The organism is Stackebrandtia albiflava, assembly GCF_007994225.1.
Lineage (GTDB): Bacteria > Actinomycetota > Actinomycetes > Mycobacteriales > Micromonosporaceae > Stackebrandtia > Stackebrandtia albiflava.
On sequence record NZ_VLLL01000011.1, the window covers coordinates 55851 to 112044 of the forward strand.

Consider the following 56194-nt stretch of genomic DNA (forward strand, 5'->3'; position numbering starts at 1 on the left):
TCATCGAGCGGTACATCCTGCGCGGCAACATCATCGCCTCGCACGCCGCCGACGAGAGCGGCAAGACCTACGGCGACTTCGCCGAAGAGGCCGCCGCGCTGTTCGCCGACGGCAAGGACATGGACTCCGACGAGGGCAAGGCACTGGGCACCTCGCTGCAGGAGTTCCGGCCGGTGGACCTGATCGTGTCCGGCCCGTTCACGATCGACCCCGACATGATCACCGACACCGAGATGACCCTGGTCCGCAACGACAAGGGCTACGGTGCCGACGCGATCAAGTTCGACAAGATCGTCGTCTACAACGGTGAGACGCCCGCCGTCGACCCGCTGGTGCAGGACGGTTCCATCGACTACGCCACGCACGGCTTCTCGCCGAGCCAGGAACGGGCCTACCAGGACATGGGCCTGAAGATCCTGCGCCCGCCGAACTACTCCGGTCCCGGCCTGTTCATCAACTTCAAGGCACTGCCGGAGATGAAGGACGTGCGGGTCCGCCGCGCGATCGCCCACGCGATCAACCGGGACGACAACGGCACCGTCGCGTTGGCCGACTCGGGTGTCGCCGTGCAGTACATGGTGGGCTTCTCCGACATCCAGGTTCCCGACTGGCTGTCCCAGGAGGACATCGGCAAGCTCAACAAGTACGAGTACGACCAGGACAAGGCCGCCGAACTGCTGGAGGAGGCCGGCTGGACGAAGGAGGGCGACCAGTGGTTGAAGCCCGACGGAGAGCCCGCCGAGTACTCCATCAAGTACCCCGGTGACTACGCCGACTGGGCGGCCTCCGGCGACAACGCCGCGGAGCAGTTGTCGGCGTTCGGGATCAAGCTGACCCCCAACCCGATGGACTTCGAGCAGTACATCCAGGAGGTGGACCTGGGCGAGTTCGAGATCGCCATCCAGGTCTGGGGTTCCTCGCAGCACCCGCACCCGCACTTCGCGTTCGTGGCGGACCTGTTCACCCACAACACCCCGATCGCCCAGAACATCGGCGGCGACGGCATCGCGTTCGACCTCAACGTCGAGACCGAGGCGTTCGGCAAGCTCGACCTGCAGGAGGTCGTCAACGCCGCCGGTTCCGGACTGGACGAGGCGGAGCAGAAGGCCAACGTGACCAAGGCCGCGGTGGCGTTCAACGAGCTGCTGCCGATCATCCCGATGTTCGAGCGGTACGGCAACAACCCGTGCAAGGAGGGCGGCCGGGTGAAGGCGTTCCCGGCCGAGGACGACCCGATCCTGGAGAACTCCGCATACGCCGACAACCCGATCATCCTGTTGATGATCACCGGAAAGCTGGAACCGGGCGCCTGATCCGGATCCGTCGATGCCCGGTGAGACGCGCCGCCGTCTCACCGGGCCCATTCGTTCCCGGGGGTCTCGCCGCCTTCCCCGCCGCCGGGCTCACCGCCAGACGGTGCCGCGCCGGTCGTACTCCATGAACTGTTCGACCCGTGCGGCGGTCCTGGACAGGCCGAGCTCACGTTCCAGCAGGTAGAGCGGCAGGTCGAAGCCGGACAACGGGCCGCCGCCGGCGGTGATCACGTCCCCGGCGTCGACGATGCGGGCGTCGACGACCTCGGCGTAGGCGGCCAGATCGGGGAAGGCGGGGTGGTGGGTGGTGGCGGGCCGGCCCTCCAGCAGCCCGGCCGCGCCGAGGAGCACGGCCCCGGCGCACACGCCGGTCAGGATCGGCCGGGGTGCGGCGGGGTCACGGAACCGGGCGAGCCGCTCGATCAGTTCGCCGTCGGCGATGACCTCGTGGATCCAGCCACCGCTGACCAGCAGTACGTCGGCCTCGTCGGGAGACCACTCGGCCAGGCCGGTGACGCGGGTGTGGTCGGCACCGGTCACCTCGGTGGCGCCGTCGGCGGTCACCAGCCGGGCCGTGACCGGAGCGTCCAGCCGCGCGGCCACCTGGAACACGTGCAGGGCCATGATCGCATCCACTTCGGACACGCCGTCGTACATAAGGATCTCGACACGCATCGGTGCACTCCTCCATCCTCGGGTGCTCCAGCGTCCCCCGGAACGGGGCCTCGCACGAGAGGGCTTCTCGACCGATTCCGTAAGATTCCCGCCATGCACGAGGTCGCGGTTCTCGCTCTGGACGGTGTGGTGGCACTGGAGGTGGCCATGCCCGGCCAGATCCTGGGATCCGCGCAGTCGGCCGACGGCGCGCCGCTGTACCGGGTCCGGGTGTGCGGTCCCGGCGAGGGCGTGACGGCCTCCGCCGCGGGCAGTGGGCAGTTCCAGCTGCGGCCGCCACACCCCGTGACGGAACTGCTGACCGCGGACACGGTCGTCGTACCGGCGCACGAGACGGACGACCGGGTGCCCGAGACGGTCCTCGACCTGCTCCGGCGGGCGCACGCGTCCGGAGTCCGGCTGGCGTCGATCTGCACCGGCGCGGCGATCCTGGCGCAGACGGGACTGCTGGACGGCCGCCGCGCCACCACGCACTGGCGCCACGCCGACGCCCTCGCCCGTCGGTACCCGGCGGTGCGGTTCGACCCGGCGGCGATCTTCATCGACGACGGCGACATCCTCACCGGCGCGGGAACCACCGCCGGAGTGGACCTGTGCCTGCACATGGTGCGGCGGGACTTCGGCGCCGCCGTCGCCGCCCAGACCGGGCGCAGGGTGGTCGCCGCCCCGTGGCGTGACGGCGGTCAGGCGCAGTTCGTCGCGCGCCAGGAGATCGGCGACGAGATCGGAGAGCTGTCGGGGACCATGCACTGGCTGCTGGAACGGTTGGCGGAGCCGGTCACCCTGGACCGGATCGCCGCGCGGGCACGAGTGAGCACCCGCACCCTGAGCCGGCGGTTCCTGGCCCACACCGGGGTCACGCCCGTCCAATGGCTCATCGAGCAGCGCGTGTTCGCGGCAAGGGACATGTTGGAGTCCGGGGGGTCGGGCGTCGAGGAGATCGCGAGGGCCTGCGGCTTCGGAAGCGCCACCGCCCTGCGGCAACACTTCCGGCGGCGGCTCGGCACCACTCCGACGGCCTACCGGGCGCGGTTCCGCGCCGGCTGAGCCGGCGCCTCCGGGCGTGACGCGGGGTCAGTCGGGTTCGACCGGTTCGGGTTGCCGGACGGTGGCCAGCCGTTCCCGGGCACCGTCCAGCTTCGCCTGGCACAGGTCCGCGAGCCGTTCGCCCCGCTCCCACAGCGCCAGCGACTCCTCCAGGCTCGCGCCGCCCACCTCCAGCTTCTCCACGACCGCGACCAGCTCGGCGCGGGCCTGCTCGTAATCCAGCATCTCGTCCGACATGCTCACTCCTTCACCGTTACCGTCAGTTCGCCTTCCGCGACGCGCAGCCGCAGGGCCTCGCCCGCCTCGACGTCATCCGCCGCGCGGACCACCGTCCCGTCGCCGCGCTGCGCGATGGCGTAACCGCGGTCGAGGGTCGCCTGCGGCGACAGGGCGCGCAGTTGGGAACGCAGGTGGCCGTTGTCGCGGTGCGCGGCCTCCAACCGGACCTCCAGTGACCGCCGGATACGGTCCCGCAGCGCCGCGATCTCGGCCCGCCGGTCGTCGATCATCCGGGACGGCTGCGCCAGGCACGGCCGCGACCGGATCGCCGCCAGGCCCTGGTACTCGCGTTCCAGCTTGCCGTGCAACGCCGTCCGCAGCCGGTGCCGGGCCTGGGCGAGCCCCCGCTGTTCCTCGGTGAAGTCGGGGACGACGCGTTTGCCCGCGTCGGTGGGGGTGGAGCACCGCACGTCCGCCACGTAGTCCAACAACGGGGTGTCCGGTTCGTGGCCGATGGCGGAGACCACGGGCGTCCGGCACGCGAACACCGCGCGGCACAGCGTCTCGTCGGAGAACGGCAACAGGTCCTCGACGCTCCCGCCGCCGCGGGCCACGATGATGACGTCCACCGACTCGTCGGCGTCCAGTTCGGACAGGGCCTCCATCACGCGGGTCACGGCGGTGGCGCCCTGCACGGGCACCTCTCGGACCTCGAACCGTGCGGAGGGCAGCCGGGCGCGGGCGTTCTCCAGGACGTCGCGCATGGCGGCGGAGTTGCGGCCGGTGATGAGACCGATCCGGTGGGGTAGGAACGGGAGCCTGCGTTTGCGTTCCCGCGCGAACAGCCCCTCACCGGCGAGTTGACGTTTCAACTGTTCGATCCTGGCGAGGAGTTCACCCAGGCCGACCTGCCGGATCTGTGACGCCCGCAGCGAGAGGGTGCCGCGCCCGGCGTACCAGTCGGGTTTGGCCTGCACCACGACGCGAGCGCCCTCGCGCAGCGGCGGGTCGCACGCCTCCACCACGGCCCGGCCCGTGACCACCGAGACGCTGATCTCGGCGGCGGTGTCGCGCAGGGTCAGGAAGACCGTCGGCGCGCCCGGGCGGCGGCTGATCTGGGTGATCTGGCCTTCGGTCCACACCACGCCCAGCCGCGCGATCCAGTCGCCTATCTTCTGGCTGACCACCCGCACCGGCCACGGTTCGTCCGGGGTGCTTCGACCGGCGGGGGCCTCTCCGGCCGGGGCTTCTGGCTGGCTCACCCGGCAAGCCTACGCAAGCCCGCCGGTGAGGGGCGTCACGGGCGCGTCGCCGTGCCCGGTGACGTCCGTACCATGGAGCACATGTCGAAGCCCGCGAAGCGAGTCCTGTTGGCCAAACCCCGCGGTTACTGCGCCGGGGTGGACCGGGCGGTGGTCACGGTGGAGAAGGCACTGGAGCTGTACGGTCCGCCGGTCTACGTCCGCAAGCAGATCGTGCACAACAAGCACGTGGTCAGCACCCTGGAGAGCAAGGGGGCCGTCTTCGTCGAGGAGAACGAGGAGGTGCCGCCGGGCTCGATCGTGGTGTTCTCCGCGCACGGTGTCGCCCCCGTGGTGCACGAGGAGGCGAGGGAGCGTGGCCTGAAGGCGATCGACGCGACCTGCCCGCTGGTGACGAAGGTGCACGCCGAGGCGCGCCGGTTCGCCGCCGCCGACTACGACATCCTGTTGATCGGGCACGACGGCCACGAGGAGGTCATCGGTACCACCGGTGAGGCCCCCGACCACATCAAGCTCGTCGACGGTGTCGCCGACGTCGACTCCGTGGAGGTCCGCGACCCGGAGAAGGTGGTGTGGCTGTCCCAGACGACGTTGTCGGTGGACGAGACCATGGACACCGTCTCGGCGCTCAAGCGGCGTTTCCCGCTGCTCCAGGCGCCCCCCAGCGACGACATCTGCTACGCGACGCAGAACCGCCAGCAGGTGGTCAAGCAGATCGCCGAGGAGTGCGACCTGGTGCTGGTGGTCGGGTCCACCAACTCGTCGAACTCGGTGCGGTTGGTCGAGGTCGCGTTGCAGGCGGGTGCCGCCGCGAGCCACCTGGTCGACTACGCCAGCGAGATAGAGGACGCCTGGTTGGACGCGGCGACCACGGTCGGAGTCACCTCGGGCGCCTCGGTGCCGGACGACCTGGTGCAGGGTGTGCTGGACAGGTTGGCCGAGCACGGTTTCACCGACGTCACCGAGATCGAGTCGGTCAAGGAGAAGCTGACCTTCTCGCTGCCGCGTGAACTGGTCAAGGACATGAAGGCCGCCGCCGCCTCGTGACCCGGCGGGTCGGCATGATGTGTGAAACGCATACACGACCGACATCTGGGGGCGTCATGTCGGAGACACGGATCGATCTCGACGACGAATCCCCGGCCGAGGCGGCTCGCCCCGGGTATCACGACTGAGAAGGACACGGTGAACTCCGCGCTGCCGGAGGTGATGCTCCGAGTGAAACGGTTGGAGGCGTTGGAGAAGCTCGGAAGGCGAGCAGAGCGTGGTGAGTTCGACGCGGCGATCGCGGCGCGCGATGCCGAGCGTCAGGCTCGACGCCGATCCGGGTCATGATCGAGTATCCGATCGACACCTCGGCGTTGTGGCGTCTGCTCCGGGACGGCGGGCTTCGTGACGAATGGAGCGGACCGATCGGAGCGGGTGCGCTCCATGTCTGTGAAGCCACCGAGATCGAGTTCCTTCACTCCGCGATGAATGCCGTTCACCGAGATGAACTGCGCGCTGAGCTGCGAATGCTCTGTGCGTACGCCCCGGTTCCCGAGCGGGCGTGGCAGTGGGTCGAGGGTGCACAGTATCGCCTTACGCAGTCCGCGCAGCACCGGTCCGCCGGCCCGATCGATCTGCTGTCGCGTGCCACCGCAGTGCATCACGGCCTCACCGTGTTGCATGTCGACCACGACTTCGCGGCGGTGGCGCGGGTGGTATCCGAGGTCGACGAACGGGACTTCCGCGCGGGCACGTCTCCAGCGGAATGACTGTCCGTCAGGGAGTATCTGACGATTCCGGTCTGATCAGCGAGATTCGGCTGGGCTGGCAATCAGGAGGTGCGCCGATCGGCTGGGGGACAGGGCAGTGGCTACGAACGGCGCGCCAATAGATGGACGTCGAGGAAGCCCCGATCAGAGGCTGGATCGTGGAGCAGGCGGGCGAAGGGATCGAGCCCAGCATCGCCCAGCAGTTCGGCGAGGCGATCCACCGGCCAGCTGTAGGCGGGCGCCACCTTGTGGTCGAACCGGACCGGTTCTTGTCCGTCGGTCCCGAAGAAGGAGACCAGGAGCAGACCGTCCGGTGCCAGGACGCGTACCTGTTCGGCGAGCAGCTCCGGTAGTTCCCCCGGAGGGGTGTGAATCATCGAGTAGTGGGCCAGTATGCCGCCGAGCGCGGCGTCCTCGATCGGCAGGGATTCCATCCGCGCCTCTTGGAAGCGCAGCGCCGGATGGGCCTGCCGGGCGTGGTCGACCATGCCGGGGGCAAGGTCTAGTCCGAAGGCGTCCAGGCCGAGTTCGTGCAGCATGGCTGTCAGATGTCCGGGCCCGCACCCGACGTCCGCTGTCCGCAGGTTGCCCGTCGCGCGCACCAGTTCGGCGAAGGTGCCGATCATGGCCCGGGAGAAAGGCTGTGTTTCCAGCCGGTTTGCGAACAGCGATGCGTACAGCTCGACGACACCGTCGTAGGCCGTCCTGGTCTCGTCCTGATGATTCTCCACGGGCGGGACTCTATAGCCGGTCTGACAATTGATCGAGTGGCAGGTCGAGGTTGACGGATGCGGCATGGAGGCGGATAGAGCCCCTTTCGCCTCAGGTGGACGGACGGGGCCGTCCGTGGCGTGAACACCGGCAGGTGGTCAACGGGGTGCTGTGGAGGCTGCGGACCGGGGCTCCGTTGCGGGATCCTCCCGACCGGTTCGGGCCGTGGCAGACCGTCTACGAGCGGTTCGCCCGCTGGGAGGCGGACGGCACGGGCACGGTTGCTGGAGCACGTTCAGGTCCGCGATGACGCGGTGGGCCGGGTGGAATGGACCGTCTCCGTCGACTCCACCACCAACCGAGCCCACCAGCACGCAGTCGGCGCCCGCAAGAAGGGGATGTGAACGGGGACGAACTGGAGGATCCGGGCCGCTCGCAGGCGCGCCAGGCCCTCGGCCGCTCCCGAGGCGGACTGACCACCGAAGTCCATCTCGCCGTCGATGGCCGGGGCCTGCCCCTGTCGATTGTGCTCACGCCCGGCAACGTCAACGACGCGACGGCGTTCGGCCAGGTCCTCGACGGCATCCGCACCCGCGCCTCGGCACCGGCCGCCCGCGCACGACGCCGGACCGTGTGCCGGGTGACAAGGCGTATTCCAGCAGGGCCATCCGCCATCTGCCGAGGCGCCGAGGCATCGCTGCCACGATCCCCGAGCGCCGCGACCAGGCGGCGAACCGCCACCGACGCGGAGCCCTCGGCGGCCGGCCGCCGGCCTTCGACGAGGTCACCTACCGCGACCGCAACGTCGTCGAACGATGCTTCGCCCGCCTCAAGCAGTTCCGCGCGATCGCGACCCGGTTCGACAAGCTGGGCGACCGCTACCGTGCCGGAGTTGTCCTGGCTTCCTTGATCCTCTGGCTCCGCGAGTCCACGGGGTAATCATTTGTCAGACAGGCCCTGATCCGGTCCAGCGGTCGATGTACTCGTGGCCGGGGTCGAACCGTTCGGTCTGTCTTCGCATGCCGAGTTTGCGGTTGGGGCGGCTGTCGTTGCCGGTTCCCGCCATCCACTGCCAGTTGCCGTAGTTGTTGGCGACGTCGGCGTCGATCAGCCAGCGGTCGAACCAGTGAGCGCCCTCGCGCCAGTCGATCCGCAGGTCCTTGGTGAGGTAGGACGCGGTGATCATGCGCGCCCGATTGTGCATCCAGCCCTCGGCGAGGAGTTGCCGCATCCCGGCGTCCACGATGGGCACGCCGGTCTCGCCGTGCCGCCAGGCGTCCAACTCGTCGGGGTCGTCGTTCCAGTCGCCGGGCCGGGGCCGGTAGTCGTCCCGGTTGAGGCGGGGGAACGCCGCCAGGACCTGTTGGAAGAAGTCCCGCCAGCACAACTGCCGTACCAGCGCCTCGGGCGACCGGTCGTCTCCGGCCAGCATCCGGGCCGAGACGCACCCGAAGTGCAGGTACGCGCTCATCCGGCTGGTCCGGTCGCCGGCGAGGTCGTCGTGCCGGTCGGCGTAGTCGGCGGAGCCGGGAACCCAGTCGTCCCACCGGCGCAGCGCCTCCGTCTCGCCGCCGGTGCGTTGCCGGGGCGACTCCGGAGAGGTGTGTCCGAGGACCGCCACCGGGTCGTCACCGGCGAAACCGTCCGGGAGCCGGACCCGATCCGGTTCGGCCGCCACGTCACGCCAGGTCACGGAGGACCAGGCCCGCCAGTACGGCGTGAACACGCGGTAGTGGTCGCCACCCCCGGTGGGGCGGACGTCGCCGGGCGGCACGACCGTCGCCCCGGGGAAGGCGCGCAACGGGATCCGGGCGGATTCGCACGCGGCGGCCAGCCGTTCGTGCCGCCGCCGGGCGTATCCACTGTGGTCATCCGTCATCGCCACCCCCGTCGCCTCGTGTCGGCGGCACATCCGCATCGTCTCCTCCACCGGGTCGCCGACCCGCACCGCGAGGTCACCGCCCAGAGCGCGCAACCTGTCCCGCAGGTCGGCCAACGATTCGGTGAGGAAGCGGCGGCGGTTGGCGGGAACGTCGAGCGCCGGGTCCGCCACGAACAGCGGCACCACCCGGTCCGAGTGCCGGCAGGCCGCCTCCAGCGCCGGATTGTCGGTGGTGCGCAGGTCACGGGTGAACAGCACGACGACGGTGCGCATCTCGAATCCCCTCAGTGGACGGACGTTTCAGCCCGAGCGGCCCGATCGGCGCTGCTCCAGCGATATGAGCGAGTCGTCCGCCGCCGCGCGCAGCGCCTCGTGCTGCAGCTGCCTCGCGGTCGTCTCGACCTGTTCCGGTTCGGGGAGTCCGGCGTCGGACACGCCGAGTTCGGCGAACTTGCGGGCGGTCACCATCACCCGCGACTCCAGGGAACCGATCGTGGAGTTGTAGGCGGTCACCGCCCCCGACAGCGAGGTGCCGAGCTTGGCCAGGTGACCCCCCATCGTGGCCAGTCGCCCGTACATCTCCCGGCCGAGCGCGTGGATCTCGGTGGCGTTCTGCGCCAGGGCGTCCTGCCGCCACACGTAGGCGATCGTCCGCAGCATCGCGATCAGGGTCGCGGGAGTCGCCACCACGATGTCGCGGGAGAACGCGTACTCCAGCAGTCCGGTGTCGCGTTGCAGGGCGGAGTCGAGGAACGCGTCGGCCGGCACGAACAGCACCACGAACTCCGGTGTGACGTCGAACGCCCGCCAGTACTCCTTCTTGGACAGTTGGTCCACGTGGGCGCGCAGGTGACGGGAGTGCTGGTCCAGGTGCGACTCCCGAGCCGCCTCGTCCTGCGACTCCATGGCGTCCAGGTAGGCGTTGAACGGTGCCTTCGCGTCCACGACGACGTTCTTGCCGCCGGCGAGCCGCACCACCAGGTCGGGACGCAGCCGCCCGCCGTCACCGGTCACCGACACCTGCTCGGTGAAGTCACAGTGTTCGAGCATCCCGGCGGCCTCCACGATCCTGCGCAACTGGTGCTCGCCCCACCGGCCGCGCACCTGCGGTGCCCGCAACGCCGACACCAGTCGGCCGGTCTGGTCGCGCAGCGCCTCACCGGTGCGGGTGGCCTCGGCCACCTGCGTCCGAAGTTCCGAGTACGCCGACAACCGGGCGCGCTCGATCTCCCCGACGTGCCGTTCGTACCGGTGGAGGGATTCCCGCAGTGGCGTCAGCATCTCGCCCAGTGCCGTCTTCGACGCCGCGGCGGCGTCGGCGTTCAACGCGCGAAGCGACTGTTCCAGCCGTGCCTCGTTCTCGCGGGACGCCTCCCATCGGGCCGTCATGGTGGCGGTCTCGGCGGCGAGCCGGGCACGGGCCGCGTACCAGCCGGCCACCGCCCCGGCGGCCAGGCACAGCAGGGCGATCAGGACGTACGACATGGTGTTCAGGCTACGGGTGTGAACGGCGTGCGTGGAGTGATCGAAGACATGTGTCCCGGCGTGGCCGCTCACAGGCGGATCTCAGCCACCGTCGGTAACGTTGACACATGGAGACCCTGATCGTCCTGGTCATCGCGGTGGCGCTGGTGGGTTGGCTCGCCTGGTACGGGAGGCGGAACGCCCGGCGGCGGCTCGACGACGCGCGTGAGGAGGCGCAACGCTGGTACGAGAGACTGGGCGGCCAGACGATGAACCTGATGGCCGACCCGGACGACGTCGCCGCCCGCCAGGCGTTGGTGGACGCGGGGGAGAGGTATACGGCCGCCGGCGCGCAGTTGGACCGCGCCACCACGACCCGGCAGTACGCGCTCGCCGGTGAGACGGCCGTGGAGGGCCTGCACTACGTACGTGCCGCCCGTGAGGCCATGGGCCTGCAACCCGGGCCGGACGTCCCCGCCCTGTCCGGCCAGTCCCGCGCCGGGGCGGTCCGGGAACGGCTCGACGTGGACGTGGAGGGGAAGCACTACACGGCCAGTCCGACGCCCGGTCCCGGGACGTCGCACTACTACCCGGGTGGCATGGTGGCGGGCCGCCCCGTCCCAGGCGGCTGGTATTCGGAGCCGTGGTGGCGTACCGCGTTGGTGGCGGGCGCCTGGGGATTCGGAAGCATGATGATCTTCAACGCGCTGATCATGCCGGGCATCACGGCGGGCGCGATCGAGGGCGCATACGCCGACGGTTACGCCGACGGATCGGGTAACGGCGGTGCCGGTGACGGCGGCGGTGAGGCCGGCGACGGCGGCGACATGGGCGGCGATTTCGGGGGCGACTTCGGGGACATGGGCGGATTCTGACCGGCCGCGTCCGTGGTGACCTCGCACACGAAGCCGCCGTAGGCGATGACGACCTCCTAGACTGCCCCGATGAACACGGCCGTGCCGGTGATCGCCGGAATCCTCGTTCTGATGGCGGCTTGGGTCTTCCTGGTGAGCCGTCGCGAGTCGTGGCGCAACCGCGGCGGAGGTGACGGGGGCGCTTCGACGGGCTCGGCCGGGGACGGTGACCGGCCGGGACACGAGGTCGCCGCCGACGGGTCGTCGGGAGACGGCGGTGGGGGCGGCGGCGAGTAGCGGGAGTCTCGGGCAGATCGTCCACTGGGTAGCCCCGGGTTCGGATCCGGTTGGCGAGGTGGGGTTACCGTGTCGTCATGTCGACGATTCTGGGTCCCGTGACCATACTCGCCTGCCTGTTGGTCGTCGGTGTCGTGATCTCGGTGGTGGCGTTGATCGTGGTCTCCGCCAACAAGAAGAACCGCGCTGGTGGAAGCCGCCCCGGTGGTCACGGCGGAGGCGGTTACGTGGTGCCGTACTACTCCGATCCCGGTACCGCGCAGTCGGACCACCACGGCCAGTCGTTCGGCGGTGATTCCGGCGGGTCCGGCTGGAGCGGCAATGATTCCGGCGGCTGGGGCGGTGGCGGCGACTCCGGTGGTGGCGGTGGCGGCGACTCCGGTGGTGGCGGCACCTGAGCCCCGGCCGGTGCGGTGATCGTCACAATGTGGTCACCGATGGCTTAAATCCTTATCACTCAATGGACTCGTCCGGTTACGCTTGATCCATGAACCTCGATGTGCTGATCGCGTTGTCCGCGGTCGGCGTCATGGTCGGCGGTTTGACGGCGATCGTGATCGGCGACCGGAAGTGGATTGCCCACCGCCGCCGCCGGCTGAAATCGGGGCCGGGGGCGGTGGAGTCGAGTCTTCCGTCGACGCTGTTGGATCCCCGGCCCGCAGAACGTCAGTCGGCGCGGCGGATGGACGTGTCGCAGGGCTGAAACGGTCCTTCGTGTGGACCGGGAGGCGTGTCGTGGCCCGGGGAAGGTCACGACACGCCGTCGCGAGGCTGCTTCGATCCTGCTGTCCTACGTGGAGCGGGATGTTCAGCGTCCGTGCCGGGCGGGCGAACGGTCGAGCCACAGTTGCGCGGCGATGAGCGCGACGGTCCAACTGGTCCAGCCGACGATCCCGGAGATCGCCATCATGAACATGGCGTCGCTGCCCTCGAAGGTGGTGTCCGCCTGCGGTAGGAGCCAGAGGATCGCCGGCACCATCAGCACGCGGTTGAGGACGATGGACATGGTCAGTGCGAAACTGCGGACCATCCAGCGGCGGTGCTCCCGGAACCGCCGCCGCCGCGCGGCGCGGAAACCGGCCGCGGTGGTGCCCAGCCACAGGAGCGCCAGCATGATGTTGCTGACCTGGATCACCGGCCCGAAGGGGGCGATGGCGCCGATGACCAGGCCCATGACGCCGCTCGGCAGTACACCGGCGATGACGTAGACGCGGCCGGAGACGCGGTGCACCTTGGGGTGGTGTTGCCGCAGCCAGGGCCAGACCTGGAGGCAGCAGGTGATCATCGCGATCGAACCGAAGATCACGTGCCCGACGACGAACGGGTAGTGGATCGCCGGGCTCCCCTCCACCGGCACCATCGACAGTGCCGGGTCGAAGGTGAGGTAGCGGGGGAGCGAGAACCCGATGAAGATCACCGCGACCAGGCCGAGCGGCACGATCCAGGGGCGTCGCCACAACGGGACTCGTGCCGGTGGTGGTGCGGTGGGTTGGGCGGGTGTGGGCGGGGGCGCGACGACGGTCACGTGGACTCCTAGGGATGGCGTTGTCGCCGGAGTGACTTCGCGGGGCCTTCGGTCGCCGTGAGAGCTGTGCGACCGGGCCCGGTTCGCCGGGCGACGGAACTCTGTATGTCTTACAGTAATAACTGTAGCTCATACAGAGTTTCATCGCACGGTCCGGCCGGGTCGATGCGTAAGCTCGTCTGGTCCACGTCGACCCGACCCGATGGGAGCCGAGATGTCCGACGCCGAAGACCCGGCGGCGCAGAGTCTGCGGTTGCTGTGGGGAGACGTCGGTCCCGGTCGTCGTGGGCCGAAACCCAGGCTGAGCGTCGCCGAGATCGTCGCGGCCGGCGTCGCCGTCGCCGACGGCGAGGGACTGGAGGCCGTGTCGATGCAACGGGTGGCCGCCGAGGTCGGTTACACGACGATGTCGATGTACACCTACGTCCCCGGCAAGGAGCTCCTGCTGGAGCTGATGCTGGACGCCGCGGTGGGGGAGCCGCCGACGCTGTCGGCGGAAGGATGGCGCGAGCGCGTCGAGGAGTGGACCGCGCAGGTCCAGGAGTTGTTCCACCGGCGGCCGTGGATGCTGCGGATCGCCATGCGCAACCCGCCGATGGGTCCCGGTCAGCTCGCGTGGTTCGACCGGCTGCTGTCGGCCGTGCTCGACTCCGGTCTGAACGGTCCCGAGGCGATGTCGTTGAGCATGTACCTGCTGTCCGCCACCAGGGAACTCGCCCGCATCCACACCGACGGCGCCGCGAGTCCCGGAATCGACGAGTACATCTCGAACCTGTCCACGGTGGTCACCCCTGTGCGGTTCCCGGCGCTGTACCGGGCGATGTCGTCCGACGGGTTCACCGACGACGTGGACGAGGAGAGCCTGTCCCGCTTCGGTCTACGGCGGCTGCTCGACGGCGTCGACGCCCACGTGGCGGACGGGTCCGGCGGATGAGCGCGTCCGGGGCACGCCCGACGCGCCCCGGACATCGGTCCAGGCCGTCCTGCCGCTGTTCGCGCGGCCTGGCGCACCGGCCGCCTCCACCGGATCGACGTCTCTGGCGGACCACGTCGGCGGTTGGTCACTCACCGAGGCGTTCGGAGACCGGGCGTACGGTGCGGGACGCAGGTCTGAGGCCCCCGGCAAAGCCGAGGTCTTCCGGCTTCGAGGCCGCCGCACCCGAGATCGTGACGGTGGTGTCCGCACGCCCTGAACGCCCGACGGCCCTCGACGACGAGGGCCGTCGGACACGGTGGGTCCGGGTCTCGGCTACGGGACGTAGGCCAGGACTTCGAGTTCTCCGAACCCGGTGGGTAGCTCCGTGCTGGCGACGACGGTTCCGTCGGGTCCGGTAAGCCACAGTGTCCGGTCGCCGGCCGTACCGGTGAGCAACAGCCGGTCGTCGTCGGAGGTGAACGAGACCAGGGTCGCAGGCCGCCCCTCGACCTCGAAGGTGACCGTTTCACCGGTGGAGGTGTCGACGGCGAGGTCACAGCCGTCACCGCCGAAGTAGTCACCCGCCTGTTCGACCGACTCCACACAGACCACCGACCCGCCGGACGACGCCTTCGTCACATGAGTCGCGTCGCCGGCCGCCTCGCCGAGTTCCAAGGTCTGCACCGGGGAACCGCTGCGGTCCATAAGGGAGACCCGGACGCCGGAGGGGCCTTCGGTCAGGTGTGCCAGGAATTTGCCGTCGGCCGTCCAACGGACGTTGCACCCCGGTGAGGGGACGCGCGCGACGGTGTCGCCGGTGCCGAGGTCGAGTATCACCAACTCCAGGGCGGTGGCGTCCCCTGATTCGGGGACGACCGAATACGCGATCTCGTCACGGGTGGGAGACCACTCGGGCCGACAGTACAGTCGGGCGGCGTCGCCCGGGAGCTGGACCGGTTCCCCGGTCAGCCGGTCGATGATGCGGTATTCGCCGTCGGCGACCTGCCCGTACCTGCTGCCGTCGAAGGAGACGTCGACGGCGACCGCCCCGTCGCCGCCGGTGGTGTAGCGCCCGTTCGCCTGTTCCAGCACCGAGAAGGGGCCGGGGTTCTCCTCGTCGGCGGATCCGGGGATGTAGTAGACGGCGCCGGGGAACGGGGGTGCGTCGTCGGGCCGATCGGTCTGCTGGTCGGGCGGCGGGTCGGCGTCGCGCTCGTCCGACTGCCGTTCGGCCGGAGGGCCGGCCTCATCGTGACCGGGCAGTACCGCGAACGTGGTTCCGGCCAACGCGATCACGGTCGCGACGGCGGCGCCGACACCGATGAGGGTGCGGCGCACGCCCAAGCGCTTCGACTCGGCCAGTGCCCGCTGGTGCATGTCCACCACCGGCATCTCGTCGGCGATGTCGTTGAGGTGGTCGTGAATGTCGTTGCTCATCGCGCAGTCCTCTCATCGATTCCGGCGATCTCGGCGAGTTCCGGCGCGAGCAGTCGGAGCCTGGCCAGCGCCTTGGCCGTCTGGCTCTTGACGGTGCCGACCGAACAACCCAGGATCCGGGCACTGTCCTCCACGGAACGGTCCTCGAAGAACCGCAGCACCAGGACGGCTCGTTGCCTGGCCCCCAGACGCAGCATCGCCTGCTTCACACTGAGTCGCAGAGTCAGCGCCTCGGTACCGTCGTCGCCCCCGGGTTCGGGCATCGTCTCGGGATCGGCCTCGGCCATCCGCCGCTTGCGCCCCCAACTGACCTGCAGGTGATACATGACCTTGCGGGCATAGGCCTCGGCGTTACCCGACTCGTGCAACCGCTGCCACGCGCGGTGCGTCCGTGCCAACGTCGACTGCACCAGGTCCTCCGCCAACTGCCGGTCACCGGTGAGCAGATAGCCGGTACGCAGCAGGGCGTGCCCACGCGCGCGCACGAAAGACTCGAACTCCTCATCCCGCCCCCGGGCCGGCGACTTCGAGTGCGGTGGTCCTCCTCTCGCCGCCTCCCCGTCTCCGGTGATGATCACGGGTTCTGTCATCGCGAATCCCCTCGTGGCTCCGATGCGTGGAACATGAAGACCAAGACGCCAGGGCAACCCGGTGGGGTTGCCCTGGCGTCGAAGGTGTTTCCCGTGGCGCCGCCCGGTTCTCAGACCAGACTGTCCTGCCACTGCTCGTGCAACCTGGCGTATCGGCCGCTTCCGCTGATCAACACCTCGGGCGGGCCGTCCTCCACGACGGTCCCGGCCTCCAGCACCAGGACCCGGTCGGCGATCTCCACGGTGGACAAGCGGTGCGCGATGATGATCGCCGTACGGTCGGCGAGGATGGTCCGCAGCGCCCGCTGCACCAGCCGCTCACTCGGGATGTCCAGAGAGGACGTCGCCTCGTCGAGGATGAGGACACGCGGGTCGGCCAGGAACGCCCGCGCGAACGCGACCAACTGACGCTGACCCGCCGAGAGCCGGCCGCCGCGCTTGCGCACGTCGGTGTCGTAGCCCTCCGGCAGCGCCGAGATGAACTCGTGGGCGCCGATCGCCCGCGCCGCCGCCTCGATCTCGTCCCGGCCCGCCGACGGCCTGCCGAACGCGATGTTGTCGCCGACCGTGCCGTCGAAGAGGTAGTTCTCCTGCGTCACCATCGCCACCGCCCGGCGCAGATCCGGCTCCGCGAGGTCACGCAGATCGATGCCGTCCAGCGACACCACGCCGTCCACCGGGTCGTAGAACCGGGACACCAGCTTGGCGATGGTCGTCTTCCCGGCCCCGGTCGCACCGACGACGGCGACGGTCTGCCCGGCCGGGATCGTCAGGTTCAGGTCCGGCAGCACCACCTTGTCGTCGCGGTAGGAGAACCGCACGGCGTCGAACACCACGGTGCCCTCGGCGCGGGGGAGGGCACGCGGATCCGCGGGGGCCGCGACCTCCGGCTTCTCGTCGAGGACCCCGGAGAGCTTCTCCAGCGCCGCGGTCGCCGACTGCAGGGTGTTGTAGAACATCGTCAACTCCTGCATCGGCTCGTAGAACCTCCGCAGGTACAGCAGGAACGCGGCGAGCACACCGATCTCGGTGTCGCCCTGCATGACCAGGTACCCGCCGTACATCAGCACGATCGCCACCGAGACGTTCCCGATGCCCTTGGTGCTGGCGGCGAAGGTCGCGGCGGCGCGGTGACCGGCGATGTTCTGCTCGCGGTTGTCGTCGTTGAGCCGGTCGAAGATCGCCTGGTTGCGGGATTCGCGCCGGTACGACTGCACCGCACGGACACCGCTCATCGACTCCACGAAGTAGACGATGACCAACGCGATGGTCTCACGGGTGCGCCGGTAGACCACTGTGGAGTACTTGCGGAACCAGTTGCCCAGCACGCCCATCACCGGAAAGGTGATCAGAGCGACCAGGGCCAGCTCCACGTCCATGACGAGCATGATCCCGGCGATGGACACCACCGACAGGGCGGCGAGCACCAGGTCGTGTACGCCGTTGTCGGACAGCTCCCGGATGGCGTCCATGTCGGACGTCATCCGGGCGACCACCCGTCCCGAGGTGAACCGTTCGTGGAAGCTCACCGACAGCCGGTTGAAGTGCCGGAACACCCTGCGGCGCAGGTCGAACAGCAACTCCTGGCTCACCTTGCCCGACAACGAGATCTCGTTGCGGGTCGCGAGGTACTCGCCGAGCGTCACGACGACGAAACCGACACCCACCCACAGCAGGACCGTGTAGTCGCCCCGCTCCGTCAGCGGCGGAATGCCCTCGTCGATGCCGAGCATCACCAGGTACGGTCCGGCGAGGTTGGCGGCGTTCATGATCAGCAGCAGGACGACGATCCACACGATGCGTCGCCTGTGCGGCCGCAACAGGTCGCGCAACAGGGCCTGGCTGCGGCCGCGCAGGCGTTCGATCGACTGGGCGTCGTCGGCCTCGGCGCTGGTGCGGTCGGCGTCGTCGGCCTCGGCGCGGCCGCGCCAGGACCTCGCGTCGTCGGTCTGGACCGCGGTCACGCGTTCACCTCCTCGGACTCGGCGGACAACACCGCGGCGTAGGCCGGAGTGGACTCCAGCAGTTCGGAATGGGTGCCGATCGCGGCGATCCCGCCGTCGGCCAGCAGCGCCACCCGGTCGGCGAGCGCCACGGTGGACGGCCGGTGCACCACCAGCAGGGCCGTGGTCCCGGTCAGCACGCTCGCGAGCGCGCGCTCCACCAACTCCTCGGTGTGGACGTCGAGTGCCGACAGTGGATCGTCCAGGACCAGTACCGCCGGGCGCACCAGTACGGCACGGGCGAGGGCGAGACGCTGCCGCTGACCGCCAGACAGGGACAGGCCCTGTTCCCCGACCCGGGTGTCCAGGCCGAAGGGCAGCTCGTGCACGAAGTCGGCCTGCGCGACCGACAACGCCTCCTCGATGTCGGCGTCGGTCGCGTCCGACCGTCCGAGGGTCAGGTTCTCCCGCACGCTCATCGAGAACAACGTCGGATCCTCGAAGGCGGTGCTCACCACCGTGCGCAGGCTCGCGAGCGTGATGTCGCGGATGTCCACGCCGTCGATGGTGATGCGGCCCGAGGAGACGTCGTACAACCGTGGGATGAGCGACACCAGGGTCGTCTTGCCGCTTCCGGTGGCCCCGGCGATGGCCAGGGTCTCGCCCGGACGGACCTCCAGGTCCACGTCCTTGAGGACGGGGGTGCCGGTCTCCTCATAGGTGAAGGTGACCTTCTCGAATCGGACCAGGCCCTTGGACTTCGCGCGGTCGACGGGGACCGCCGAGGGCCGGTCGGTGATGGCCGGTTCGGTGTCGAAGACGTCCTTGACGCGGTCTGCGGCGGTCATCGCCTCGTTCCCGTTGGCGATGATCCAGCCCAGCGCCTCGATCGGCCAGATGAGCATGAGTTGCAGTGTCACGAACGCGACCAGGGCGCCCAGCGTCAGCGTCTCCGACGCCACCGCCGCCGCCCCACCGACCAGCACGACGGCGAGCGTCGCGTTGGGGATGACGGTGAACAGCGACCACGACCGTGCCGAGATGTTGAGTTTGCCGATCGACAGGTCCCGCAGCGTGCCGGCCTCGGCGTCGAACTTGGCCTGCATGTGGGGCGACCGGCCGAACGCCTTGATGACCCGGATGCCCTGGGCGGCCTGTTCGGCGATGGCCGCGACCTCTCCCTGTTGGTCCTGGACGTTGCGGGACGCCTTTATGAAGTTGCGGGCGAAGTTGCGGGCGACTATGAACAGTGGAACGGCCGAGGCGGCGACGACCAGGCCCAGCCACAGGTGCATGAAGAGCAGCTGTACGACCACCGCGACGTAGGTCACGATGCTCATGAGACCGAAGATGAGGCCCCATGCGAGGAAGCGTCGCATGGAGCCCAGGTCCGAGGTCGCCCGTGCCAGCAGTTGCCCGGTCTGCCAGCGGTCGTGGAAACCGGCGTGCAGCCGTTGCATGTGGGCGTAGAGGTCGGTGCGCATGTCGGCTTCCAGGCTGAGCGCCACGCGGGCCTGGATGTAGCGGCGCAGCCAGATGGTGACGCCCTCGGCGATGCCTAGGACACCGACGGCGAGGCCGAACAGCCACAGGCCGGTCAGGTCGCCGCCGGCGATCGGCCCGTCGATGACCGACTGGATCATCCGTGGTACCAGGAGGGAGGCGGCGGTCGACGCGCCCGCCAGCAGGAGCATGGCGAGCATCCGGTACCGGTACGGCCGCAGATAGCTCCGTAGTCGCCAAAGACTTGACAGGGCGTGCCGCCGCGCAGGCGGCTCGGGTTTGTCGGTGGAGTCTGGGATCACATTCTCACGGTAACCGGTGAAACGGGTTTGACGCCTGTCATTATCGGCCGTTTGACAGACGGTTGTCAGGCTCTTGTCAAGCGCTTTCGGCGGCGGCCAACCGTTTCGGCCGCGCCGGCTCGAGGACGGCCGCGATCGAGATCACACCGGGCGTTCCGCTTCCCGGGACGGGCGCGCCGCCGTGCCGGTCGTCGCCGACGCTCGCGGTCCGTGCCAGGCACCGTGACACCGCGCCGGTCGCCATGTCGTGTTCGTGACGCCCGTAATCGGTGGCGCATATAAGCCAGGCGTAAATATGTCACATAGAAATACTTGACTCGCTTCACCGGGTGGGGAAGGCTCACGAACTGAGACGCCCGAGACCGGCACCGACGGCCTCTCTATTGCCCACATCATGACGACCCATCATGCCCGTCACTGTACAAGGTGGTGGTACGTGCTGGGCTCGTCAACCTAGAGAGGAGTTGTCGTGACAGGATCACGACGACGCAGAACGATGGCGAGTGCGGCGATAGCCGCAGGCGTCGCCGTTCCGCTCATTCTCGGGGCGCAGCCGGCATATGCCGACCCCGGCCTCGAGAACATGACCCCCGATCAAGCGATCGACGCCAAAGTGGACCCAGACGTGGTGTCCACTCTGGCAGAACAGGGCGAGACCAGCTTCTGGGTGAAGCTGGACTCCCGTGCCGACCTGTCCGCCGCGAAGCTCCTGACGGACAAGGACGCCAAGACCACCGCGGTGTACGAGGCACTGACCTCACATGCCCGGGAGACGCAGGCCGACCTGATCGACCTGCTGAAGGACCGCGGTGCGGAGTACAAGTCCCACTGGATCGCCAACACCATCAAGGTGACCGGCGACGTCGACCTGCTCGGCGAACTCGCCATGCAGGTCGAGGTGGCGACGGTCGAGTCCGACGCCGAATTGCAGGCCGTGCAGCCGTTGGACGTGAAGCCCACGGACGTACAGCCCAACGGCGTCGAGTGGGGCCTGGACAACATCAAGGCCCCGCAGACGTGGGCCGAGTTCGGCGCCCTCGGTGACGACATCGTCGTCGCCAACATCGACTCCGGTGCCCAGTTCGACCACCCGGCTCTGGTGGACAACTACCGGGGTAACAACGGCGACGGCACCTTCACCCACGACTACAACTACGCCGACCCGGGTGGCTACTGCGGTGCCGACCCGGTCTGCACCACCGGTGACCACGGTAGCCACACCATGGGCACCATGATGGGTGACGACGGTCAGGGCAACCAGATCGGCGTAGCGCCCAACGCCAAGTGGATCGCCACCGTCGGTTGCGGCGTGCGCACCTGCTCGCTCGACGCCCTGATGGGCAGCGGCGAGTGGATCGTCGCCCCGACCAAGCTGGACGGTTCCGACCCGGACCCGACCATGGCGCCCGACATCGTCAACAACTCCTGGGGTGGATCGGGCGACGACCCGTTCTACGAGGAGATCGTCGACGCCTGGGCCGCCGCCGGCATCTTCGGTGCCTGGTCGGCCGGCAACGACGGCGAGTTCGGCTGTGAGACGAACGGTGCTCCCGGCCTCTACCCGCAGAGCTTCGCCTCCGGCGCCTACGACGTCAACAACGAGATCGCCTACTTCTCGTCGCGCGGCCCCGGCCGTGACGGCCAGATCAAGCCCGATCTCGCCGCCCCCGGTGTGGCCGTGCGTTCGGCTTACTCCAACGGCGGATACGGCCTGATGTCGGGTACCTCCATGGCCTCCCCCCACACCGCCGGTGTGGTGGCCCTGATGTGGTCCGTGGCGCCCGCGCTGCGCGGCGACATCGACGCCACGTGGGAGATCCTGGAGACCACCGCCCGTGACACCGAGAACCTGGAGTGCGGTGGCACCGCCGCCGACAACAACGTCTTCGGTGAAGGCCGGCTCGACGCCTACGCCGCGGTGGCCTCCTCGCCCCGCGACGGTGTCGGCTCGCTGACCGGTGCCGTGACCTCCGAGGGCACCGCCCTGGCGGGCGCCTCGGTCACCGCCGACGGCGAGAGCATGGACCGCACCACCGTCAGCAACGCCGACGGTCAGTACCTGTTCGGTGCCCTGAGCCCCGGCGAGTACGCGGTCACCGTGTCCAAGTTCGGTTACATCACCGAGGTCGCCTCCGTGACCATCGGTGAGGACGAGGACGTCGTCGCCGACTTCGACCTCGACGCGGCACCCTCGGGCGCCGTCAGCGGTGTCGTCACCGACGGCAGCGGCCAGGGATGGCCGATGTACGCCAAGGTGACCGCCGTCGACACCGGCGTGTCCACGTACACGGACCCGGAGACGGGCGAGTACGCGCTGGACCTGCCCGCGGGCGACTACGCGCTGACGGTGGAGCCGGTCTACCCGGGCTACACCACCGCCAACGTGGACGTCACCACCGGCCAGTCCGCCGACGTGGCGCTGACCGTCGACGTCGCCTGCACCGCACCCGGTTACGAACTCGACTACAGCAACCTGCCGGCCGTGGAGGGCTTCGACGCCACCACCACGCCGGAGGGCTGGACCGTGGTCGACCGCGGCAACGTCGCGATGCCCTGGCGCTTCGACAACCCCGACGGCCGGGACAACCTGACCGGTGGCGAGGGCAACTTCGCGATCGCCGACAGTGACGCGGCCGGTAGCGGCGAGACCTTCGTCGACACCGACCTGATCTCCCCCGCCTACGACCTCACCCAGCTGAGCACCGCCGGCCTGTCGTTCAAGAGCGACTTCCGGGACCTCGGCACCAGTGAGGGCTCGGTCTCCATCTCCGTCGACGGCGGAGAGACCTGGACCGAGCTGTGGGCGACCGAGACCAGCCGGCGCGGCCCGACGACCGAAGAGATCGACCTGTCCGCCTACGCCGACCAGACCGCGGCCCAGTTCAAGTTCTGGTACACCGACGGCACCTCGTACGCGTGGTGGTGGCAGATCGACGACTTCCAGCTCGGCCTGCCCGACTGTGTCGCCACCGGCGGCGGCCTGGTGGTCGGTCACGTGATCGACAACAACACCGGCTCCACCCTGGACGGCGCGACCGTCACCGACACCGTCACCGGTGCCAGTGGCACGAGCGCCGCGACCCCCGACGACGCCAACCTGGCCGACGGGTTCTACTGGCTGTACACCTCCGAGACCGGTGCGCACGACTTCACCGCGTCGAGGACCGGCTGGACCGACACCACCGCCTCGGTGGACGTCGTCGACTCCGGTGTCGTGGGCGCGGACTTCGTGCTCGGCGCCGGACGCCTGGAGGTCTCCACCACCAGCGTCGACACCAACGTCACCATGGGCGGCTCGTGGACCGAGGAGGTCGAGCTCACCAACACCGGCACCGCGCCGGTGACGGTCGAGGTCGGCGAGGGCAACGGCGGATTCACGCCGCAGTCCGGTTACGAGGCGACCAACGTCCCGCTCGACGCCCCGGCCGACAAGGCCTCGGCCGCCGAGAGCAAGGACGTCGCCGGTGCGCCGGCGGCCACCTCCACCCCCGACGCCGAGGGTGAGTGGTCCCCGATCGCCAACTACCCGGCGGCGGTCTACGACGCGGCCTCCGCGACGCACGACGGCACCACCTACGTGGTGGCGGGTGTGCACGGATCCTCGCTGAGTAACAAGGTCTACGCGTACAACGCGATCGACGACACCTGGGAGGCCAAGGCGAACCTGCCCAAGGCCCTCGAGCTGCCGACCGCGACGTTCATCGACGGCCTGCTCTACGTCTACGGCGGTACCACCGGTACCACGCAGTCGACGCTGTACATCTACGACCCGGCGACCGACGCCTGGACCGAGGGTGCCTCCGGCCCCGAGGCCCGGTGGGCCGCGGGTGCGGCGACCGTCGGCGGACAGCTGTACATCATCGGTGGTTGTGTGGACGGCAACTGCGCCTCCTCCACCGACGTGCAGCGGTACGACCCCGCCTCCGACACGTGGGAGACGCTGAGCGCGTACCCCGAGTCGACCGCCTACATCGCCTGCGGTGGTGTCGGTGACGCGATCGTGTGCGCCGGTGGTTACGGTGACGCGACCAGCGACTCCACGTACGTGTACAACGCGAACGCGGACGAGTGGACCGAGGCGGCGACCATGCCGACCGACGTCTGGGGTGCGGCCTCGGCCGTCGCCAACGGCCAGCTCATCGTCACCAACGGTGCGGCCGAGTCCAGCATGGTGCTGACCAACGCCACCTACGCGTACGACCTCGCGTCGGACACGTGGACGGAGTTGGCGCCGTCCGGTCAGGCCCGCTACCGCACCACCGGTGCCTGCGGGTTCGTCAAGGTCGGTGGCCGCATGCAGGGCAACGCCCCGACGGTCGACTCCGAGATGCTCGAAGGTTACGGCGACTGCGCGGCCGGTGCCGCCGACCTGCCGTGGCTGTCGACCGACTCGCAGACCGTGACGATCGCCCCCGGTGACAGTGTCACCCTGGAAGTCACCACCTCCGGCAAGGCCGTGGACGGTGTCGACCAGCCGGGCTCCTACACGGGCGCCCTGACGCTGAAGACCAACACGCCCTACGGCAACGTGACGATCGACGTCTCGATGACCGTGGCCCCCAAGGCCAACATGGGCAAGATGCTGGGCACCGTGACCGGAGTCAACTGCGACGGCACCACCACGCCGATCGCCAACGCTCAGGTGCAGGTGCGCGGTCCGGACGGAACCCGTTACGACCTGACCACCGACGCCGACGGTTACTTCAGCTACTGGTTCAAGAAGGGCCAGTACACCGTGATCGTGTCGAAGGACGGTTGGGCCGCGGACTTCAACGGCTTCCGGGTCAAGGCGGGTCGCTCGGTCACGGCCGACTTCTCGCTGGGCGCCCTGGGCTGCACCACCGGTCTGAGCCAGATCTCCTAACCCCCGACGCCGCCGACGGTCACCGGCCGTCGGCGGCCACACACCGATGAAGCCCTCCCGACACCCTCGGGAGGGCTTCATCCGTCAACCGCGTGACGCCGATCTTCCGGCGTGAGCCGCCGACCGTGCGAGGAAACCGTCCACGGAAGCCGGTGGACGGGAAGAATCACGTCCGGGCAGGATTCACCGCCCGCCTGACCGAACGGTTCCCCTTCCCCTCCACCAACTGGTCAGTTCTGGTCGTTCCACCGGCTCGCAGCCGAGACTACTCGACCGCTATGACCCGTTCGCCCGTTTCGCCCGATATGTCGACGTGGACAGATCGCCCCTCGACAAGCCAGACTTGCGCAGGTCCAACGGTAAAGATGCGGCGACGATTTGGCCACTTCCCGGTAAGGAACCGTAACCTCCGGCCAGTTCGATGACGCACGAGGTGTGAGATGACGCGAGGCAATGATCTGCTGCGAGACGCTCTACAACAACTCGACGGCTGGAACGCGGCACCGACGCATATCAGCCGAACCCTGACCATCGACGACAGCCAACACGCGGATCTGACCGAGCGGATCAAGATCTTCGCGGACGCCCTCGAACTGCGGCCACGTGTGCGCCGCCACGACGGCCGCACCGAGATCGCCCTCAACCGCGACGAGGGGGTCACCCTCTCGGAGATAAAGTTCGCGGCCCGCGTCGAGGACGCCTACCAGCACATCGCCGGAGTGACGGGCGTCACCGGCGGCCCGGGCGACCCCCACAAGGAGGCCAACACCGGCGCGCTCCGCGCCTGGTGGAACCGCCGGGTCAAACCGCAACCCCACGATCCCGCCGAGTGAACCCCGACGGGCCGGTGCCCGCCCGGTCCGTCGCACACGGGGTGCCGCCCACGCGGTGACGCGGTGGCCGCCGATCTCATCCGAGCTCCGCGCCGAACCGGTGACGCGGGAGTACGGCCGACCGGCCTCGGTGCCGAAACCGTTCAGGTCCGCCGGAACGCCGCGGCCCCCGAACGGGTGGCCGTCACGTCGTTGATCGCCCGGTCTATCGACACCGCGATGCCCGACAGCTCCCTCGCGAGGGCCCTGGTCTGCGCCGCCTGCACGTCGGCGTCGAGCCGACTCAGGGACCTGGCCAGTTCCTCGGCGAGCCGCCCGGCGTTGGCGAACGACGCCCGCGCCGAGTTCAGCCGGTTGACGCCGTGGTCGATCGCCTCCAGGACCTCTCTGGTAGATGCCATGGCCGGCCTCCTGCCGTCGCACCACGGCGGGCTGCTCCGCCCACCGGTGCCCTGAAACGATAGGCCGAAACCCCCGCCCGGCCTGTCACCTTCCCGACAGCCGGAGCCGCGTGACCGACCAAGCCGGCATTTCAACCCACCAAGCCGGCACCCGGTCTCCGGCCGAGGTCAGTAGTGGGCGACTACCTGGCGGAGCGGGAGCCGCAGGGCCGCCTCGATCTCGGCGACGGTCTCCGGTCGCAGGGGGAGTGGACATTCCGGGTCGGTCGTCACGATGCTGAAACGGGCGAAGCCGACCGGCCACCGGTAGTGGAGGGAGTGGAGATCCGTGCCGGTCGCGCAGCAGGGCGTCACGACCGTCAGTGAGTCGAAGTACCCGCCGGGAAGGGCCGCCCGGTCCATCGCGCCGTCCCACCAGCCGTCCAGCTCGGCGCCGCAGCCGGGACATTCGACGCCCTCCCAATTGCCCCCGCCGTCGATGAACGCCAGGCCCGGCAGTTCCCACACGTCATAATTTCGGGCGTCGGGGAGCAACCGCCGGACCGTGTGCATCGCCACCGCGACGGCCTCGGCGGCCGGTCGCGCACCGGCCTCCTCCGGGATGAGGTGGAGCATGGTGAAGGACACCGATCGATTCTGCCGGAACGGATCCTCGTCGGTCCACACTGACCCTTCGCCGGGCATGGGATCATCGGGCGGATGACCGTCTACACCTGCCCGTGCTGTGGCCACCGAGAGTTCGAGGAGCCGCCGGGATCGCACATGATCTGTCCGGTCTGCTTCTGGGAGGACGACGCGGTGCAACTGCGGTGGCCGGACCTCGCCGGAGGCGCGAACACGGTGTCACTCATCGAGGGGCAGCGGAACTACCGGGAGGTCGGTGCCTGTAAGTCACGGGTGCGGCGGTACGTGCGCCCGCCCACCGGGCCACGCGATCCGGACTGGCGACCGATCGATGTGGACAGCGACCGCTTCGAGGACCACGACTCACCGGAGCGCGCCGACTGGCCCGACGACATGACGACGCTGTACTGGTGGACACCCCGGTTCTGGCGACCCGCCGGGTGACTACAGCAGACCGGGAAGGACGAAGGCCGCCGAGATCACGGCGTAGGTGAGCAGCGTCCCGCCCATCACGGCTCCCACGACGGAGCTCGTCGTGTGGCCGGTGCGACGGAGCCGCGGTATGACGGCGCCCAACAGGACGAGTTGCACCACTCCGGCCACCGCGATCGACACGTCGTCCAGCAACCACGCCAGCGGCAGGAAGTGCGCCGCCACCACCACCGCCACCCACCACGCCATCCAGCGTGCCCGCTCCCGTGCGGCGAGGAGGCCGCAACCGGCGCCCGCCAGCACCACTTCGGCCGCCACCAGTACTCCGAACCAGTGATACCGGCCCTCCAACGCCGAAGCCGAATCCCAGTGCAGGTAGGTGGCGATGCCGAAGCCGATCGCCAACAGGATGCCGAGCGAGGAGCCGACGCCCAGGCGCCACCGCCACCTCTGCGGCGGATCCTCCTGCGCCCAACCGAACCACACCACGGTCATCAATCCGAACCAGCCGGTGGTGAACAGGGCGTCACGGAGGAAATCGGTCAACACGGGGAATCCTTAGGGCTCGGGGCTGACCGCCACGGTACCGCCCGCACCCGGTTCGCCCGAGCAACTGTGTCGGCGACCACCGGCTTCACGTCGGAACGGTGTTTCGCCGCCGTCGCTTTCGAAGTCCTCCGGATGTGCGCGACCCGTATTCCGGTGGTCGATCCCCGTTCCTCCGTCATCGGAGTCGGCGGCCGGGTGTGCTCCTGCGGAGTGCCAAGTGGTGAGACGGGGCGGGGGTCTGATGTGTTGTAGTCCGGGGGTTGCGGAATGTTGTGTGAGGTGTGGACGATGGTGGGGTGAGGGAGCGCGATCTGTACGGTGTGATGGTCCTAGCGGTGGTGGGCGTGAGCGCGTTCTGCGTGGTGGGGTGGGGTACCCGGCTGGCCAATGAGCTGGCGGGCGTGGGGGCGTTCGTATTGGCCGCGATCACCGCGGCGCCGGTGGTCGCGAAGTGGTGGGGAGGATCGAAACCGTTCGCGTCGTCACGCGGGAAACCCGGGATCGAGTCGGATGAGGAGCGTGAGAAGCGGTACCGCAGGGGGATCGAAGCCGGCGACGCCTGGGCGATGTACCTGCTGGGAATCTTGCGGAAGCAGCAGGGGAATCTCGATGAGGCGGAGAGGTGGATACGCAAGGCTGCCGACGCCGGTCTCGTCAACGCCATGTTGAACCTCTCGGTGATGGCGGAGAGGCGGGGCGATACCGCCCAAGCGAGAGAGTGGATGCGTAAGGCCGCCGACTCTTGAGCCGGGCGAACCCCGGCCATACCCTCCGGCGGTAACGAGTGGTGGACCGCCGGCCGGGTCAGCGGGGTCCGTACGGTTCGAACTCCTCCGACCGGTTCCACCACACCCTCCGGGCCGCCGGCCCTCCGGCCGGAGCCTCACCTCGTGCGGGCGGTCACGGACGCGCGGACGGCTGCCGTGCGCTCATGACCGCCCGGCGGTGATCAGACCGGTACGGCGCAGATCGCCCAGGACAGGCGTCCCCGTTTACGTGTCTCCACATGAGACTGTCCGTCCGGGTGCCCTTCGCAGATCGACGCGCGGGCATCGGAGGCCGAACCGGACGACGTGTACGCCACCACCTCGAACCGTGCGGCCGGGTCGTCGCAGGACACCACCGGCATCCCGCCGTAGATGTCGCCCTCCATGCTGCTGAGGCAGTCGCCGAGTTCCGGCCGCTCCGCGTTCCACACCTGGACACCGAACCAACCGGCACCGGCGAGTATCACGATGGTCAGGATGATCCGGAAGCCGCCGCCGCGACGTTTCGCGGGCGGTGGCTGTTGTGGCGGCGGCGCGTAGCCGTGCTGCTGCGGGTGACCGTGCACGGGTTGCCCGGTGTACCCCTGATGCGGGTATCCGTACTGGGGAGGCGGGTAGCCCTGTGGTGGTGGTGCCTGCGGGTGACCGTGTCGAGGTGGGTAACCCTGCGGCGGGTAGGCCACGGTGTTCTCCTAAGGGGACGGGGAGGTGGGGCACCGCAATATAATCCACCGCCACAACCTCCGCCGGCGCCGTTTCGGACTACACCGGGTCGCGGTGCCGCACCCACAGGTTCTCCTCGCGGTAGACGGCCTCGTCCCGTTCGCGGTCGACGGTCACGAGGTTGAGGGCGCCCGGTACGACGTATTCACCGCTGACCGGGAACGGCATGTCGGCCCACTGCTCCCACTCCCGGACGGTTCCGGGAATGACCATCGAGTTCGGGGCGGGCGCCAGGATGCGGGCGCCGAGGCGTTGATGGGTGCGGATCCACGGGTCGACGGACAAGCCGTCGTCGCGGACCCAGGTGGCGTACTCCGCCATGCCGACGTTCGGGTATCGGTGTTTCCACGTCGGACGCAGCGGGGCGATCACGTGACGCAGACCCGCTTCCGCGGCCCGAGCGGTCAACGCCGCGATGACCTCCGTCGCGAGGCCGCGCCCGTCGTGTTCGGGATGAACGGCCGCCGCCATGAGGCTGAACGTGTCGGCCGGGCGGCCGGCCTCGTGGTCCTCCACCGACCTGGCCAGCGCGCCGTCATAACCCTCGGGCAGGTCCTCGACGGTCTGGTTCCACGTGAACGGGACGCCCCAGCCTCCGGCGACCGGCCGCCCGCCGTCGAGGAGCAGTACGTCGAAGGTCCTGAAGTACCTCCCGACCCGATCCAGGTACCGGGGGACGACCGGATCGTGGAAGACGAACTCCGGCCAGCGCTGCCGGAACGCCGCGGCTACCTCGGGTGCCAGGTCCGGCCGGTCCCTCGCGGTGACGCACGTGAAGGTCATGCGGTGAGCATGTCAGGGGCGTGGAACGGTGTCCACGGAGATCCGGGGACCGGTCACGGGTTCCGCGTCACGAGCTGGTGGACCACTTCCAGCCGCCCGGCGGCGATCAGGCACGGTATCGGTTCGGCACCGTTCGCGTCGGCGTCGAAGGCGACCAGCACGGGCGGCGGCTCGGCCAGGCCGTTGACGAGCCGAGTCCGTTCGGTCTCGGTGGGCGCACGGAAGACCGGATCGTGGAACGACGTCGGGCAGGCCACGAACTCGGGCTCGTGGAAGACCAGTTCCAGGCCGTGGTGGTAGGTGAGGTCGTACCCGGCGGCCAGCCGGAGCCGGACCGGGTCACAGGCGATGATCTCCCAGTCCCACCAGGATCCCTCGGGCAGGACTAGCGGAGACCCGGCATCGTCGGCCATAACGTGGATGTCGCTTCCGTGCCGGTGGCCAGGACGAGGGCGGCCATTCTCCGCAGCCGATCGAGATAACCGGCCTCCGTGGGGTCGGTGACCTCGGCCGTGATCTTCGAGAGCGCGACGAGACACTCGTGCATCGTCGACCGTTTCTCGGCATCGAAGGCGCCGGCGAGGAACGAGGACACGCAGCCGGCGGTGAGGGTGTCACACAGGACGACGTCCTCGCCCGCGACGACTCGGCCGCGAAGGCCCGCCGGGAACGGTGTGGCGAGATGTTCCCGCCACCACACGCCGACGGTGCCGGCGTCCCCGGCGTCGGAGACCGGAGTCGGTGACATGGCGTTCCCTCCCATGAGGTCGAGGGTTCTCGGTAGTAGGGGCCCTCCCCGACGTTCCTATGAGGGCTTGAAGCCGCGTTGTAGTAGGTCGGAACCAGGCCCGCTGTCGTTGTGCATGGTGAGGGAGCCGAGATCGTAGCCGGCGCGGACGACGTCGTCGTGCGACTCGGTGAGGATGACCCGGCTGCCGTGATCATGATCGAACACATGGGGATCCTTGAACGCATACACGCTCCACGTCGTTCCGGGCGCGAACCTGTCCAGACAACTCTCGTGGACGATGTCGGCGATCGCAGCCTGCAGCGTCTCCCCGTCGATGTCCACGGTGACGGTGACCAGGTGGTGGACCGGCATGTGACTCTCCGCGTCCGGTGTGAACGTGACCGTCCCGCTGACCGTCGCCTGCCTGGGCGTCCAGTCGAGCGCGGGAAGTCTCCTGCGATGGAGCATCAACATGACCAGTACCCCCGCGACACCGACGACGAGGATCACGACGAAGATGCGTTCTCCCGTCGACGCCGGCGGTTCCCGCATGAAGCCGACGGCCAGCCATGCCACGAGCAGGAACTCGATCGTCCCCAACACGATGAGCATGAAGCGGTCCGCCGCACGGCGTAGCGCGGCGTCGGGCAACGCCTGAATGTCCTCCACGGCGACCTGCCCTTCCGGAGTGCCGTCCGTCACGGCGTTCCTGTTTCCGGACATTATCTCTCGGCTGCGGCTCCATCGGGGGCCGCCGTCGCGCCGACCTCCTGTGAGGCGTCGCGCCAGGGGCGATGGGACGTCGGCGATCGTGACGGTGTTGCCGCACGACGGTGGCGCGCTACATTGTTCGTATGCGAACTAATGACACGGGCGAAGCCGTCCGGGAACGCGTGGCCATCGACGTACCCGCGGGTGGAACCATCGCCGGAACGGTGAGGACCCCCTCGGCGCGGCCTCCGGCGGCGGTGGTGGTGATCCACCCGGCCACGGCCGTGCCAGAGCGCCTGTACTCCGGGTTCGCCGACCATCTCGCCGCGCACGGATTCGCGGTCGTGACCTACGACTACCGCGGCACGGGAGCCTCGGGCAACCCGCGAACCCACCGTGACCTTCGGATGCGGGACTGGATGGAGACCGACGTCCCCACCGTGGCGGCGTGGGCGCGAGGCCGCTTCCCGGACCCGCCGCACCTCGCGGTGGGACACAGCATCGGGGGACACGCGCTCGCCCTCGCCAACGGCACCGAGGGCCTGGCGGGGTTCGTCGCGGTGGCCTCGCACGCCGGCGTCACCAAGACGATCCCGGCCGCCTCCGAACGGCTGCGGGTCTGGGCGATCCTACGTGTCCTGGGGCCGGTCACCTCCCACCTGTTCGGTTACGTGCCGGGGCGACGCCTCGGCGTCGGCGAGGACATGCCCGGCGCGGCGATGCGCGAATGGAGTCGTTGGTCGCGTTCTCCGGGATACTTCTTCGACGACCCCGGCATGAACGCGCGCGAGCGCGCGGCGTCGACCACGACCGACGTGCTCGCCATCGGGTTCAGCGACGATCCCTGGGCCACACCCGCGCAGATCGACGCGATCTTCGACCGTCTCACCGCGGCCGAGGTCGAGCGCCGCACGTACACGCCGGAACAGGGAGGGGTGGCCGCGATCGGGCACACCGGTTTCTTCCGGCGGGCCCTGCGCGACACCCTGTGGGGCGACGTCCGTGACTGGCTGCGCGGTAAGGCGGGACTTCCCCATGGCTGAGCACGGTGCCGAAGCGCGCCCTCCGCGACTGGTCTTCCTCACCATCCTCGCCGAACGGCGCCTGCACCGGTGGATCGACGCCAGAGGGAGGGACCACGGCGTCACCTCGGCCGGAGCGGGCGTGCTGTTCCATCTCGGCGGCAACCCCGGCGCCACCGTCGGGGACATCACCAGGGCACTGCACGCGTCACCGGCCGGAGCCAGCGGGCTCCTCGCGCGCATGGAGACGGCGGGCCTCATCACCCGCACGCCCGATGCGGACGACCGGCGGAGCCTGCGTGTCGCCCTCACTCCGGCGGGACGGGAGGCGCTGGCCTCGGCACGGAGCGCGCTCGGTGAGCTGAACGCGCACCTCGTCGACGGATTCACCGACGAGGAGCTCGCGGTGGTGGCGCGCTGGCTGGGCCACGCCGCGCGGCTTCCGGATCGCTAACCGCCCGGGATCCCCTGTGGACCCGGCGTGGAGCCCACCCGGGATCGTCACGCCCAGTGCGTGAGCGCGGCGTCGACGCGGGGGTCCGTGCGGACCCACACCTCGCCGTCGGCGGCTCCCGGCGGGGCGTCGACGTGTTCGAGTCCGAGTGTCCGTACCGACCTCAGGAGCGCGTTCCGGGCCTCGCCCACCTCCTCGCGGGTGCGCCCGTCGAACAGGACGTAGTGCACGTCCCAGCGGTCGTTGTACCCGGAGTCGGCCCAGACCCGGCAGAAGTGGTCGATCGCCGCCGCGTCGAGCGGTACGTCGGTGGACGGTTCCAGGTCGAGGCCGGCCGCGTCGAAGCCCCGCGCGACGGCCTCCGCGCTCCACCAGTCCACGGTCTCCACGACCGTCTCCGGAGTGAAGTCCGCCGCCACCAGCAGTTTCCGGAGCAGCCGGTCGATTCCGGTGTCCTCGATTCCCATCCTCCGCTCCTGAAGTCGGGCCACCAGTCCCTCCGACATGGCGCAGGGACCCGAGAGGTGGAAGATCCCGGTGGCCGCCACCAGCGTGCCGCCGCCGGGACGCGGCACGTGGAGCGTCGTGCCGGTCTCGGGTGCGTCCGTCACGAGGGCGAGGAGGTCGGCGGGCACCCCCTCGTACAGTGCCGCCTGCGCGGACGGGTCGTCGGAGCAGTGGAGTGCGCTGGTGCGGTCGAACGTCACGACCAGGCCGCGACCCTCGGAGGTGAACCAGGCGTTCACGGTGGCACCGTCACCGTCACCGAAGCCGAGGTGTGTGACCCCGCCCGTCGTGGCCGGTCGGCGACCGTCGACGTGGGCCAGGATCTCCAGCCGCCTGCGCAGCTCACGCGGATGACGCCACCGCAGTACCGAGGAGTCGAAGTCGGACCGGATCCGTTCCCGCGCCACGCCCGCGACGTCCGGCCACCACGGACCGTGGCGGTCCAGGGCGGCGAAACCGCCGTCGACGAAGCGCGCGACCTGGGTGCGGTAGTCCCGGCCCCTGGAGACGAGTCGGTACTCGGTGCACGGCGTCTCCTTCGACGCCTCCCGTATCCGGCATACGAACCCGTGATCGAACATGAGCATCAGGCCCTCGTCGTTCTCCTCATCCTCGATGTAGAACGACGTGTTGTCGCCACCGCGGTGCCGGTCGACGAACTCCTGGAACGCGTCGGCTGCGGACACGGGCTCACCGGGAAGCCACCGCCGCTCGTTGTCCTCGTCGTCCATGAATGTCAGCGGTCTCGGCATCGTCGTCCTCGGTGCGTTCGGCTTCGGGGTTCTCGCGGGTCGTGCGCGACCCTACGCGGCGGGTTCCCGCACGTCCGAGCGGTCGGCGGTGAACCCTCCCCGCGCTTCGGCCCCGCCGTAGGTCCTCAATGGATGACGCTGTCTCGTTCGAGGTCCGTGCGCCGCCCGTAGAGGACGGCCGGTCGTCGTCGAACCCCGTGGCCGGAACGATTCGTCCGGGAGCGTCGCACGCGGTGCCACCGAGACCGTGACCGCCGTCAGCCGTCGCCGGGGGGTTGCATGGCCGGTGACGGGTAGACGGCGAAGACCCGGCGGCCGTCGAGCAGTTCGGTGAGCCGGCGGGCTTCGGCGCGCAGTGCCTCGTGCGCGGCCGGGGTGATCGCCTCGAGGAGCCTGAGCTGTACGGCACCACCGGCGTCCTGTACCCAGGCCCCGACCACGCGCCCGTCGACCCACACGGTCGTTCCGGCATTGCCGGCGCTGTCGAACAACTGCGGCCCGTGCCCACCGAGGAAGAACTCGCGCCGCTTCCAACCCATCACGGTGGGATCGAGCAACGGCAACAGCGCGACCCACGGCTCAGGGGCGGCGACCGGCGCGACGTCGTCGCCACGCAGCCAACCGACCGAACCGTCCTCAAGGGATACACCGACCGCGTCCAGGTCTTCGAGGGCGGTCCGCACCGCGCCCTTGGTGGCGCCCAGCCACCAGGCGATGTCCTCGACGGTGCCGGGCCCGTACGACCACAGCCACCGGTGTACCAACTCGGCGTAGCCCTCTCGCGCCGTCGGTGCGTCGGGCACGTCGTTCTCCCACCACCGCGCGGTCGTCGTCCAGGTGGGGCGGCTCGCGTACCAGGCACCGGCGTTGCCCGCGCGCGCCACCGACCCGTCCATGCCGAGCTGCGTGAGCACCCTCGGCGCGACCGCCACCTTCCCACCCCAGGACTTGTCGGGGGACTGCACGATGAACCCGCCGACCTCCGGGACCTCCTCGCGCAGTCCCGTCGAGGTGCGTGGCACGCCGTCGGCCAGGCGGTCCAGAACGGCCCGTTCCGCGGCCCGCAGCCAGGCGGCACCCTTTGCCTCCGGCATGGCGCTCCAGCGTTCCAGGTCCTTGACGAACCGCCTGCGGTGAATCGCGGCCACCCGCGCGGAGGCGCTGCCCCAGGCCGCCGGGACCAGATCCCGAGGGAAGACGAAGAGCGTCTCCCGCATCGCCTGTTGCCTGATCAGGGATCGAGTCTCGTAGAGCGCGTGTTCGACGTCCTCGATGCCGACCCGCTCACTCCGCGCCCAACAGGACAGGTGCACGCTCGGCGGATCGGTCGCGTGTAGACACACCACCGCGCGGGCGGCCGCCTCCGCCGATCGCACCCGGGCCGACCCCGCGAGGGCGTGCCTCACACCCAACCTGGCGCGGCGCTCCTGGTCCGTCACCGACCTCGCTACGGCGATGGCCTTGCTGCGCGTCACGAGGGCCGGCCTTCCGTGGCGGCCAGGAGCCGCTCACCCCAGCCTCGCATGTACGCGACGGCCTCGGGCGGACCGTGCACGACGAAGGGCGCCTCGACGGCCGCGAGACAGAACGCCGCCCAGTCGAGAGAGGGCGTCGGTATGTACACCTCACAGGAGGTGTCGTCGACGGGCGTCACCGTCCCGTAGTGCGCGATCTCGCGCACGACCCGTTCGCGCGGGGCGTGGACCGTGGCGCGGACCGGATATCTCGCGGGCATCGACCTGATCCGGCCGCGTACGTACTCGACGGGATCGGGATGGGGGAGCTCGCGACGGGCGAAGCGTTCTCCGGTGGGCACCGGGCCGTCGATCCGATCGACGCGGAAGACCCGCCAGTCCGTCCTGTCGAGATCCCAGGCGACGAGGTAGAGACGTTGATCGACGCTCACGACGCGATGCGGATGGACCGTCCGCGCCGAGACCCGGTCCTCCGGCGCCCGGTACGTGAACCTCAGCGCCTCGTCGTCGCGGCAGGCGAGCGCGACGGTCGTCAGCGACGCGACGTCGGTGACGCCGGCCTGTCGGCGATCGACCCGTGGGGTGACCACGTTGCGCAGACTGTCGATGCGGCGGCGGATACGCACCGGAAGCACCTGCACGATCTTCGCCATCGCGCCGACCGCGGCGTCCCCCGATGTGGGGTGGGCGCCGGAGGCGATCTCCTTGAGGCCCAAGACCACGGCGGCGGCCTCGTCCTCACTCAGCACCAGTGGAGGGAGGGACGCGCCGGGGCCGAGCTGGTAGCCGCCGCCGGTCCCCCTCGTCGTCGTGATCGGGTATCCGATCGCCTGGAGATCGTCGACGTCACGTCGCAGCGTGCGCCCGCTGACTCCGAGCCGCCGCGCGAGCTCGTCGCCCGGCCAGTGGCGGCGGCTCTGAAGCAGGCCGAGGAGTTCGAGCGCTCGGGTGCCGGTGGACATGCCGTCAGGGTATCGGGGCTTCTGGTCGTGAGGTGGCCACAAGTCCGTCGGGAGTGCCCTCGAAGCGGCGACCGCCCGGGTCGAGTAACCGAGGACGGGTTTCGGGCGGGGCGACGCGCGGTGGGAACCACGAGGTCCGGGCGCCGCCTTATGCTCTTCGCATGAGCGCCCCCACATCCGAACCGCGATCCGACACCGCCGACGCGTACGACACCATCGCCGAGGCGTACAGCGCCGAGAACGAGTCGAGTCTGCTGAACGCCTACTACAACCGTCCCGCCATCCGCGACCTGCTCGGGGACGTCACGGGCAGGCATGTCCTCGACGCGGGTTGCGGCTCCGGGCCGATACTCCTCGACCTGGTGGCGGGCGGTGCGACGGTGGTCGGCATCGACGGCAGCCAGGGGATGATCGACATCGCGCGTCGCCGGTTGGGGCCCGCGACGGACCTGAGGGTCGCCGATCTCGCCGATCCGCTTCCCTTCGACGACGCGGTCTTCGACGACGTCGTGTGTTCGTTGGCGCTGCACTATCTCGAGGACTGGCAGCCTCCGCTCCAGGAGATGAGGCGGGTGCTCAAGCCGGGAGGGCGCCTGGTCCTCTCCGTGGAGCATCCCCTCGTGAACTGGTTCTCCGCGCGGGAACGGGGCGAGAAGACCAACTACTTCAGCACCCGGCCCCGACACGAGAAGAACTGGATCGATCAGTCCGTCGACATCACGTTCTGGGACCGGTCGCTCTCCACGATGTGTCAGTCGTTCCTCGATGCCGGTTTCCGGATCGCCCGGGTCGAGGAACCCGGCCCGGCACCGGAGGCCGTCGAACTGTTTCCCGAGTTCTTCGCGGACCGCGAGGATCCGCGCTTCCTGGCCTTCCTCTTCTTCGTCCTGGAGGCGTGAGCCGCCTCAGCTACCGAGGATGGTGCGGGCCCGGGTGATGCGCCACCGGATGCGGCCGACATCGGCGTCGGTGTAGCGGTGGCCGTGTCTGACCAGTTCCTCGTAGGTGCGGACCGCGGGCGCACCGATCCGTTCGACGGCTTCGGAGGCGTCGGTGACGCCGTCGAGAGCACCCCCACCGACGTCCACCCGCAGTGCGTGAGGTCCGGCCTGGCGTACCAGGCCCGCGCTGAGCAGGACGTAGCGGGAGCGGACGTCGGCGTTGGCGCCGATCCGTTCCTCGGTTCGCGAGGGCGCGCCTGTGAGGCAGGAGGCCACAGCGGTGGGCCGGGCGCCCGTGGGGTCCAGGGGGCCGTACACCTCGCAGGCTTGAAGGGCCGTCAGCCAGGCCATCGAGGTGTTACCGGCCTTGACGGAGAGTTCGGCCAGGTTGTAGTAGATCGAGCCCGGTACCGCCTGGTCCTGGTCGCCTTGTTCGGCTTGGGCGACTCTGACCGCGGGTCCGGTGGCCTTCTGGTAGTGGCGTAGGGCGAGGGCCCACTGGCCGCGGGCGATCGCGTTATCACCGCGTCGGATGAGCCTCGTGACGGTCCGCCGCTCGCCTTCGGGCGATTGCCAGGCCATCGCTCCTCCTTCTTGCGGCGTGAGCAGCCCGAACGGTGACTGCGCAGCCACGGGGTGATCCGGTGTGTGCTCGATGTTACCCCTCGTGCTCCTGTGGCGGAAGGTGCGAAGCGGCGTACCGGTTTCTCGACAGGCGCCGGTGCCGTCATGCCTCCATTGAGGAATGAGCGAGACCGCGAACCGTGGCGGAGGTCGGGCCGGTGGCGGCGCTGCGCACCGCACGTGGATCGTGCGCGGATCGTGCGCGGCAGGCTCGGCTGGAAATGCATGGAGGTTCGCGCCGGGCGGCAAGCTGCCGCTGCCCGGCGCGAACCGTCTGATCACTCGAAAAACGTAGAATCCGCTAGGCTCCGCATGATAAAATGCCCTATGGTCCTGCTGAGTTTCACGGTGCGCAACCACAAGAGCATCCGGGACGAGATCACGGTCGATCTCACGCGTTCGTCGCTGCGGACTCTCCGGCCACAGGGCGACGACTGGGCCGGCGCGACATACCCGATCGCGGGGATCTTCGGTGGCAACGCGACCGGGAAGTCGGCAGTTCTGGACGCCTTCCACTACACCTTCGCGGCGATCAATCGGTCCGCCACGTCGTGGCAGGCGTCGAAGTCGATGCACCGCGCGCCGTTCCTGCTCGATGGGAGCGCAAGGACCTCGTCCAGTGGATACGAACTCGACTTCGTCCATGAGGGACGTCGGCATCTCTACGGTTTCGAGGTCGACCACGACGGCATCAAGCGTGAGTGGCTTCGTGACGTGCCCGCCTCACGGTGGCGCACGCTGTTGGAGCGTGACCGGGACACCGGCACCCTGAAGTTCCACCAGAGTCTCCGCGCGAAGATCGAGGTGACCGCGCGTGAACTCGTGCTCAGCCGGGCACTCCTGTTGGACGAATCGCTCCTGCACCCCGTGGCTCGGGGACTGGCCTCCGGCTTCGACTGTGTACTGGTGAAGGACTCCCACCGTGCCGAGCGTCTGGCGAGCCTGGCGGACTCACTGGCGGAGGGAAGCGTCACCTTCACGGACCTCGAAGCGCTACTCCAGGTCGCCGACATCGGAGTCGTGAAGGTGGGCATCGAGGAGACGAACATCCCCGAGCACGTGCGCCGGGTGCTCCGTCGGCTCCGACGTGAGCTGCGCGAGGAGGAGGGGCCCGTCGACCCCGTCTCCGGCGATGAGGAGACCGGTGATCTGGACGACGATCAGCTCGCTCAGGTGGTGCGGCATCTGGTGTTCACCCATCAGGGCACTGCCGACGAGTGTCCGGAGTTCACCATCCAGGATGAGAGTGACGGCACGATCGCCTGGCTCGCCATCGCGGTGCCGGCTTTGGAGGCACTACGGGAGGGAGGGTTGCTTCTCGTCGATGAGATCGACGCGAGCCTGCATCCCCATCTGCTTGAGGTGCTGCTTGGAGCGTTCGCGGACCCACTGGTCAACACCCGGCACGCGCAGCTCGTCTTCACGAGCCACGAATCGTACGTCCTCTCGCCGCTCAGCGAGGTGAGGCTGGAGCCCGAACAGGTCTGGCTCACCGACAAGACCAACGAGGGGGTAACAGAGCTGACCTGCCTCGCCGACTTCCCGAAGCACCCGGATGCGAACGTGGCGCGACGCTACCTCACCGGCCGGTATGGCGGGACACCGCGGCTCTCGCCGAGCACGCTGGCCGCACTCGTCGGTTCGGGGGAGTGTTGAGGGTGGCGACACGAATGCAGAGCGGGCGCGCCAGGCCCAGGAGGCAGCCCGCTCAGCGCATCCTCGTGGTCACCGAGGGAACGCGGACGGAGCCCCAGTACGTCGAGGGCTTGAATCGCCACCTGCGCAGCGCGGGTGCCACCGCCATCGTGAAACCGGTCGGCGTGGGTAAGGATCCGGCGGCGGTCGTCCGGAAATGCATGGAGATCCGCGACAAGGCAGTAAGCGACGAGAAGGAGTACGACATCTGCGTCTGTCTGGTGGACGTGGATCGGCACGAGGCACTGCGCACCGCCTGTCGACTCGCCGACAGCGAGTCGATCCTCCTGCTCGCCTCGAATCTCAAGTTCGAGGCATGGCTGCGGTGGCACGTTGAAGACAAGCGCTCTGCGTTGAGTAGCGGCCAGCTCGACGATCTCTTGGCGAAGCTGGGACTGGTCACCAAGAAGATGCTCGCACCGCGCTTCCCCTTCCACGCCGTACAGGGAGCATGTGAGATCGCGCGCCGAGCGGACCCCGATCTGGCCGCCGGGAGGATAGGCCCCGACCCCTCCTCAGCGATGCCGATACTCGTCGATCTCATGTCGGGGCGGTGAGGGCGAGATCCGCTGTTCGGCTCGTTCCAGAAAGGATTCGTCGGCGGGCGACGGTATGTGGCGTCCCCGGCGCAGTGGCGTATGCACCTTCGTGACGGGCGGCGTCGTCTTCGACGGCACGATTCACTCGCTGGGAATGCGCTGCGGGAAAGGACACGGCCGGGCCACCGGCTTACCGCTCCGAACTGATCAGGAATCCGGTGGAAGGCCGCGTAGGTCCTTGAAGTAACGGGCCACCGGCCACCTCACGAATCCGTCCGACTCGTACAGGCCGCGTGCCGGTTCGTGGCCGGGATCGTCGCCGGTCTCCACCATCATCATCCGGGCACCCGCCGCCTGTGCCCGCGCGTACGCGTGTTCCATCAACATCCGCGCGATGCCGATGCGTTGGTGCGCGGGATCGACCGCGAGCACGTAGATCTCGCCCATGAAGTCCTCGGGATGCAGTCTGGTGCAGGCCCATCCGACCGGTGTCCCGTCCAGTACCGCGACGTCCACGTTCTCGGGCTCGCCGTCCAACACCTCGGCCAGGTCCGCCCGTTGCCTCGCCTCCCAGCCGTCTGGATAGAAGGAGTCGTAGACGAACTCTGGAGTCCCGGCCTTCAACCGTGGGAACACTGGAGCCCAGGCACGGATCGAGATGTCGAGAAGTGAGGAGCGGTGCGAGACATCGTAGGCGACGATCTGTGCCTGATCCCGGTTAACGTCGCCCCGGGATTCGATTGACGTGTTCCGCTCGGCCACACGACGCCCCCTGACCTCTTGCCGAATCGAGGTCGCCGTTCCGGCGACCGTCACGAGGATCCAATGTACTCGTTCCGCCGGACGCCGACGACGAGGTGGGCGAACCGCTCGCGCACCTATTCGGACGGTGTCCCGGCAGCGCCGTTGCTCGTCCGGGCACACACCATCAGAGGATTCCCGTCCGGGTCGCGGAACTGCACGAAGGCGACACTGCCGATGTCCACGACGTCGGAGACGAGGTCCGCACCGAGCTCGCGGAGATGGGCCACGACCGCGCCGAGGTCGTCCGCCCACCAGAAGAAGCGCGGTGGCCCGTCGGGGGTGAACGGCGCGTTGGCGTCCAGGGCCAGGCCCGGGCCGGCCTCCATGGCGACGTCCACGATCGTGGCGTCATGGGAGGGCGCGGAGACCTCGACCCCGAGGAGCCGGCTGTACCAGGCCGCGGCACGTGCGATGTCGCGTACGGGGATGAAGACCTGGCCGATCTCGCGGCGTATGGGAGTCGTCATGAGATGAAGGGTATTGGCCCGATCGCGGTTTCCGGGCGGAATGGAGGCACATACGGAGCCGCGCCGGAAATGTCACCGTGCCCCCTCATCCCGCATGCCCATCGACCCACACGCGGCTAGAGTGACCACAGCGAGAGGAAGGCCGAGACATGACAGCCATCGCCGACCACGACTCCTACATCGCCGCCGCTCCCGAGGCGTTCCGCCCGGTCCTCAGCCACCTCCGGGACCTCCTGGGTGACGCTCTGCCGGACGCGGAGGAGATGACGGCGTACGACATGCCGGGGTTCAGCGTCGGGGGCAAGGTCGTCGCGAGCTACGCGGCGTTCAGCAGGCAGGTCGGGTTGTACTTCCTCGCCCCCGCGATCGCGGCCCATGCCGAGGAGATCACGGAGGCGGGCCTCAAGGCGACCAAGACCGGCGTCACCTTCTCGCCGCGCAAGCCGATCCCGGACGAGCTCGTCACCAAGCTCGCACGGGCATCACGCGAGCACGCCGCCGACTGACGCACTCGGCTGCGGACTCCACGCGGCTTCGGCCCTACGACGTCGCTACACGTTGAAGCGGAAATCGACCGAGGGCCATCTACTAACGCGCGTGCAGACCAATCGACGGAGTGCGAAAACGCTCCTAATCGAACCGATTTGGGAGGCTTTCCTCATGCTGCGGATTGTCCCGATCGGGCGCGAACAGTGGCTCACCGTCGAAGTCCACGTCGACGAGTCCGCCCACCGGTTTGATATTGATCAGGTCTGGTTCGGGCAAATCGGCAGGAACGAATCGCTCGTCCTCGGGGTGGTGAAAGACGTACTCCCGGGCCGCTTCCGCAGTGTGCTGGTTGAACAGCTTCTCCATGGCTGTGGTCCCGGACTGGATTTGGTCGATCCGTCCGGCAAGCACCATCTCGCGGAGCTGCTGGACACGAGAATCGCCCGCTCCAACACCCTCCAACATCGCCATGGGGTCGCTCATGAGTAGTCCCAGCTTTCGCGTGAGCGGGAACGTGACGCCCCATGCCGTCGCGAAACCGACTCCCTCCCACGACTTAGCATTCGGTCGGCGCACCAGACTGACGGGAGCATCCGATGTGATGAGGGAGCGTCGGTCGAAGCGAACGAGCGCCCAGGGGCGGGTCGCAAGGTAGGGTGTCAGTTCGATCGCGGTCTTGACTGCGTTCTGGATGTGAGCCAGGTTGGAGAATCCGATCGGCGGCCCTCCGGGTTGGGTGGCCTCGTCCCAGATTCGAGCCTCTTGCTCCGGCGTCGGGTCGAACCTGAGATTGTCACGGATCCAAGCACTCACGTTCTTGCGACCACCGGTACCCATCTCTAGCCGGACCATGGTCGCGCGCAGATGCTCCGTCGTCCTGCGGGTATCAGGCCCGCGCACGCTCTGCAACGCCGTGTAGTGGGCGAAGGCCCACCTGTTCTCCTCGGAAGGAGGAAACTCGCCGTCGGCGAAGCCCCTGATGATGCCGAGGGCCTGGCCTTCGACCTCGCTCAGCGCCTTCTCGAACGCATCCGGCTCCTCGAACTCGCCGACCGCGTGGAATTGGTTCTGTGCGGCCACGTTCTTCACGCTCGGTGTGTAGGGCTGTCGGGATCGGTCAAGGGGAATGACTCTGATGCGCTCCTTGTTCGTAGCGAAGCCCCGAAGGTACGCCTGCGGCACGTAGTGATGAAGCTTCGCCGTGCTCTTCTTGCCGGTCACGTGCACACCATCCTCAGATGGCGCTTCTGCGTCGCACCCGAATCATCCTTATTCAATGCAGCTACCTCTTCCCTCTCGCGCAACTGCCCGCCTCGTCTCAGCGACAGCCCCTTCGTCCAGATTCGGAGGCGACCAGCCATTCGCGGGCAAGACCAGTCGTATGCCTGAGTCTTGGGCGATCCCGTACGATCTCCCTCTGCCGCTTGGGCGGCAGACCGATTTCGTGCAGCACATTGAGGATTACGACGGCCGTCGTCACCTCGACGACGGCGATCAGCTCCTCGAAGGAGTGATTCGACGTCTTGCCCGTGTGCGCGAGGTCGTTGCGGGCCTGCGTAGTCCTCTTCGTCCAGTGGGCAACGTTCGGCACTAGGAGCGCGATCGATTCCTGATCGGGTCGCGCGGCGAGGGCGTGAAGTCGGTCCCGGAGGGTCGGATCGTTGCGGACGGCCTGCTTGAACCTGTCCCGGTGCTCCTCAGGGACCTGCCCGAGCATCGCGTCCCGCATCGTGGTGAACGCATTGGACACGTCGCCTTGGACGACGAACGAGCCGGACGCGGTCCGGTAGACGTTCGGGCAGTCGTCCTTGCCGCACTCGCCGTTCCCGTTGCCGGTCAGCCGGGTCAGTTCCTCACGAGCCATGGTGAAACCCCCTGTCCCGCGCCCCCTCGTGGGGCGGCATCACGACCGTACGGAGGGGGCGCTGTCGCGTCCATGCGGTGACGCGAATATTCGCGTTGTCGCATAAAGAGGGGCCGTTCCGGGAGGCCCGAAGCAACATCGTCAGGACGCGAGCGGCTCCGCCAACAGCACGACACGATCGCTCTCGACCTCGAATCCAAGTACGGGATGGCTGCCGTCGCCGCCCTCGGCATCCATCAGCACCGGCTTCCCCAACCGCCGCCCGATAGCCGTGAGGAACTCACAGAACAGGTCGAGCCGCTCCTGCCCCTGGAGTTCCCGCAGGTCGACATCAAAGTCGATCTCGTCTGCCGAGTAGAAGCGGAAGATCACCAGCACCTCGGGGGCCAGCCAGACCCTCAGCTGCGGACACTCCGCATCAGCCTGGCGGGACAGAACTACCTCCGCCCGAGGCACAGGAAGTACTGACTCTCCTTCGGAGTACTGGCACTTCCATCCGCTCACGTCAACAAGGTCGAGGACAGCCTGCCAGTCCTCGACCGAGGCCCCAGGAACGAGCACGTCTGGCAGCGCGCCCATCAGATCGGGGTCGAAGAACCCTCTGACGTCATCCCACAGCAGGTCAGCCACTCCCCCATCCTGCCCGGCGGCCCTTCCGCGTGCGTACCGGGTTTCCCGTGCCCGGCCCCAGGTGCGTCCCCGTTCTCTCCGGCCTCGCACGGCACCCCGGAAACCCCAGCTCAGAGCACGTACAAACCTGCCCGGTGAGTCAGCACCAAGTCAGCACAGGGCCAGGAAACAGGCTGATCCAGCCGGAGAAAACAGGAAGGGGCCAGACCCGAAGATCTGACCCCTGAGCTGGTGTTTTACCGTCTGACCAGCACCTCAGCCGATCACGGCGTCAGCCCGTCAGACGTTGAAGCGGAACTCGACGACGTCGCCGTCCTGCATGACGTAGTCCTTGCCCTCCATGCGGACCTTGCCGGCGGCCTTGGCGGCCTGCATGGAACCGGCGGCCATGAGGTCGTCGAAGGAGACGATCTCGGCCTTGATGAAGCCGCGCTGGAAGTCGGTGTGGATCTCGCCGGCGGCCTCCGGGGCCGTCGCGCCCTGCCGGATCGTCCAGGCGCGGGTCTCCTTGGGCCCGGCGGTGAGGTAGGTCTGGAGGCCGAGCGTGTGGAATCCCATGTGGGCCAACCGGTCGAGGCCGGGTTCGGTCTGCCCGGTGGACTGGAGCATCTCCAGCGCCTCCTCCTCGTCCAGGTCCACCAGTTCGGATTCGAACTTGGCGTCCAGCAGGACCGCGTCGGCCGGCGCCACCATCGCCTTCAGCCGCTCCGCCAGCTCGGTGTCGGTCACCTGTGACTCGTCGACGTTGAAGACGTACAGGAACGGCTTGGCGGTCAGAAGGTGCAGGTCGTACAGCGGTTCCGGGTCCAGCCCGGCCGCGAACACCGTCTGGCCCTCGTCCAGTACCGCGCGGGCCGCCTTGATCGCCTCGACCTTGGTGGCCTTGGACTTGTCCATCCGGGCCTCCTTCTCCAGGCGGGGAAGGGCCTTGTCGATGGTCTGGATGTCGGCCAGGATCAGTTCGGTGTTGATGGTCTCGATGTCGTCGGCGGGGGAGACCCGGCCGTCGACGTGGGTGACGTTGCCGTCCTCGAACACCCGCACCACCTGGCAGATGGCGTTGGCCTCACGGATGTTGGCGAGGAACTTGTTGCCCTTGCCGAGTCCTTCGCTGGCGCCCTTGACGAGTCCGGCGATGTCGACGAAGGTCACGGTGGCGGGCAGGATGCGCTGTGACTCGTGCAGCTCGGCGAGCCGGGCCAGCCGTGCGTCGGGTACGCCGACGACCCCGGTGTTGGGTTCGATGGTCGCGAACGGGTAGTTGGCGGCCAGGATGTCGGACCGGGTGAGCGCGTTGAACAGCGTTGACTTGCCGACGTTGGGCAGTCCGACGATACCGATGGTCAGCGAAGGCATGAAGGTGTCAATCCTCTGGTGTGTGAAGCGCCCCGAACCGGGACAGGTGAACCCGGCGTCGATGGTAGTCCACGGCTCACACGGCGACGACGTGGAGGAAGCCGCCCAGCCCTTTGAAGTCCTCCGGGTTGCGGGTGTAGAGGGGAAGGCCGTGGGCGACCGCGGTCGCGGCGATCTGGAGGTCGGCCATGCGCTTGCGTGGGCGGCGTCCCATGGCCTCGACCAGAGCCCACAACGAGCCGAACGTGCGCGCCGACTCCACGTCGAACGGGTGGGCGGGAAACGTCGACTCCACCCACTGCAGCCGGAGCTGCCGCTGCACCCTGATCATCGGATCCGGGTTGGTGTACAGGCCGGCGCACAGTTCGGCCAACGAGACCGTACTGATGGTGAGCTGGTCGGGCAGTTCCGCCTCGACCTCCACGAAGTCGATGACGACGGAGGTGTCCAGCAGTGCCCGCCCGGTGTCCGGCTCACTCGTCACGGAGCACGTCCTGGTCCACCAGCGCGTCCAGTTCCGCGCGGAGTGTGGCGTAATCCATGGCGGGAAGACGGCGGGCACCTCGAAGCGCCTCGTCCTTCTTGACGAACATCCCACGAGGCAGTGGCCGTAGTTCGGCGACCGGAGTGCCGTTGTTGGCGACGATGAAGGTCTCGCCCGCCGCGACGGCACGGAGGATGGCGCCGCTCTCGTTACGGAGCTCGCGTTGGTTGATCACACGCGTCATCGTCCCACATTAATCGACTTCGCTACGATGTGCTACGCACTCTGTGTGATCGGGACGTGGAACCGCCCGGTCCCCTCGTGGTGGGGAACCGGGCGGCGGGTGGTGCGGGGGTCAGTTCTTGATCTGGTCGCGGCGCAGGATCTTGCGGCCCAGCCAGACCAGCGGGTCGTACCGGCGGTCCACGACGCGTTCCTTCATCGGGATGATCGCGTTGTCGGTGATCTTGATGTGTTCTGGGCACACCTCGGTGCAGCACTTCGTGATGTTGCAGTATCCGAGGCCCTGTTCGGCCTGGGCCAGCTCCTTGCGGTCCTCACGGGCGTCGAGCGGGTGCATGTCCAGCTCGGCGGCCCGGATGAACAACCGCGGACCCGAGAACGGCGGCTTGTTCTCCTCGTGGTCGCGAATGACGTGGCAGGTGTTCTGGCACAGGAAGCACTCGATGCACTTGCGGAACTCCTGCGACCGCTCCACGTCGACCTGCTGCATCCGGTACTCGCCGGGCTTCAGGTCGGCGGGTGGCGCGAAGGCGGGCATCGCCCGGGCCTTCTCGTAGTTGTACGAGACGTCCGTGACCAGGTCACGCACCACGGGGAAGGTGCGCAGCGGGGTGACGGTGATCGTCTCGTCGGCCGTGAAGGTGCTCATCCGGGTCATGCACAGCAGCCGGGGCTTGCCGTTGATCTCCGCCGAACAGGAGCCGCACTTGCCGGCCTTACAGTTCCACCGCACGGCCAGGTCGGGTGCCTGGGTGGCCTGGAGCCGGTGGATGATGTCGAGGACGACCTCGCCCTCGTTCACCTCGACGTCGAAGTCGGTCAGCTCGCCGCCCTCGTCGTCACCGCGCCAGACGCGGAAATGCCGTGTGGTCATGCCTTGTCACCGTTCCCATCGTCCGTCTTCGTCGTTGCGTCACCGGTGGTGGCGGTGGCGTCGTCCACCGCGTCGCCGTCGGGGGTGTCGGCGTCGGCGGTGGGAGGGTGTTCGCTCGCGCTCACCATGCCGACCGCTTCGGATTCGGTCTCCGCCGGTGCGCTACCGGACTCGTCGCCGCCGGTGGCCTCACCACCGCCGCCGATACGGTCGAAGTCGGCCAGTTCGGCCTCGGTGAGGTACTTGGCCAGTTCGGAGCGGTCGAACAGCGACAGCAGTTCGTCGGGCATCGTCGGCAGCGGCTGGCGCTTCAGGACGACGCCGTTCTCCCCGAGGCTGCAGATCAGGTTGACCTTGCGCCAGTTCGGGTCCATGCCGGGGTTGTCCTCGCGGGTGTGCCCGCCCCGGGACTCGGACCGTTCGAGTGCGGCCTTGGCGATGCACTCCGACACGGTGAGCATGTTGCGCAGGTCCATGGCCAGGTGCCAGCCGGGGTTGTACCTGCGGCCACCGGAGGCCTTGACGTTGGCGGCCCGCTTCCGCAGTTCGGCGAGCCTGGTGAGCGCCTCCTCCAGTTCCCCGGCACGCCGGATGATGCCGACCAGGTCGTTCATCACCTGTTGCAGGTCGTGCTGCAGCGTGTAGGGGTTCTCTGCGCCCTCCTCGGGCTGCTCGGTGAGCAGGTCGAGGGCCGCGGTGGAGGCCGCGGCGACGTCGGCGTCGGTGGTCCTGGGGCGTTCGCTCAGCCCGTCGACGTAGGCGGCGGCGTACTCACCGGCGCGTTTGCCGAACACCAGCAGGTCCGACAGCGAGTTGCCACCCAGCCGGTTGGAGCCGTGCATACCGCCGGAGACCTCGCCGGCGGCGAACAGGCCGGGCACCTTCGACTGCTGGGATTCCGGATCGACCTCGATCCCGCCCATCACGTAGTGACAGGTCGGTCCGACCTCCATCGGCTCCTTCGTGATGTCCACATCGGCCAGTTCCTTGAACTGGTGGTGCATGGACGGCAGCCGCTTGATGATCTCCTCGGCCTTCATCCGGGTGGACACGTCGAGGAAGACGCCGCCGTGGGGGGAGCCGCGGCCCGCCTTCACCTCGGAGTTGATGGCGCGGGCGACCTCGTCGCGGGGGAGCAGTTCCGGGGGGCGCTTGTTGTTGTCGGGGTCGGTGTACCAGCGGTCGCCCTCCTCCTCGGTGGTGGCGTACTGGCTCTTGAACACCTCGGGGATGTAGTCGAACATGAAGCGGCGGCCCTCGCTGTTGCGGAGGACGCCGCCGTCGCCGCGCACCGACTCGGTGACCAGGATGCCCTTGACCGAGGGCGGCCACACCATCCCGGTCGGGTGGAACTGGACGAACTCCATGTTGACCAGGGTCGCGCCGGCCCGCATGGCCAGGGCGTGGCCGTCGCCGGTGTACTCCCAGGAGTTGGAGGTGACCTTGAAGCTCTTGCCGATGCCGCCGGTGGCCAGTACGACCGCGGGGGCCTCGAACAGGACGAACCTGCCGGTGTCGCGGTAGTAGCCGAGCGCTCCGGCGATGCGGCCCTCCGACATCAGCAGTTCCACGATCGTGGTCTCGGCGAAGATCTTCAGCTTCGACTCGTAACTGCCGACGTTGTTCTTGTCGTCCTGTTGCAGGGACACGATCTTCTGCTGCAGCGTCCGGATCATCTCCAGGCCGGTGCGGTCGCCGACGTGCGCGAGCCGGGGGTACTCGTGTCCCCCGAAGTTGCGTTGGCTGATCCGGCCGTCCTTGGTGCGGTCGAACAGCGCGCCGTAGGTCTCCAGCTCCCAGATGCGGTCGGGCGCCTCCTTCGCGTGCAGTTCCGCCATCCGGTAGTGGTTGAGGAACTTGCCGCCTCGGATGGTGTCGCGGAAGTGCACCATCCAGTTGTCGCGGGAGTTGACGTTCCCCAACGCGGCGGCGGCGCCGCCCTCGGCCATGACGGTGTGCGCCTTGCCGAACAGCGACTTGGAGATGATGGCGGTCTTCTTGCCGGCCGACCGTGCCTCGATGGCGGCGCGCAGCCCGGCGCCGCCGGCGCCGATGACCAGGACGTCGAAGGAGTGCCGTTCTATTTCGGACATAGGTGTCACTCCTAGTTGATGAACCGGATGTCGTGGAACCAGCCTGCGGCCAGCGACATCACGTAGAAGTCGGTCAGGGCGAGCGAGGCCAGCGTCAGCCAGGCGAACAGCATGTGCCGGGTGTTGAGCTTGGAGGAGAACGTCCACAGCCGGTACCGGATCGGGTGCTTGGAGAAGTGCCGCATCCGGCCGCCCATGATGTGACGGCAGGAGTGGCAGCCGAGCGTGTAGCACCACAGCAGCACGACGTTGGCCCACAGGATGACGTTGCCCAGTCCGAGCGCGAACGAGCCCTGGTCGTTCCACATGGCCAGGACGGCGTCCCAGGTGTTGATGGCCGAGATGACGAACGCCAGGTAGAAGGTCCAGCGGTGGGCGTTCTGGAAGATGAGCGGGAAACGGGTCTCGCCGCTGTACTTCCCGTGACCGTCGGGCACCGCGCACGCCGGGGGCGACAGCCAGAACGACCGGTAGTAGGCGCGCCGGTAGTAGTAGCAGGTGAGCCGGAACAGCAGCAGGAACGGCAGGCTGAGGGCGGCGTAGGGGATCAGCGGGTGGTCGGGCAGGAAGCGGCCGAAGTGGGCGGCTTCGGGGACACAGCCCAGGGACACACACGGTGAGTAGAACGGGGTCAGGTAGTTGTAGGCCGGGACCCAGTAGTCGGTCTGCATGAAGACCCGGACCGTGGCGTACACGACCCAGGCGGAGAGGCCCGCGAAGGTGAGCAGCGGCGCGAGCCACCATCTGTCGGTCCGCAGGGTGCGTTCCGCGATCGCGGCCCGCGGGCGCCCCGGTGGCGCCGAAGTGGAAGTCATCCTGTTGCGCTCCCTTGCGCGATATCGGTGAGCACCAAGTACAACGCTGGCGATCGATTCGACTCGCTTGACAAGTCCGGCATATCGGCGTGCGCGTCACAGTGGGCTCGCTGGATTACTGCGGCCCGCAGGATACCGCGCGCCACAGTGAGCGGAATCATGCCCCGCCGGGGGGCCGGGGGCGGCGCTTGGGACTCCGGTCACACGCGGGCCGGTCATCCACCGTGACGACGGTTCTCCGGCGGTTACCGCCCTTCGCACATTAAGGCCCCATATCACACGGCTCTTGACAATTAGTAGGACTAAGTAGTGGGCCGATTTGACAATTCGGAATGGTGCTACCGGAGTCGCCGTCTCCAATCCCGGGCCGTTATGCACGCCTTGTCCGGATATGCGCGTGACGACATCCACTTTCAGTGGTGGGTCGGTTCCCCAAAGTCGTGATGCGAGACACAGTGAGGCGGCTCACCTGTCCATCTTGTCAAGTCAGGACGGCTGTTAATTGGCTGAATCGTTATCGTTCGGTGCATTTTTCGCGGCTTCAATCGCCGAATCGTGGGCTAGCTTTTCCGGCACGTGGCCCGAGACGGTGTCCTCACCCTTGGCCGACGGGGCGATTTCGCCTGGCGGGCTCGGTTCAGCCATGGGAACTACAACCGATGGAGACATGACGGTGCGCAACAACAGACGCGTCATCACCGCCATCTCCGCCTTGGCCCTGACCGGTGTCGGTCTGGCAGCCTGTGGCGGCGGCGACGGTGGAAGCGGCAGCGGCAGCGGCAGCGACGGCACGCTGCGGCTCGGCCTGGGGGAGCCGCAGAACCTGATCCCGGCCAACATCCAGGAGACCGAGGGCGGCGAGATCGCCGACCGCCTCTACGCCGGCCTGTACACCTACGACATGGAGGGCAACCTCGCCCCGGTCCTCGCCGACGGCGTGCCCACCACCGAGGACAACAAGGTCTGGACGATCAAGCTCCAGGAGGGCTTCACCTTCCAGAACGGTGAGGAGATCACCGCCGAGACCTTCGTGAAGTCGTGGAACTACACCGTCTACGGCGAGAACGCCAACTACGGTGCCGGTTTCTTCAAGCAGATCGACGGCTGGGCCGAGATGCAGTTGGGTGAAGACCCCGACGGCGACGGCCCCGAAGAGGCCGCCAAGCCCGAGGCCACCGAGCTGTCCGGTGTCAAGGCCGTGGACCCGTTGACCCTCGAGGTCACCCTCGCGGAACCGTGGGTCGGCTTCCCCGTCACCCTGGGATACACCGCGTTCATGCCGATGGCGGACGAGTGCCTGGCCGACATCGACGCCTGCAACGAGACCCCGATCGGCAACGGCCCCTACAAGATCGACGGCAAGTGGAACCACAACTCCTCCATCCACATGGAGAAGTGGGCCGACTACAAGGGCACCCAGCCGTCCATCGAGCGGATCGAGTACAAGATCTACACCGGTGACGCCACCGCGTGGCCGGACTTCGAGGCCGGCAAGATCGACATCGCCGCACCGGGCGCCGAGGAGTACGAGGTCGCCAAGGCCGAGTACGGCGACGCGATGCGCGAAGAGGAGACCGGCCAGACCTGGGGCCTGGGCTTCCCCGTCTACGACGAGAAGTTCAGCGACCCGAACGTGCGCAAGGCGTTCTCGATGGCGATCGACCGTCAGGGCTACATCGACGGCCTCTTCCAGGGCCGTTACACCGTGGCGAACTCCTACACCCCGGCCGTGATCCCGGGTTACCTGGAGGGCACCTGCGGCGAGGCGTGCACCTTCGACCCGGAGGCCGCCAAGCAGCTGCTGGCCGACACCGACTTCCCGATGGACCAGCCGGTCGAGCTGTGGGTCAACTCCGGCCCCGGTGAGGACTACCTGAAGGTGCTGGGCGACCAGCTCGCCGCCAACCTGGGCATCACCTACGAGCTGAAGACCCTGGAGTGGCCGGACTTCCTCGGCAAGAAGGACGGCCACGAGCTGACCGGCCCCTTCCTGACCGGTTGGTCGCCCGACTACCCGCTGAACCAGAACTACCTGGAGCCGCTGTACGGCAACGGCCCCGACGGCAACGACTTCGGCTTCCACGGTGAGGAGTTCGAGCAGCTGCTGGCCGAGGGCAACCGCGCCGAGACGCTGTCCGACGCGATGACCAAGTACCAGGAGGCCGAGAAGGTGCTGGCGGCCGATCTGCCGGTCGCGCCGATCTGGGTCACCCGGACCGCCACGGTCATCGGCGAGAACGTCGACCCGGACTCGTTCCAGCGCAACCCGATCCTGGGCACGATCGACATCAACTCGCTGAAGTTGCTGTAGTGCTCAGGTCCGTGCGGCCGGCACACGCCGGCCGCACGGACCACACGTCGTCCACTACTCGACGGCGTCCGTCGGGGGGCGGTCGCGGCATCGGCCGCCCCCACCAAACACACCACCCCGATCCGGTGTCGTCCACACCGGACCGGACGCGGCGACTCCGCCGCACCGGCGCCGCGGACGCGCGGCACGAGCCGACAACCGATGACCGAGACGTACCTAAGAGGGGATCCGGTGTCCGACAACGACCGGGAGGAGGGCGACCGTGGGGCGTTATGTGATCCGGCGCCTGCTGCAAGCGGTGCTCACGCTGTTCTTCGTGCTCTTCCTGCTCCACTACCTGCTGTCGCTGGCCATCCAGGTCAACGGGAACCCCGCCCGCACCTTCTTCGGCGACAAGCCCGCCACCCCGGAGCAGATCGCCGCCGTCGAGGCCAAGTTCGGCACCGACGACCCCTGCCTCGACCGGCTCGGCGACCCGTGCCTGGGGATGTTCCAGCAGCGGATGGCCGACTGGATGACCCTCGACTTCGGCACCAACTTCGACGGTTACGCGGTGACCGACGAGATCGTCCGCGCCGTGCCGCCCACCCTGATCCTGTTCGCGATCAGCACCAGCGTGTGGGTGCTGTTCGGCGTGACGACCGGCGTGCTCGCCGCGATGAAACGCGGCAGGTTCTTCGACTACCTGGTGCGCGCCGGCACCACGTTCACCGTCGCGGTCCCGACGTTCCTGCTGCTGGTCATCACACAGCAACTCGTCGGCGTCTCCCTCGGCAACTGGGCACGCGACACCTTCGGGCGCGAGAGTGTGCTGGGGATCGTCTTCCAGCCCTCCTACGACGACCGATATCCCTTCCTCTCACTCCTGGTACCGGGCATCCTGTTGGGCGCCTTCGGCATCGCCGGGATCACCCGGCTGTCCCGCACCAGCATGCTGGAGAACCTGCGCGCCGACTTCGTCCGCACCGCCAAGGCGAAGGGCCTGACCTCTCGGCGGGTGACCATCGTGCACACCCTGCGGAACTCGCTCATCCCGGTGATCACACTGGTCGGCTTCACGCTGGCCGACGCCCTGGGCGGCACCGTCATCACCGAGGGCATCTACAGCATCCCGGGCATGGGCGGCCTGGCGTACAACGCCACCCGGGAGAACGACCTGCCCGTGGTGATCGCGATCGTGGCGATCCTGTCGGTCTGCTTCATGGTCGTCACCCTGCTCATCGACCTGCTGTACGCCGTGCTCGACCCGAGGATCCGCTATGAGTAGTGACATCAACGAACGCGTCGTCGAGGGCATCGACGAGGAACGGGAACGCCCGCAACGCGCCGCCGGGCTGTGGCGTGACGCGATCCGCGACCTGCGGAAGCGGCCCACGGTCATCATCTCGCTGTTGATCATCCTCGTGGTGCTGGCCATCGGCTTCTTCCCGTCGCTGTTCACCGACGTCGATCCGAAGGCGTGCGACATCTCCCGGAACAAGGCGCCCGCCGAACCGGGCCACCCCTTCGGGTTCAGCCACGAGGGTTGCGACTACTTCGCGCAGACCGTCTACGGTGCGGGGCCGTCGGTCCAGCTCTCGCTCATGGTGGTCACCGGGACCCTCATCGTGGGCGGCCTGTTCGGCATCCTCGCCGGTTTCTACGGCGGATGGGTGGACGTGCTGTTCTCCCGCGCGGTCGACGTGTTCAACTCCATCCCGTTCCTGCTGGGCGCGATCCTGCTGCTGACGATGTTCCGCGACATCCAGATGCCGTTCGTCGGCGCCAGACTGCAGGCGATCATCCCGGCGGTGATCACACTGATCATCTTCGGTTGGACGAGCACCATGCGGCTGGTCAGAGCCAGCGTCATCGAGGCCCGCAACCTGGACTACGTCCACGCGGCCCGGTCGTTGGGCGCGTCCAACGCGCGGCTGATGTTCCGGCACATCCTGCCCAACGCGGTCGCCCCGGTGGTGTCGCTGATCCCGCTGTCGATCGCGGGCATGATCTCGGTCGAGGCGACGCTGTCGTTCCTGGGTCTGGGCGTGCGGAAACCCGAGATCACGTGGGGCCTGATGATCGACGACGCCACCAAGTGGTTCGTCAACGGGTACCCGATGCTGCTGATCATCCCCAGCGCGTTCCTCATCGCGACCGTGCTGGCCTTCGTACTGCTGGGTGACGCCATCCGCGACGCCCTGGACCCGAAACTTCGCTAGACGGGATATGAGGCATGACCGTCGAACTGGACCGGCAAGGTTCGCACAACGGCTACGTGGAGGGGCTGCCCGGCTACCGGGACGACGCCCCGCTGCTGGAGGTCGAAGACCTCCAGGTGGAGTTCCACACCCGTGACGGCGTCGCCCGCGCCGTCAACGGTGTCGACTTCTCGCTGCGGGCGGGGGAGACCCTCGCGGTGGTGGGGGAGTCCGGCTCCGGCAAGAGCGTCACCGCCCAGGCGATCATGGGGATCCTGGAGGAGCCCCCCGCCCGGGTCGCCGGCGGTGAGATCCGCTTCCGGGGCGTGGACCTGCTGAAGCTGAGCGCCGAGCGCCGCCGCCGCATCCGCGCCAACCACGTCGCGATGGTGTTCCAGGACGCCCTGTCGGCGTTGAATCCGGTGTGGACGGTGGGGTTCCAGCTCGGTGAGCTGTTCCGCAAGCACCGCGGCATGTCCCGCAAGGACGCCCGCAGGCGCGCGGTCGAACTGCTCGACATGGTGCGCATCCCGGCCGCCGCGCAGCGCGTCGACGAGTACCCGCACCAGTTCTCCGGCGGAATGCGGCAGCGCGTCATGATCGCCATGGCGCTCGCCCTGGACCCGGAGGTGCTGATCGCCGACGAGCCGACCACCGCGCTCGACGTGACCGTCCAGGCCCAGATCATGCGCCTGCTGTCGGACATCCAGGCCGAACGGCACATGGGGCTCATCCTCATCACCCACGACCTGGGCGTGGTCGCCGACGTCGCCGACGACATCACCGTCATGTACGCGGGACGCGCGGTCGAACAGGCGAACGTGCGCGACACCTTCGCCAGCCCCGCCCACCCGTACACGAAGGCGCTGCTCAGGTCGATCCCGCGGCTCGACGTGAAGGGACAACGGCTGGAGGTCATCGCCGGCCTGCCGCCGGTGCTGACCGACATCCCGCCGGGCTGCGCCTTCGCGCCGCGATGCGGGTACGCCCAGGACGTCTGCCGCACCGAACGGCCGCCGTTGTCCACTGTCACGGCGGGCCGGTCCGCGGCGTGCCACTTCGCTTCGGAGGTCATGACCGATGACGTCAACTGAACCGGTGCTCCAGGTCGAAGGACTCGTCAAGCACTTCCCGATCCGCTCCGGGATCGTCTTCAAGCGGACGGTCGGGCAGGTCAAGGCCGTGGACGGCGTCGACATCACCCTCAACCGCGGTGAGACGCTCGGCGTCGTCGGCGAGTCCGGATGCGGGAAGTCGACGCTGGCCAAACTGCTCGTCGGCCTGGAGAAGCCCACCTCGGGCGCCATCCGGGTGCGCGGCGAGGACGTCACGAGGCTTGGCCGGTCGGGGATGCGGCGGCTGCGGCGCAACGTGCAGATGGTGTTCCAGGACCCGTACACCTCCCTGAACCCGCGGATGACGGTCGGCGACATCATCGGTGAGCCGTACCGGATCCACCCGGACGCGGTCCCCAAGTCGGGCCGTCGCGCCGCGGTGCG

57 protein-coding genes and 3 pseudogenes (2 of these 60 only partly in view) are annotated in these 56194 nt (G+C 68.5%); 26 read left to right on the top strand and 34 right to left on the bottom strand.

The window, feature by feature from the left end; all coding sequences use genetic code 11:
- Window positions 1-1313, top strand: partial view of an ABC transporter substrate-binding protein gene (locus tag LX16_RS24805; protein WP_147144294.1) — the 3' portion only. Its footprint begins 526 nt before the window's first position; only the last 1313 of its 1839 coding nucleotides appear in the window; its start codon lies off the left edge, out of view; it ends in the stop codon at window positions 1311-1313.
- A 90-nt stretch (window positions 1314-1403) separates the two neighbouring features.
- Here the strand turns inward: LX16_RS24805 and LX16_RS24810 are convergent, their stop codons facing one another.
- Entirely contained in the window at window positions 1404-1988 is a 585-nt protein-coding gene (locus LX16_RS24810; protein WP_147144297.1) for a DJ-1/PfpI family protein, read from the bottom strand.
- Between the two features lie 93 nt (window positions 1989-2081).
- On the opposite strand from LX16_RS24810, the gene LX16_RS24815 reads away from it, so the two are divergent.
- Window positions 2082-3035 carry a GlxA family transcriptional regulator gene (locus LX16_RS24815; protein ID WP_147144301.1) on the top strand — a complete coding sequence of 318 codons (954 nt, stop codon included), beginning with the start codon at window positions 2082-2084 and terminating at the stop codon, window positions 3033-3035.
- A 27-nt stretch (window positions 3036-3062) separates the two neighbouring features.
- Here the strand turns inward: LX16_RS24815 and LX16_RS24820 are convergent, their stop codons facing one another.
- The gene (locus LX16_RS24820; RefSeq protein ID WP_147144304.1) at window positions 3063-3272 is read right to left on the bottom strand and encodes an exodeoxyribonuclease VII small subunit; all 210 of its coding nucleotides are present in this window, start codon (window positions 3270-3272) and stop codon (window positions 3063-3065) included.
- 2 nt (window positions 3273-3274) lie between these two features.
- The gene (xseA, locus tag LX16_RS24825; RefSeq protein ID WP_147144307.1) at window positions 3275-4516 is read right to left on the bottom strand and encodes an exodeoxyribonuclease VII large subunit; all 1242 of its coding nucleotides are present in this window, start codon (window positions 4514-4516) and stop codon (window positions 3275-3277) included.
- An 81-nt stretch (window positions 4517-4597) separates the two neighbouring features.
- Between xseA and LX16_RS24830 the strand changes: the two genes are divergently transcribed.
- From LX16_RS24830 to LX16_RS24840, 3 genes are all read left to right on the top strand, one after another.
- Window positions 4598-5563, top strand: a complete 966-nt coding sequence (locus LX16_RS24830; RefSeq protein ID WP_244615973.1) for a 4-hydroxy-3-methylbut-2-enyl diphosphate reductase — start codon at window positions 4598-4600, stop codon at window positions 5561-5563.
- Between the two features lie 138 nt (window positions 5564-5701).
- Window positions 5702-5851, top strand: a complete 150-nt coding sequence (locus tag LX16_RS27305; RefSeq protein WP_211354758.1) for a hypothetical protein — start codon at window positions 5702-5704, stop codon at window positions 5849-5851.
- Window positions 5848-6273, top strand: a complete 426-nt coding sequence (locus LX16_RS24840) for a PIN domain-containing protein (protein WP_147144313.1) — start codon at window positions 5848-5850, stop codon at window positions 6271-6273. The genes LX16_RS27305 and LX16_RS24840 overlap by 4 nt, the downstream gene beginning before the upstream one ends.
- Before the next feature lie 101 nt (window positions 6274-6374).
- Here the strand turns inward: LX16_RS24840 and LX16_RS24845 are convergent, their stop codons facing one another.
- Window positions 6375-7004: a class I SAM-dependent methyltransferase gene (locus LX16_RS24845; RefSeq protein WP_147144316.1), complete on the bottom strand. Its 630-nt coding sequence runs from the start codon at window positions 7002-7004 to the stop codon at window positions 6375-6377.
- A 50-nt stretch (window positions 7005-7054) separates the two neighbouring features.
- On the opposite strand from LX16_RS24845, the pseudogene LX16_RS24850 reads away from it, so the two are divergent.
- Window positions 7055-7945: pseudogene (locus tag LX16_RS24850) on the top strand (IS5 family transposase).
- On the opposite strand, the gene LX16_RS24855 reads toward LX16_RS24850, so the two are convergent.
- Window positions 7931-9139: a cryptochrome/photolyase family protein gene (locus LX16_RS24855; RefSeq protein ID WP_147144319.1), complete on the bottom strand. Its 1209-nt coding sequence runs from the start codon at window positions 9137-9139 to the stop codon at window positions 7931-7933. The pseudogene LX16_RS24850 and the gene LX16_RS24855 overlap by 15 nt on opposite strands.
- A gap of 27 nt (window positions 9140-9166) precedes the next feature.
- Window positions 9167-10351, bottom strand: a complete 1185-nt coding sequence (locus LX16_RS24860; RefSeq protein WP_147144322.1) for a DNA recombination protein RmuC — start codon at window positions 10349-10351, stop codon at window positions 9167-9169.
- A 107-nt stretch (window positions 10352-10458) separates the two neighbouring features.
- Here LX16_RS24860 and LX16_RS24865 point away from each other — a divergent pair, with 107 nt between their 5' ends.
- The 4 genes from LX16_RS24865 to LX16_RS24880 all read left to right on the top strand — a co-directional run bounded on the left by LX16_RS24865 (window position 10459) and on the right by LX16_RS24880 (window position 12184).
- Complete coding sequence (locus LX16_RS24865; RefSeq protein WP_147144325.1) at window positions 10459-11205, top strand: hypothetical protein; 747 nt, start codon at window positions 10459-10461, stop codon at window positions 11203-11205.
- 69 nt (window positions 11206-11274) lie between these two features.
- On the top strand, window positions 11275-11481 hold the full coding sequence (locus LX16_RS24870; protein ID WP_147144327.1) for a hypothetical protein: 207 nt from the start codon (window positions 11275-11277) through the stop codon (window positions 11479-11481).
- 77 nt (window positions 11482-11558) lie between these two features.
- Complete coding sequence (locus LX16_RS24875; RefSeq protein WP_147144329.1) at window positions 11559-11879, top strand: hypothetical protein; 321 nt, start codon at window positions 11559-11561, stop codon at window positions 11877-11879.
- Window positions 11880-11968: 89 nt separating this feature from the next.
- Complete coding sequence (locus LX16_RS24880) at window positions 11969-12184, top strand: hypothetical protein (RefSeq protein WP_147144331.1); 216 nt, start codon at window positions 11969-11971, stop codon at window positions 12182-12184.
- A gap of 105 nt (window positions 12185-12289) precedes the next feature.
- Here LX16_RS24880 and LX16_RS24885 read toward each other — a convergent pair whose 3' ends face one another.
- Window positions 12290-13006, bottom strand: coding sequence for a DUF2306 domain-containing protein (locus LX16_RS24885; protein WP_147144333.1), 717 nt, complete (start codon window positions 13004-13006; stop codon window positions 12290-12292).
- 214 nt (window positions 13007-13220) lie between these two features.
- Here LX16_RS24885 and LX16_RS24890 point away from each other — a divergent pair, with 214 nt between their 5' ends.
- On the top strand, window positions 13221-13940 hold the full coding sequence (locus LX16_RS24890; protein ID WP_158645732.1) for a TetR/AcrR family transcriptional regulator: 720 nt from the start codon (window positions 13221-13223) through the stop codon (window positions 13938-13940).
- A 315-nt stretch (window positions 13941-14255) separates the two neighbouring features.
- On the opposite strand, the gene LX16_RS24895 is transcribed toward LX16_RS24890, so the two are convergent.
- The 4 genes from LX16_RS24895 to LX16_RS24910 form a co-directional block, all read right to left on the bottom strand.
- Entirely contained in the window at window positions 14256-15359 is a 1104-nt protein-coding gene (locus LX16_RS24895) for a TolB family protein (protein ID WP_147144337.1), read from the bottom strand.
- Complete coding sequence (locus LX16_RS24900; RefSeq protein ID WP_147144339.1) at window positions 15356-15949, bottom strand: SigE family RNA polymerase sigma factor; 594 nt, start codon at window positions 15947-15949, stop codon at window positions 15356-15358. The genes LX16_RS24895 and LX16_RS24900 overlap by 4 nt, the downstream gene beginning before the upstream one ends.
- Window positions 15950-16059: 110 nt before the next feature.
- Window positions 16060-17913 carry an ABC transporter ATP-binding protein gene (locus LX16_RS24905; protein ID WP_147144341.1) on the bottom strand — a complete coding sequence of 618 codons (1854 nt, stop codon included), beginning with the start codon at window positions 17911-17913 and terminating at the stop codon, window positions 16060-16062.
- Window positions 17910-19694 (bottom strand): ABC transporter ATP-binding protein, encoded by a 1785-nt coding sequence (locus tag LX16_RS24910; protein ID WP_425304442.1) that lies wholly within the window; start codon window positions 19692-19694, stop codon window positions 17910-17912. Before LX16_RS24910 ends, LX16_RS24905 begins: the two co-directional genes overlap by 4 nt.
- 586 nt (window positions 19695-20280) lie before the next feature.
- Here LX16_RS24910 and LX16_RS24915 point away from each other — a divergent pair.
- The gene (locus LX16_RS24915; RefSeq protein ID WP_158645733.1) at window positions 20281-24561 is read left to right on the top strand and encodes a S8 family serine peptidase; all 4281 of its coding nucleotides are present in this window, start codon (window positions 20281-20283) and stop codon (window positions 24559-24561) included.
- A gap of 440 nt (window positions 24562-25001) precedes the next feature.
- Complete coding sequence (locus tag LX16_RS24920) at window positions 25002-25394, top strand: hypothetical protein (protein ID WP_211354759.1); 393 nt, start codon at window positions 25002-25004, stop codon at window positions 25392-25394.
- Window positions 25395-25537: 143 nt separating this feature from the next.
- Here LX16_RS24920 and LX16_RS24925 read toward each other — a convergent pair whose 3' ends face one another.
- Window positions 25538-25795, bottom strand: a complete 258-nt coding sequence (locus tag LX16_RS24925) for a hypothetical protein (protein ID WP_147144345.1) — start codon at window positions 25793-25795, stop codon at window positions 25538-25540.
- Between the two features lie 168 nt (window positions 25796-25963).
- Window positions 25964-26422, bottom strand: coding sequence for a hypothetical protein (locus LX16_RS24930; RefSeq protein WP_147144346.1), 459 nt, complete (start codon window positions 26420-26422; stop codon window positions 25964-25966).
- 72 nt (window positions 26423-26494) lie between these two features.
- Here LX16_RS24930 and LX16_RS24935 point away from each other — a divergent pair, with 72 nt between their 5' ends.
- On the top strand, window positions 26495-26863 hold the full coding sequence (locus LX16_RS24935; protein ID WP_147144348.1) for a CPCC family cysteine-rich protein: 369 nt from the start codon (window positions 26495-26497) through the stop codon (window positions 26861-26863).
- Here the strand turns inward: LX16_RS24935 and LX16_RS24940 are convergent, their stop codons facing one another.
- Window positions 26864-27400 carry a hypothetical protein gene (locus tag LX16_RS24940; protein ID WP_147144350.1) on the bottom strand — a complete coding sequence of 179 codons (537 nt, stop codon included), beginning with the start codon at window positions 27398-27400 and terminating at the stop codon, window positions 26864-26866.
- A 296-nt stretch (window positions 27401-27696) separates the two neighbouring features.
- Between LX16_RS24940 and LX16_RS24945 the strand changes: the two genes are divergently transcribed.
- The gene (locus LX16_RS24945) at window positions 27697-28146 is read left to right on the top strand and encodes a tetratricopeptide repeat protein (protein ID WP_147144353.1); all 450 of its coding nucleotides are present in this window, start codon (window positions 27697-27699) and stop codon (window positions 28144-28146) included.
- 203 nt (window positions 28147-28349) lie between these two features.
- Here the strand turns inward: LX16_RS24945 and LX16_RS24950 are convergent, their stop codons facing one another.
- From LX16_RS24950 to LX16_RS24970, 5 genes are all read right to left on the bottom strand, one after another.
- Entirely contained in the window at window positions 28350-28850 is a 501-nt protein-coding gene (locus LX16_RS24950; protein ID WP_147144355.1) for a hypothetical protein, read from the bottom strand.
- A gap of 79 nt (window positions 28851-28929) precedes the next feature.
- On the bottom strand, window positions 28930-29673 hold the full coding sequence (locus LX16_RS24955) for a GNAT family N-acetyltransferase (RefSeq protein WP_147144356.1): 744 nt from the start codon (window positions 29671-29673) through the stop codon (window positions 28930-28932).
- 53 nt (window positions 29674-29726) lie between these two features.
- A complete protein-coding gene (locus LX16_RS24960) occupies window positions 29727-30086 on the bottom strand; it encodes a hypothetical protein (RefSeq protein WP_147144358.1) in 360 nt (119 codons plus the stop codon).
- Window positions 30059-30421 carry a hypothetical protein gene (locus tag LX16_RS24965; protein WP_147144360.1) on the bottom strand — a complete coding sequence of 121 codons (363 nt, stop codon included), beginning with the start codon at window positions 30419-30421 and terminating at the stop codon, window positions 30059-30061. Before LX16_RS24965 ends, LX16_RS24960 begins: the two co-directional genes overlap by 28 nt.
- Before the next feature lie 57 nt (window positions 30422-30478).
- Window positions 30479-31126, bottom strand: a complete 648-nt coding sequence (locus tag LX16_RS24970; RefSeq protein WP_147144362.1) for a hypothetical protein — start codon at window positions 31124-31126, stop codon at window positions 30479-30481.
- A 131-nt stretch (window positions 31127-31257) separates the two neighbouring features.
- Between LX16_RS24970 and LX16_RS24975 the strand changes: the two genes are divergently transcribed.
- A complete protein-coding gene (locus LX16_RS24975; protein WP_147144365.1) occupies window positions 31258-32157 on the top strand; it encodes an alpha/beta hydrolase family protein in 900 nt (299 codons plus the stop codon).
- Window positions 32150-32590: a MarR family winged helix-turn-helix transcriptional regulator gene (locus tag LX16_RS24980; RefSeq protein WP_147144367.1), complete on the top strand. Its 441-nt coding sequence runs from the start codon at window positions 32150-32152 to the stop codon at window positions 32588-32590. The genes LX16_RS24975 and LX16_RS24980 overlap by 8 nt, the downstream gene beginning before the upstream one ends.
- A 47-nt stretch (window positions 32591-32637) precedes the next feature.
- Here LX16_RS24980 and LX16_RS24985 read toward each other — a convergent pair whose 3' ends face one another.
- The 3 genes from LX16_RS24985 to LX16_RS24995 form a co-directional block, all read right to left on the bottom strand.
- Window positions 32638-33849 (bottom strand): DUF6357 family protein, encoded by a 1212-nt coding sequence (locus LX16_RS24985; RefSeq protein ID WP_147144369.1) that lies wholly within the window; start codon window positions 33847-33849, stop codon window positions 32638-32640.
- A gap of 257 nt (window positions 33850-34106) precedes the next feature.
- Complete coding sequence (locus tag LX16_RS24990; RefSeq protein ID WP_211354760.1) at window positions 34107-35324, bottom strand: winged helix DNA-binding domain-containing protein; 1218 nt, start codon at window positions 35322-35324, stop codon at window positions 34107-34109.
- Complete coding sequence (locus LX16_RS24995; protein WP_147144371.1) at window positions 35321-36286, bottom strand: helix-turn-helix transcriptional regulator; 966 nt, start codon at window positions 36284-36286, stop codon at window positions 35321-35323. The genes LX16_RS24990 and LX16_RS24995 overlap by 4 nt, the downstream gene beginning before the upstream one ends.
- 161 nt (window positions 36287-36447) lie before the next feature.
- On the opposite strand from LX16_RS24995, the gene LX16_RS25000 reads away from it, so the two are divergent.
- The gene (locus LX16_RS25000) at window positions 36448-37185 is read left to right on the top strand and encodes a class I SAM-dependent methyltransferase (protein ID WP_147144373.1); all 738 of its coding nucleotides are present in this window, start codon (window positions 36448-36450) and stop codon (window positions 37183-37185) included.
- 6 nt (window positions 37186-37191) lie between these two features.
- Here the strand turns inward: LX16_RS25000 and LX16_RS25005 are convergent, their stop codons facing one another.
- Window positions 37192-37809: a tetratricopeptide repeat protein gene (locus tag LX16_RS25005; protein ID WP_147144374.1), complete on the bottom strand. Its 618-nt coding sequence runs from the start codon at window positions 37807-37809 to the stop codon at window positions 37192-37194.
- A gap of 369 nt (window positions 37810-38178) precedes the next feature.
- Here LX16_RS25005 and LX16_RS25010 point away from each other — a divergent pair, with 369 nt between their 5' ends.
- Window positions 38179-39507: an AAA family ATPase gene (locus tag LX16_RS25010; RefSeq protein WP_158645734.1), complete on the top strand. Its 1329-nt coding sequence runs from the start codon at window positions 38179-38181 to the stop codon at window positions 39505-39507.
- A gap of 2 nt (window positions 39508-39509) precedes the next feature.
- Entirely contained in the window at window positions 39510-40103 is a 594-nt protein-coding gene (locus LX16_RS25015; RefSeq protein WP_147144378.1) for an RloB family protein, read from the top strand.
- 189 nt (window positions 40104-40292) lie between these two features.
- On the opposite strand, the gene LX16_RS25020 is transcribed toward LX16_RS25015, so the two are convergent.
- Together LX16_RS25020 and LX16_RS25025 are read right to left on the bottom strand one after the other, a co-directional pair.
- On the bottom strand, window positions 40293-40787 hold the full coding sequence (locus tag LX16_RS25020; RefSeq protein WP_345740798.1) for a GNAT family N-acetyltransferase: 495 nt from the start codon (window positions 40785-40787) through the stop codon (window positions 40293-40295).
- A gap of 176 nt (window positions 40788-40963) precedes the next feature.
- A complete protein-coding gene (locus LX16_RS25025; RefSeq protein WP_147144380.1) occupies window positions 40964-41356 on the bottom strand; it encodes a VOC family protein in 393 nt (130 codons plus the stop codon).
- 149 nt (window positions 41357-41505) lie between these two features.
- Here LX16_RS25025 and LX16_RS25030 point away from each other — a divergent pair, with 149 nt between their 5' ends.
- Entirely contained in the window at window positions 41506-41862 is a 357-nt protein-coding gene (locus LX16_RS25030) for an iron chaperone (protein ID WP_147144383.1), read from the top strand.
- Window positions 41863-41986: 124 nt separating this feature from the next.
- Here LX16_RS25030 and LX16_RS25035 read toward each other — a convergent pair whose 3' ends face one another.
- From LX16_RS25035 to LX16_RS25075, 9 genes and pseudogenes are all read right to left on the bottom strand, one after another.
- The gene (locus LX16_RS25035) at window positions 41987-43066 is read right to left on the bottom strand and encodes a DUF4238 domain-containing protein (protein ID WP_158645735.1); all 1080 of its coding nucleotides are present in this window, start codon (window positions 43064-43066) and stop codon (window positions 41987-41989) included.
- Between the two features lie 97 nt (window positions 43067-43163).
- Complete coding sequence (locus LX16_RS25040) at window positions 43164-43709, bottom strand: HEPN domain-containing protein (RefSeq protein ID WP_147144388.1); 546 nt, start codon at window positions 43707-43709, stop codon at window positions 43164-43166.
- 141 nt (window positions 43710-43850) lie between these two features.
- Window positions 43851-44339: a hypothetical protein gene (locus tag LX16_RS25045; protein WP_147144390.1), complete on the bottom strand. Its 489-nt coding sequence runs from the start codon at window positions 44337-44339 to the stop codon at window positions 43851-43853.
- Between the two features lie 279 nt (window positions 44340-44618).
- On the bottom strand, window positions 44619-45695 hold the full coding sequence (ychF, locus tag LX16_RS25050) for a redox-regulated ATPase YchF (RefSeq protein WP_147144392.1): 1077 nt from the start codon (window positions 45693-45695) through the stop codon (window positions 44619-44621).
- A gap of 76 nt (window positions 45696-45771) precedes the next feature.
- Window positions 45772-46179: a type II toxin-antitoxin system VapC family toxin gene (locus LX16_RS25055; RefSeq protein WP_211354762.1), complete on the bottom strand. Its 408-nt coding sequence runs from the start codon at window positions 46177-46179 to the stop codon at window positions 45772-45774.
- Window positions 46169-46423: a type II toxin-antitoxin system Phd/YefM family antitoxin gene (locus tag LX16_RS25060; protein ID WP_147144394.1), complete on the bottom strand. Its 255-nt coding sequence runs from the start codon at window positions 46421-46423 to the stop codon at window positions 46169-46171. The genes LX16_RS25055 and LX16_RS25060 overlap by 11 nt, the downstream gene beginning before the upstream one ends.
- A gap of 120 nt (window positions 46424-46543) precedes the next feature.
- A pseudogene (locus LX16_RS25065) lies at window positions 46544-47296 on the bottom strand (succinate dehydrogenase/fumarate reductase iron-sulfur subunit); the annotation flags it as partial.
- A 209-nt stretch (window positions 47297-47505) separates the two neighbouring features.
- Window positions 47506-49389, bottom strand: a pseudogene (locus tag LX16_RS25070) (fumarate reductase/succinate dehydrogenase flavoprotein subunit); the annotation flags it as partial.
- A gap of 11 nt (window positions 49390-49400) precedes the next feature.
- Window positions 49401-50204 carry a hypothetical protein gene (locus LX16_RS25075; RefSeq protein ID WP_147144400.1) on the bottom strand — a complete coding sequence of 268 codons (804 nt, stop codon included), beginning with the start codon at window positions 50202-50204 and terminating at the stop codon, window positions 49401-49403.
- 673 nt (window positions 50205-50877) lie between these two features.
- Here LX16_RS25075 and LX16_RS25080 point away from each other — a divergent pair.
- The 5 genes from LX16_RS25080 to LX16_RS25100 form a co-directional block, all read left to right on the top strand.
- A complete protein-coding gene (locus LX16_RS25080; RefSeq protein WP_158645736.1) occupies window positions 50878-52515 on the top strand; it encodes a peptide ABC transporter substrate-binding protein in 1638 nt (545 codons plus the stop codon).
- Between the two features lie 262 nt (window positions 52516-52777).
- Window positions 52778-53782: an ABC transporter permease gene (locus tag LX16_RS25085; protein WP_147144403.1), complete on the top strand. Its 1005-nt coding sequence runs from the start codon at window positions 52778-52780 to the stop codon at window positions 53780-53782.
- The gene (locus LX16_RS25090) at window positions 53775-54716 is read left to right on the top strand and encodes an ABC transporter permease (protein WP_147144405.1); all 942 of its coding nucleotides are present in this window, start codon (window positions 53775-53777) and stop codon (window positions 54714-54716) included. The genes LX16_RS25085 and LX16_RS25090 overlap by 8 nt, the downstream gene beginning before the upstream one ends.
- 14 nt (window positions 54717-54730) lie before the next feature.
- On the top strand, window positions 54731-55789 hold the full coding sequence (locus LX16_RS25095; protein WP_147144406.1) for an ABC transporter ATP-binding protein: 1059 nt from the start codon (window positions 54731-54733) through the stop codon (window positions 55787-55789).
- Window positions 55776-56194: the 5' end (the start) of an ABC transporter ATP-binding protein gene (locus tag LX16_RS25100; RefSeq protein WP_147144408.1), read on the top strand. The gene runs 661 nt beyond the window's last position; the window shows 419 of its 1080 coding nt (coding positions 1-419); the start codon lies at window positions 55776-55778; its stop codon lies beyond the right edge, outside the window. Before LX16_RS25095 ends, LX16_RS25100 begins: the two co-directional genes overlap by 14 nt.

Excerpts from the sequence above, each read along its gene's own strand:
- LX16_RS24955 (WP_147144356.1), bottom strand. The coding sequence starts at position 29,673 with ATGACCTTCACGTGCGTCACCGCGAGGGACCGGCCGGACCTGGCACCC.
- LX16_RS24890 (WP_158645732.1), top strand. The coding sequence starts at position 13,221 with ATGTCCGACGCCGAAGACCCGGCGGCGCAGAGTCTGCGGTTGCTGTGG.
- LX16_RS24995 (WP_147144371.1), bottom strand. The coding sequence starts at position 36,286 with ATGTCCACCGGCACCCGAGCGCTCGAACTCCTCGGCCTGCTTCAGAGC.
- LX16_RS24880 (WP_147144331.1), top strand. The coding sequence starts at position 11,969 with ATGAACCTCGATGTGCTGATCGCGTTGTCCGCGGTCGGCGTCATGGTC.
- LX16_RS24815 (WP_147144301.1), top strand. The coding sequence starts at position 2,082 with ATGCACGAGGTCGCGGTTCTCGCTCTGGACGGTGTGGTGGCACTGGAG.
- LX16_RS24980 (WP_147144367.1), top strand. The coding sequence starts at position 32,150 with ATGGCTGAGCACGGTGCCGAAGCGCGCCCTCCGCGACTGGTCTTCCTC.
- LX16_RS24895 (WP_147144337.1), bottom strand. The coding sequence starts at position 15,359 with ATGAGCAACGACATTCACGACCACCTCAACGACATCGCCGACGAGATG.
- LX16_RS24965 (WP_147144360.1), bottom strand. The coding sequence starts at position 30,421 with ATGTCACCGACTCCGGTCTCCGACGCCGGGGACGCCGGCACCGTCGGC.
- LX16_RS24970 (WP_147144362.1), bottom strand. The coding sequence starts at position 31,126 with ATGTCCGGAAACAGGAACGCCGTGACGGACGGCACTCCGGAAGGGCAG.
- LX16_RS25005 (WP_147144374.1), bottom strand. The coding sequence starts at position 37,809 with ATGGCCTGGCAATCGCCCGAAGGCGAGCGGCGGACCGTCACGAGGCTC.
- LX16_RS24860 (WP_147144322.1), bottom strand. The coding sequence starts at position 10,351 with ATGTCGTACGTCCTGATCGCCCTGCTGTGCCTGGCCGCCGGGGCGGTG.
- LX16_RS24840 (WP_147144313.1), top strand. The coding sequence starts at position 5,848 with ATGATCGAGTATCCGATCGACACCTCGGCGTTGTGGCGTCTGCTCCGG.
- LX16_RS24855 (WP_147144319.1), bottom strand. The coding sequence starts at position 9,139 with ATGCGCACCGTCGTCGTGCTGTTCACCCGTGACCTGCGCACCACCGAC.
- ychF (WP_147144392.1), bottom strand. The coding sequence starts at position 45,695 with ATGCCTTCGCTGACCATCGGTATCGTCGGACTGCCCAACGTCGGCAAG.
- LX16_RS24865 (WP_147144325.1), top strand. The coding sequence starts at position 10,459 with ATGGAGACCCTGATCGTCCTGGTCATCGCGGTGGCGCTGGTGGGTTGG.
- LX16_RS24810 (WP_147144297.1), bottom strand. The coding sequence starts at position 1,988 with ATGCGTGTCGAGATCCTTATGTACGACGGCGTGTCCGAAGTGGATGCG.
- LX16_RS24820 (WP_147144304.1), bottom strand. The coding sequence starts at position 3,272 with ATGTCGGACGAGATGCTGGATTACGAGCAGGCCCGCGCCGAGCTGGTC.
- LX16_RS24920 (WP_211354759.1), top strand. The coding sequence starts at position 25,002 with ATGACGCGAGGCAATGATCTGCTGCGAGACGCTCTACAACAACTCGAC.
- LX16_RS25090 (WP_147144405.1), top strand. The coding sequence starts at position 53,775 with ATGAGTAGTGACATCAACGAACGCGTCGTCGAGGGCATCGACGAGGAA.
- LX16_RS24985 (WP_147144369.1), bottom strand. The coding sequence starts at position 33,849 with ATGCCGAGACCGCTGACATTCATGGACGACGAGGACAACGAGCGGCGG.
- LX16_RS24875 (WP_147144329.1), top strand. The coding sequence starts at position 11,559 with ATGTCGACGATTCTGGGTCCCGTGACCATACTCGCCTGCCTGTTGGTC.
- LX16_RS24900 (WP_147144339.1), bottom strand. The coding sequence starts at position 15,949 with ATGACAGAACCCGTGATCATCACCGGAGACGGGGAGGCGGCGAGAGGA.
- LX16_RS25000 (WP_147144373.1), top strand. The coding sequence starts at position 36,448 with ATGAGCGCCCCCACATCCGAACCGCGATCCGACACCGCCGACGCGTAC.
- LX16_RS24915 (WP_158645733.1), top strand. The coding sequence starts at position 20,281 with ATGACCCCCGATCAAGCGATCGACGCCAAAGTGGACCCAGACGTGGTG.
- LX16_RS24870 (WP_147144327.1), top strand. The coding sequence starts at position 11,275 with ATGAACACGGCCGTGCCGGTGATCGCCGGAATCCTCGTTCTGATGGCG.
- LX16_RS24960 (WP_147144358.1), bottom strand. The coding sequence starts at position 30,086 with ATGGCCGACGATGCCGGGTCTCCGCTAGTCCTGCCCGAGGGATCCTGG.
- LX16_RS25060 (WP_147144394.1), bottom strand. The coding sequence starts at position 46,423 with ATGACGCGTGTGATCAACCAACGCGAGCTCCGTAACGAGAGCGGCGCC.
- LX16_RS25075 (WP_147144400.1), bottom strand. The coding sequence starts at position 50,204 with ATGACTTCCACTTCGGCGCCACCGGGGCGCCCGCGGGCCGCGATCGCG.
- LX16_RS25025 (WP_147144380.1), bottom strand. The coding sequence starts at position 41,356 with ATGACGACTCCCATACGCCGCGAGATCGGCCAGGTCTTCATCCCCGTA.
- LX16_RS24935 (WP_147144348.1), top strand. The coding sequence starts at position 26,495 with ATGACCGTCTACACCTGCCCGTGCTGTGGCCACCGAGAGTTCGAGGAG.
- LX16_RS24925 (WP_147144345.1), bottom strand. The coding sequence starts at position 25,795 with ATGGCATCTACCAGAGAGGTCCTGGAGGCGATCGACCACGGCGTCAAC.
- LX16_RS24975 (WP_147144365.1), top strand. The coding sequence starts at position 31,258 with ATGCGAACTAATGACACGGGCGAAGCCGTCCGGGAACGCGTGGCCATC.
- LX16_RS25095 (WP_147144406.1), top strand. The coding sequence starts at position 54,731 with ATGACCGTCGAACTGGACCGGCAAGGTTCGCACAACGGCTACGTGGAG.
- LX16_RS25040 (WP_147144388.1), bottom strand. The coding sequence starts at position 43,709 with ATGGCTCGTGAGGAACTGACCCGGCTGACCGGCAACGGGAACGGCGAG.
- LX16_RS24830 (WP_244615973.1), top strand. The coding sequence starts at position 4,598 with ATGTCGAAGCCCGCGAAGCGAGTCCTGTTGGCCAAACCCCGCGGTTAC.
- LX16_RS25010 (WP_158645734.1), top strand. The coding sequence starts at position 38,179 with ATGGTCCTGCTGAGTTTCACGGTGCGCAACCACAAGAGCATCCGGGAC.
- LX16_RS25030 (WP_147144383.1), top strand. The coding sequence starts at position 41,506 with ATGACAGCCATCGCCGACCACGACTCCTACATCGCCGCCGCTCCCGAG.